Source organism: Sandarakinorhabdus limnophila DSM 17366, from assembly GCF_945882885.1.
Taxonomy (GTDB): Bacteria; Pseudomonadota; Alphaproteobacteria; order Sphingomonadales; family Sphingomonadaceae; genus Sandarakinorhabdus; species Sandarakinorhabdus limnophila_A.
This window is the reverse complement of sequence record NZ_CAMCWT010000020.1, coordinates 1-42470: the sequence shown is the minus strand read 5'-3', so window position 1 is coordinate 42470 and position 42470 is coordinate 1. Positions and strand designations below refer to the sequence as shown.

Annotated in this window: 45 protein-coding genes, 1 tRNA gene and 1 pseudogene; 8 read left to right on the top strand and 39 right to left on the bottom strand. The window is 63.7% G+C overall.

The window, feature by feature from the left end; translation table 11 throughout:
- The 8 genes and pseudogenes from Q7O19_RS06365 to efp form a co-directional block, all read right to left on the bottom strand.
- Positions 1–152, bottom strand: a pseudogene (locus Q7O19_RS06365) (IS5/IS1182 family transposase); the annotation flags it as partial.
- 393 nt (positions 153–545) lie between these two features.
- On the bottom strand, positions 546–848 hold the full coding sequence (locus tag Q7O19_RS06360; RefSeq protein ID WP_303809350.1) for a hypothetical protein: 303 nt from the start codon (positions 846–848) through the stop codon (positions 546–548).
- Entirely contained in the window at positions 845–2332 is a 1488-nt protein-coding gene (locus Q7O19_RS06355; RefSeq protein ID WP_303809348.1) for an AAA family ATPase, read from the bottom strand. Before Q7O19_RS06355 ends, Q7O19_RS06360 begins: the two co-directional genes overlap by 4 nt.
- Positions 2319–3269: a hypothetical protein gene (locus Q7O19_RS06350; protein ID WP_303809346.1), complete on the bottom strand. Its 951-nt coding sequence runs from the start codon at positions 3267–3269 to the stop codon at positions 2319–2321. Before Q7O19_RS06350 ends, Q7O19_RS06355 begins: the two co-directional genes overlap by 14 nt.
- Positions 3266–3457 (bottom strand): AlpA family transcriptional regulator, encoded by a 192-nt coding sequence (locus tag Q7O19_RS06345; protein ID WP_303809345.1) that lies wholly within the window; start codon positions 3455–3457, stop codon positions 3266–3268. The genes Q7O19_RS06350 and Q7O19_RS06345 overlap by 4 nt, the downstream gene beginning before the upstream one ends.
- A gap of 561 nt (positions 3458–4018) precedes the next feature.
- Complete coding sequence (locus Q7O19_RS06340; protein ID WP_303809343.1) at positions 4019–5233, bottom strand: site-specific integrase; 1215 nt, start codon at positions 5231–5233, stop codon at positions 4019–4021.
- 350 nt (positions 5234–5583) lie between these two features.
- Entirely contained in the window at positions 5584–7794 is a 2211-nt protein-coding gene (katG, locus tag Q7O19_RS06335) for a catalase/peroxidase HPI (RefSeq protein ID WP_303809342.1), read from the bottom strand.
- Positions 7795–7974: 180 nt separating this feature from the next.
- Positions 7975–8547: an elongation factor P gene (gene efp, locus Q7O19_RS06330; protein WP_303809340.1), complete on the bottom strand. Its 573-nt coding sequence runs from the start codon at positions 8545–8547 to the stop codon at positions 7975–7977.
- A gap of 92 nt (positions 8548–8639) precedes the next feature.
- Between efp and epmA the strand changes: the two genes are divergently transcribed.
- Complete coding sequence (epmA, locus tag Q7O19_RS06325) at positions 8640–9659, top strand: EF-P lysine aminoacylase EpmA (RefSeq protein WP_303809338.1); 1020 nt, start codon at positions 8640–8642, stop codon at positions 9657–9659.
- A gap of 57 nt (positions 9660–9716) precedes the next feature.
- Here the strand turns inward: epmA and Q7O19_RS06320 are convergent, their stop codons facing one another.
- Positions 9717–10796 (bottom strand): sensor histidine kinase, encoded by a 1080-nt coding sequence (locus tag Q7O19_RS06320; protein WP_303809337.1) that lies wholly within the window; start codon positions 10794–10796, stop codon positions 9717–9719.
- A 178-nt stretch (positions 10797–10974) separates the two neighbouring features.
- On the opposite strand from Q7O19_RS06320, the gene Q7O19_RS06315 reads away from it, so the two are divergent.
- Entirely contained in the window at positions 10975–11760 is a 786-nt protein-coding gene (locus Q7O19_RS06315; RefSeq protein WP_303809334.1) for a helix-turn-helix domain-containing protein, read from the top strand.
- On the opposite strand, the gene Q7O19_RS06310 is transcribed toward Q7O19_RS06315, so the two are convergent.
- From Q7O19_RS06310 to Q7O19_RS06280, 7 genes are all read right to left on the bottom strand, one after another.
- On the bottom strand, positions 11753–12712 hold the full coding sequence (locus tag Q7O19_RS06310) for an NADPH:quinone oxidoreductase family protein (protein WP_303809333.1): 960 nt from the start codon (positions 12710–12712) through the stop codon (positions 11753–11755). The genes Q7O19_RS06315 and Q7O19_RS06310 overlap by 8 nt on opposite strands.
- Positions 12713–12715: 3 nt before the next feature.
- A complete protein-coding gene (locus Q7O19_RS06305) occupies positions 12716–13474 on the bottom strand; it encodes an enoyl-CoA hydratase/isomerase family protein (RefSeq protein ID WP_303809332.1) in 759 nt (252 codons plus the stop codon).
- On the bottom strand, positions 13471–14547 hold the full coding sequence (locus Q7O19_RS06300; protein ID WP_303809330.1) for a CaiB/BaiF CoA-transferase family protein: 1077 nt from the start codon (positions 14545–14547) through the stop codon (positions 13471–13473). The genes Q7O19_RS06305 and Q7O19_RS06300 overlap by 4 nt, the downstream gene beginning before the upstream one ends.
- Before the next feature lie 181 nt (positions 14548–14728).
- Positions 14729–15232 carry an alpha/beta fold hydrolase gene (locus tag Q7O19_RS06295; RefSeq protein ID WP_303809352.1) on the bottom strand — a complete coding sequence of 168 codons (504 nt, stop codon included), beginning with the start codon at positions 15230–15232 and terminating at the stop codon, positions 14729–14731.
- Positions 15233–15299: 67 nt separating this feature from the next.
- Positions 15300–15374 (bottom strand) — tRNA-Gln (locus tag Q7O19_RS06290).
- A 205-nt stretch (positions 15375–15579) separates the two neighbouring features.
- Positions 15580–16404 carry a CoA ester lyase gene (locus Q7O19_RS06285; RefSeq protein ID WP_303809329.1) on the bottom strand — a complete coding sequence of 275 codons (825 nt, stop codon included), beginning with the start codon at positions 16402–16404 and terminating at the stop codon, positions 15580–15582.
- 120 nt (positions 16405–16524) lie between these two features.
- The gene (locus Q7O19_RS06280; protein ID WP_303809328.1) at positions 16525–16767 is read right to left on the bottom strand and encodes a hypothetical protein; all 243 of its coding nucleotides are present in this window, start codon (positions 16765–16767) and stop codon (positions 16525–16527) included.
- Positions 16768–17032: 265 nt separating this feature from the next.
- On the opposite strand from Q7O19_RS06280, the gene Q7O19_RS06275 reads away from it, so the two are divergent.
- Positions 17033–18487, top strand: a complete 1455-nt coding sequence (locus tag Q7O19_RS06275) for an LTA synthase family protein (RefSeq protein WP_303809326.1) — start codon at positions 17033–17035, stop codon at positions 18485–18487.
- Positions 18488–18623: 136 nt separating this feature from the next.
- Here the strand turns inward: Q7O19_RS06275 and Q7O19_RS06270 are convergent, their stop codons facing one another.
- Complete coding sequence (locus Q7O19_RS06270) at positions 18624–19535, bottom strand: branched-chain amino acid aminotransferase (protein ID WP_303809324.1); 912 nt, start codon at positions 19533–19535, stop codon at positions 18624–18626.
- Between the two features lie 141 nt (positions 19536–19676).
- On the opposite strand from Q7O19_RS06270, the gene Q7O19_RS06265 reads away from it, so the two are divergent.
- The gene (locus Q7O19_RS06265; protein ID WP_303809323.1) at positions 19677–20207 is read left to right on the top strand and encodes a MarR family winged helix-turn-helix transcriptional regulator; all 531 of its coding nucleotides are present in this window, start codon (positions 19677–19679) and stop codon (positions 20205–20207) included.
- On the opposite strand, the gene Q7O19_RS06260 is transcribed toward Q7O19_RS06265, so the two are convergent.
- The 5 genes from Q7O19_RS06260 to Q7O19_RS06240 form a co-directional block, all read right to left on the bottom strand.
- On the bottom strand, positions 20204–20935 hold the full coding sequence (locus Q7O19_RS06260; RefSeq protein ID WP_303809322.1) for a c-type cytochrome: 732 nt from the start codon (positions 20933–20935) through the stop codon (positions 20204–20206). The two genes, Q7O19_RS06265 and Q7O19_RS06260, sit on opposite strands and share 4 nt — an antisense overlap.
- Positions 20936–21080: 145 nt before the next feature.
- Positions 21081–21869: a pyrroline-5-carboxylate reductase gene (gene proC, locus Q7O19_RS06255; RefSeq protein WP_303809321.1), complete on the bottom strand. Its 789-nt coding sequence runs from the start codon at positions 21867–21869 to the stop codon at positions 21081–21083.
- Positions 21870–21889: 20 nt separating this feature from the next.
- Positions 21890–22408: a YbjN domain-containing protein gene (locus Q7O19_RS06250; RefSeq protein ID WP_303809320.1), complete on the bottom strand. Its 519-nt coding sequence runs from the start codon at positions 22406–22408 to the stop codon at positions 21890–21892.
- An 85-nt stretch (positions 22409–22493) separates the two neighbouring features.
- Positions 22494–22781, bottom strand: a complete 288-nt coding sequence (locus Q7O19_RS06245; RefSeq protein ID WP_303809319.1) for an accessory factor UbiK family protein — start codon at positions 22779–22781, stop codon at positions 22494–22496.
- Positions 22782–22784: 3 nt separating this feature from the next.
- A complete protein-coding gene (locus Q7O19_RS06240; protein ID WP_303809318.1) occupies positions 22785–23261 on the bottom strand; it encodes a TspO/MBR family protein in 477 nt (158 codons plus the stop codon).
- 118 nt (positions 23262–23379) lie between these two features.
- Here Q7O19_RS06240 and Q7O19_RS06235 point away from each other — a divergent pair, with 118 nt between their 5' ends.
- Positions 23380–23676 (top strand): HNH endonuclease, encoded by a 297-nt coding sequence (locus Q7O19_RS06235; protein ID WP_303809317.1) that lies wholly within the window; start codon positions 23380–23382, stop codon positions 23674–23676.
- Here Q7O19_RS06235 and Q7O19_RS06230 read toward each other — a convergent pair.
- From Q7O19_RS06230 to Q7O19_RS06220, 3 genes are read right to left on the bottom strand one after another with little or no spacing between them, the layout of a single operon-like run.
- Complete coding sequence (locus Q7O19_RS06230) at positions 23673–24410, bottom strand: TlyA family RNA methyltransferase (RefSeq protein ID WP_303809316.1); 738 nt, start codon at positions 24408–24410, stop codon at positions 23673–23675. The two genes, Q7O19_RS06235 and Q7O19_RS06230, sit on opposite strands and share 4 nt — an antisense overlap.
- Positions 24404–24769, bottom strand: coding sequence for a hypothetical protein (locus Q7O19_RS06225; protein ID WP_303809315.1), 366 nt, complete (start codon positions 24767–24769; stop codon positions 24404–24406). Before Q7O19_RS06225 ends, Q7O19_RS06230 begins: the two co-directional genes overlap by 7 nt.
- Before the next feature lie 2 nt (positions 24770–24771).
- Positions 24772–25122: a hypothetical protein gene (locus tag Q7O19_RS06220; protein WP_303783052.1), complete on the bottom strand. Its 351-nt coding sequence runs from the start codon at positions 25120–25122 to the stop codon at positions 24772–24774.
- 37 nt (positions 25123–25159) lie between these two features.
- Here Q7O19_RS06220 and tgt point away from each other — a divergent pair, with 37 nt between their 5' ends.
- Positions 25160–26299 carry a tRNA guanosine(34) transglycosylase Tgt gene (gene tgt, locus Q7O19_RS06215; RefSeq protein ID WP_303809314.1) on the top strand — a complete coding sequence of 380 codons (1140 nt, stop codon included), beginning with the start codon at positions 25160–25162 and terminating at the stop codon, positions 26297–26299.
- 157 nt (positions 26300–26456) lie between these two features.
- Here the strand turns inward: tgt and Q7O19_RS06210 are convergent, their stop codons facing one another.
- Complete coding sequence (locus tag Q7O19_RS06210; protein ID WP_303809313.1) at positions 26457–27611, bottom strand: FAD-binding oxidoreductase; 1155 nt, start codon at positions 27609–27611, stop codon at positions 26457–26459.
- Positions 27608–28573: an alpha/beta hydrolase gene (locus Q7O19_RS06205; protein ID WP_303809311.1), complete on the bottom strand. Its 966-nt coding sequence runs from the start codon at positions 28571–28573 to the stop codon at positions 27608–27610. Before Q7O19_RS06205 ends, Q7O19_RS06210 begins: the two co-directional genes overlap by 4 nt.
- A gap of 60 nt (positions 28574–28633) precedes the next feature.
- Here Q7O19_RS06205 and Q7O19_RS06200 point away from each other — a divergent pair, with 60 nt between their 5' ends.
- The gene (locus Q7O19_RS06200) at positions 28634–28921 is read left to right on the top strand and encodes a hypothetical protein (protein ID WP_303809310.1); all 288 of its coding nucleotides are present in this window, start codon (positions 28634–28636) and stop codon (positions 28919–28921) included.
- A 99-nt stretch (positions 28922–29020) separates the two neighbouring features.
- On the opposite strand, the gene ppdK is transcribed toward Q7O19_RS06200, so the two are convergent.
- The 12 genes from ppdK to Q7O19_RS06140 all read right to left on the bottom strand — a co-directional run bounded on the left by ppdK (position 29021) and on the right by Q7O19_RS06140 (position 42186).
- Positions 29021–31684, bottom strand: coding sequence for a pyruvate, phosphate dikinase (gene ppdK / locus Q7O19_RS06195; RefSeq protein ID WP_303809309.1), 2664 nt, complete (start codon positions 31682–31684; stop codon positions 29021–29023).
- Between the two features lie 69 nt (positions 31685–31753).
- Positions 31754–33829 carry a glycine--tRNA ligase subunit beta gene (gene glyS / locus Q7O19_RS06190; RefSeq protein WP_303809308.1) on the bottom strand — a complete coding sequence of 692 codons (2076 nt, stop codon included), beginning with the start codon at positions 33827–33829 and terminating at the stop codon, positions 31754–31756.
- Positions 33826–34683 carry a glycine--tRNA ligase subunit alpha gene (locus tag Q7O19_RS06185; protein WP_303809307.1) on the bottom strand — a complete coding sequence of 286 codons (858 nt, stop codon included), beginning with the start codon at positions 34681–34683 and terminating at the stop codon, positions 33826–33828. The genes glyS and Q7O19_RS06185 overlap by 4 nt, the downstream gene beginning before the upstream one ends.
- Positions 34684–34716: 33 nt before the next feature.
- Positions 34717–35013: a hypothetical protein gene (locus Q7O19_RS06180; protein WP_022678754.1), complete on the bottom strand. Its 297-nt coding sequence runs from the start codon at positions 35011–35013 to the stop codon at positions 34717–34719.
- Positions 35013–36185 (bottom strand): molybdopterin-dependent oxidoreductase, encoded by a 1173-nt coding sequence (locus Q7O19_RS06175; RefSeq protein WP_303809306.1) that lies wholly within the window; start codon positions 36183–36185, stop codon positions 35013–35015. The genes Q7O19_RS06180 and Q7O19_RS06175 overlap by 1 nt, the downstream gene beginning before the upstream one ends.
- A gap of 25 nt (positions 36186–36210) precedes the next feature.
- Positions 36211–37311, bottom strand: a complete 1101-nt coding sequence (ychF, locus tag Q7O19_RS06170; RefSeq protein ID WP_303809305.1) for a redox-regulated ATPase YchF — start codon at positions 37309–37311, stop codon at positions 36211–36213.
- A gap of 50 nt (positions 37312–37361) precedes the next feature.
- Positions 37362–37934: an aminoacyl-tRNA hydrolase gene (gene pth, locus Q7O19_RS06165; RefSeq protein ID WP_303809304.1), complete on the bottom strand. Its 573-nt coding sequence runs from the start codon at positions 37932–37934 to the stop codon at positions 37362–37364.
- 95 nt (positions 37935–38029) lie between these two features.
- On the bottom strand, positions 38030–38632 hold the full coding sequence (locus tag Q7O19_RS06160; RefSeq protein ID WP_303809303.1) for a 50S ribosomal protein L25/general stress protein Ctc: 603 nt from the start codon (positions 38630–38632) through the stop codon (positions 38030–38032).
- 154 nt (positions 38633–38786) lie between these two features.
- Positions 38787–39170, bottom strand: a complete 384-nt coding sequence (locus Q7O19_RS06155; RefSeq protein WP_303809301.1) for a hypothetical protein — start codon at positions 39168–39170, stop codon at positions 38787–38789.
- Complete coding sequence (locus tag Q7O19_RS06150; protein WP_303809351.1) at positions 39167–39955, bottom strand: TraB/GumN family protein; 789 nt, start codon at positions 39953–39955, stop codon at positions 39167–39169. The genes Q7O19_RS06155 and Q7O19_RS06150 overlap by 4 nt, the downstream gene beginning before the upstream one ends.
- A gap of 68 nt (positions 39956–40023) precedes the next feature.
- Complete coding sequence (locus Q7O19_RS06145; protein WP_303809300.1) at positions 40024–41547, bottom strand: acyl-CoA synthetase; 1524 nt, start codon at positions 41545–41547, stop codon at positions 40024–40026.
- A gap of 3 nt (positions 41548–41550) precedes the next feature.
- The gene (locus Q7O19_RS06140) at positions 41551–42186 is read right to left on the bottom strand and encodes a Pr6Pr family membrane protein (protein ID WP_303809299.1); all 636 of its coding nucleotides are present in this window, start codon (positions 42184–42186) and stop codon (positions 41551–41553) included.
- 92 nt (positions 42187–42278) lie between these two features.
- Between Q7O19_RS06140 and Q7O19_RS06135 the strand changes: the two genes are divergently transcribed.
- A partial coding sequence (locus tag Q7O19_RS06135; protein WP_303809298.1) for a hypothetical protein occupies positions 42279–42470 on the top strand: 192 nt, incomplete at its 3' end.

Here is a 42470-nt window from a genome sequence, read left to right as displayed (position 1 = left end):
CGGCGCTTGTCGTATTTGACGGGCTTTGTGCGGGATTTCCTGCCCGGGATGCAGGGCGTAATCCCCTTCTCCTCAAGGGCATCGCGGAACCAGTCGGCGTCATAACCCCGGTCGCCCAGCAGCCAGTCCGCCTTGGGCAGGCCATCCAGCAAGATGCCGCTCCAACCTATGAAGGCCTTACTCCAGGTCAGCCCCGGCTTCGCCCGGCATCTTTAGGGCGGGCACCGGTTTCCGAGGAAGGCCTCCAGAATCGTCGGCCGGCCCCCATGCTCGTCCAATCGCGCACCCTCACCCAGCCCAGCGAACGCAGGGCGAGGCCGAGATCGCCGAGACCGGGGCGGTCCTGATAACGCCCCTGCAACCTGCCCTGTAGATCAATGATTGCCCATGGCCGGCTGCGCTGGGCGGGCGGCAAGCTGCTCATCAATTCGGTGATCTGGGTCCTAAGCGGCACAGTTGTGCGCAACCGGGCATGCGGCCGTTGGCGGGCGGCATGATCCTGCCGCACCGCCTCGGCCATGGCCCGCAGTTGCCGGATGTAGCCTTCAGGGCGCACTTCGCTGGACCCGCTTGCCACGCGGTTGCATCTTCACCAGAGAGGCTTTCGCGCCGTTCACGATCGCCTCGGCGCGTTCCATCGCAACGGGCACGTCATCGAATCCCTCATCGTCGACAAAGTATCCAACGCCGTTACGGTTGATGATGATCGCCCAAGCGTATGTCTCCAGCTTTCTGAAGACGGTCGCAGCGATCGCATCGTCGATGATCAGGCAATGGTTGCCTTTGGCGTTCTCAACCCAGTTCGGCTCATCATCATCGTTCGCAAAAGGATAATCGTACCAGTTCATGTTTCGCTCCTCTGGTGGCTGGTTTCGGGTGCACCACTTTCCCCCACACCCCCTAGGGGCAATTCGGTGCCCCCTTGGGCGGGGACCGACTGCCCGTGCACCGAGGCACTCATCGATTCCAAAATTGAATTGGTGCCCTGCGGTGCACCGGTGCCCGCGCCTGCCGGCACATGCCGGTTGGCGACGCGAAGCACCGCATCTGATTTGCCGCCGCCTTTTCCTTTACCAGCGCGCGGCAGGGGCTCATGACTGATCACAACGCGGCCGCTGTTGATGAGGTGTGCGATAAGGATTTTGGCCAACTTCTCGCGTGCTACCTGACTTTCGCCTGGGAAGTGTGAGGCCAGTATAACGGCAATGTCCGGCTTAAAGTCTTGCCGGCCGCGTCGACCGCTGGCCTTATATGGTATGCTAGTGGTTGCGGCTGCTGCGATCCGGGCGACCGCTGCGGCCTCCATCGCGGGTGAGAACAGTCCAGCGCTAGCACCGGGCAGAAGCCGCGTCGCAACCCCTATCTTGTCGCCGTTCGGGAATAATGGCGGCTCAGCGTTCGGCAGTTCTACGCCCACCATCTCGAAGAAGATGGCATCCTCCGCGCGGCTGAGGTTCGCCTTGGAATGCAGCAACACAAGTAAATCTCTTATCGCGCTGGGCAGCCGGCCGATTGCCTGAGCCTCAAAGTCGGTTGGACGGCGCAAGTTCAAAACAGAGCGCGCGTGGTTCGCCCACATCGCCGACCCCAGGGCTGCAGTCGGATCATTATCGCCCTCACGCTGCGCGGCCTTGGACGTGTGGTGTACCAACAACATCGCGCAACCGGCAGAGACGCAAATTTCGGTGAGGCGGCCGGCAACAGCACTGGCCGACGCTCCATCGTTGGTTCCGCCAGGCAGAAAGGAACTCAAGGGATCGAGAATGACCACATCAGCGCCGGATTGCCGGATGAGGTCTTCCAGCTTGTCCAAGCCCGCTTGATCGGCAACCACGCCGCCTGGTTGGAGCCGGTTTAACGTCAGTCCAGGCACCTGCCGGGCACCAATGACCTTTAGCCGATGCGCTATTTCTGGCAGGTCGATGCCAAAATGAAGGCATGTTGCGCGGATTCTTCGAACAAGTTCCTCGTGTCCGTCTTCACCGTTGATCAACAGCACCCGACATGGGCGCACGACCTTGACCCCGAGAAGGTCTTCACGGCCGGTAAGGAGAGCCAGTGCCATGGTGATGGCGATGGCGCTTTTGCCACTTGCTCCGGTGGCAACCAGCATCGAGTAATGTTTGGCAACCAGATAGGGAGGCAGCAGCCAAGCCCTGTGGGGAATGTTGTTCCAGATATTGGCGATGTCGAACTGGTCGATGGTCACCGGGAATGTATTTGCCGGTGTAGGAGATGTCGCGCGCGCCATCCATGACGACGCGTCCCAGCCGCCCGCCTTGGCGAGCGCGATCAGACTGCCGATGCTGATTTGTCGTTCAAGCGTTAACATAGCTATTCCACCGGCGTTCGAAGTCTCGGGGATCAAAACGGTCACTCGTGGCCAAGCATGCTCTGCAAAGCGCGTACGCATCAGGCGCACCCGATCGAGCGCAGGCCGCAAGCACTGTTCGCCAGTTAGGACTGGGATCGCCATCGGACGTATCGGCAAGGGCGACTACAGCCGGCGCCTGCAACATGGACGCAAGGCAGGCCGTTTTGTCTGCTGGTGACAGTAGATCGAACCATGAAAAGCCACTGGACTGCCCGCTAAGCCCGCCGGCCAGGTCATCACCCAGTGAGCGCGCTTTGGTAGCAGTCGCCGGCGGGATGATGAAGGCGGCAGCCAGGTCGCTCAGAGTGAAGGCTTCGCCCGTGGCGGTTTCCACCTGGGCTTTGGCGGCTGTACGCCCGGTGGCGGCCTTTTTGGGTGTGGGGTGGTTGGTGAAGCCAGGGAGGCGCATCAGCCGGGGCGCATCAAACACAGCGTCGCCGTCGACCAAATCAGCCAATGCTCGGCCAATAGCTTCGTAGGTCTTCAGGTTGCTTTCATCAGCTGCCGGCCGCCCGTTCAGCAGATAGACGATTTGAAGACCACCGCCGCTGTGGATCACGAATGAGGGGTGCAGCGGTAGCTGGCCCACAGCCTCACGGCATTCTTCGATCGTACGGCCGCACTTGGCGTCGATGTCACCGACAATGGCGCGCAGATGGGTGATGTCGGCTGTTGTGCTTCGCTGCCCAACCTTGGACGACACGTTGACTTCGTAATAGAGATTCCAGCCTTCGGCATTGAGCGCCGCCGCTTGTTTTACGCTGGCTTGCAAAGCGAAATTGTCGCCTAGATGAATGCATTTGACGCCGGAGCCGCCAGATTTCAGCGAGACAACCTGCAGCGGGAAGCCTAGCGCCGCCCAGAAGCGGGCATCGAGAGAAGCGCCAGAGGTCACGCCTGTTCTCCGAATTTGCAGGTCAGCCAAGCGTCGATGTCAGCTTCGTTCCAGACCGATACGCGTTCAGACAGCTTGTGGGGCGCTGGGAACGCGCCTCTTTTGATCAGCCGATAGATTTGTGTTTTGCTAATGCCGAGCTTGTTCGAAACATCGGGTCGACGTAGCAGCTGGTAATTCTCGGGCATCACTCAATCTCCGCGATGGGCTTCGGAGACTGGCATACCCCTTAGGGACCATTGTGGTCCGGTGATGAAAATAAAACTTTACACAGCTGTGTAATATCAATGCGATAAGTTACTTATTTAGTTCGATAATTTTTTTTGCGTGTCTAGCTTGTGTTTGAAGCGTACTATGCTGGATCCCTACCCCATCAAGAACAGCCCTTGTGCACCGTTCAAGCTTGTTACTTTCGAGCCTTTCTGAGTCATCGACAGACATTCTTCCTTCCCAATACGAACCGGAAGACAGTCGATCTAGATCGCGCATGTCGCAGACACCATCGACAACGATATCAACTAGTAAAACTGCAATGTTATAAGCAGGCTTTCTTCCAGCATATTTCCTGTGAATTGACCGATCAACAACTGCATTATGCAGCGCTACGCATTTCAACATGCATATAATTAGCCTACGTCTTTCTGAGCGATTCACGTCAGGCAGATTTTTATGCAGTCCCCTTGCCACTTTCTGCATTGACCCAACATGCAACTTGCTTTGCTCTGGCATCTCTCTTCTCACTGCCTTAGTCATTTCGCGTTCCCGGCACAGTGCAAAGCCCAAGCCTCCATCATCATCCGCCGCTGCTCCAGCAGGTCAGTACGGTGATAAGCGGCCTCAGCCTGATTAGAGATGGTGTGGGCCAGCGCCCGCTCAGCAATGTCCCGCTGGTAGCCATTTTCAGACGCCCAGTCGCGAAACGATGACCGGAATCCGTGGGCAGTGGCAGCGCGGCCCTTCTCGCTGCTGACCGCATTACGATCGCGCAGGAACTTGGTCAGCGCCATGTCGCTGAATACGCCGCCGCGCGGCGCAGGGAACACCAGGTCGGCCTCTGGATAGGTCATTCGCTGTTGTGTCAGTATCGCCACTACACGGTCAGACAGCGGCACACGGTGCACGACCTGCGCCTTCATGCGGTTGGCGGGGACCGTCCAAACCTTTTCCTTCGGGTCGACCTCGTCCCAGGTCATGAACCTCGCTTCCCCTGACCTGGCAGCGGTCAGAATGACGAACTCAAGCAGCGGCCCCGATGAGTTGGGACGTCCTCCCCGCAGTGCCGATCCAACAAACGCCGGCACGTCACGCCAGGGCATGGCTGGATGATGCTGCACGCGAACCCGCTTGCCTTGCTGCTTGGGCAGCAGATGGTCGACAACGTCGACGGGATTGCCGGTCACATGACCATGCGCCCAGCACCATTTCATGACCGCCTGGCAGCGCTGGCGGACGCGTGAAGCTGTCTCGGCCTTATCAAGCCAAATAGGGCGCAATGCGTCGGCGAAGTCACCAGGCTTCAAATCAGCCACCAGCTTGGTGCCGATCATTGGGAACACATACTGCTTCAGCGTATTGATCCACTGGGCTTGGTGCTTCTCGTTTCGCCAAGCGGCCTTCTGCTCCTCGTGCACCTGAATGGCGGCCTGCTCGAAGGTAAGGGCTGCCTGCTTTGCTTTTTGGGCTTCACGTGCCTGCTCACGGGCATAGATGGGGTCGCCGCCGCCCGCGATTGTCGCCCTGGCCGCTTCGGCAGATATCTTGGCTGCAGCAATGCCAGTGTCTGGATACGATCCAAGTCCCATGTCGCGGCGTGTGCCCGAAACCGGTGACACGTAGCGCAGTATCCACTTGCCGCGTCCCTTGATCGATCCAGGCTCCAACCTCAGGCCTGGAACACCCCCGTGCGCCACTGGTTTGTCCCCTGGCTTGACGCTTCTCGCCTTCACATCCGTGATCAGCTGCATTAGCTCTTACTCCACATCTGGCCCCACATTGGCGTGGGGCTGATATGGCACTGTAAGATTCGAACTTTGCAAGTTAGATCACATATAGACATCTTTTCAGGTGTTTATGGGTGACGTGTGTCTTCACGGATACATGTGGAACAGTAAACTAGCGGCCACTCTGTCCGCCACATATTCAATGTTTTCAATGTGTTATTAGAAGCATTCGGGTAAAATCCACCTTTCGACCCACCTTTGAAACCGGTCCCGGCCATTTGCTGTATTCGGGCCGCGCCTGAACAAAGAAAAAGCGGCGCTTCTCGGGGGAGAAGCGCCGCTCCGATTCTGCCCTTGCGGGCCCGGACCTATCCTTACTTGCTCAAGCGATCGCGGTTCATCACCTTGGTCCACGCCTTGGCAAAATCGGCCACCATCTGCTTGTGGCCATCGGCGGCGCCATAAACTTCGGCCACCGCACGCAGTTCCGAATGGCTGCCGAACAGCAGATCCACCGGGCTCGCCGTCCACTTCTTGGCACCCGTGGTGCGGTCAACACCGTCGTACAGGCCTTCGGTGGCGGACTTCTGCCACTTGGTTTCCATGCCGAGCAGGCCCACGAACCAATCATTGGTCAGCACGCCCGGCTTGGCGGTGAACACGCCCACCTTGCTGCCGCCGGCATTGGCATCCAGCACGCGCAGGCCGCCCACCAGCACGGTCATTTCCGGCACGGTCACGCCGAGCAGATTGGCGCGATCGATCAGGCCTTGCGTCGGGTTATAGTAGCTATCCGCCGTCCAGTAATTGCGGAAGCCATCGGCCTTGGGTTCCAGCGCGGCAAAGCTGGCCACGTCGGTCTGCGCCTGTGACGCATCGGTGCGGCCCGGCGTGAAGGCCAGCGTGATCGCCACGCCAGCATCAGCCGCAGCCTTTTCCACCGCGGCATTGCCAGCCAGCACGATCAGATCGGCCATGCTGATCTTGCGCGCGCCGGCCTTGTTGAAATCGGCCTGCACCTTGCTCAGAATCGGCAGCACCTTGGCCAGTTCGGCCGGGTTGTTGATCGCCCAATCCTTCTGCGGGGCAAGACGGAGCCGGCCGCCGTTCACACCACCACGGCCATCGGTGCCGCGATAGGAGGCCGCCGCCGCCCAGGCGGTGCGGACGAGTTCCGGCACGGTCAGGCCGCTGGCCAGAACGTTCGCCTTCAGGGTCGCCACGTCGGCATCGTTCACCAGCGGGTGATCAACCGCCGGCACCGGATCTTGCCAGCTCAACACTTCCTTGGGTGCATCCGGGCCGATGTAACGGGTGCGCGGGCCCATGTCGCGGTGGGTCAGCTTGAACCAGGCGCGGGCGAAGGCATCTTCGAACGCCTTGGGGTTCTTCAGCCAATTCTGCGTGATCTTCTTGTAGGAAGGATCGGTGCGCAGCGCGAGATCGGTCGTGAACATGATCGGCGCGTGATAGACGCCCTCGCGGTGGGCATCGGGCACGAACTTCTGGTCCTTGGCGTCCTTGGGCTCCCACTGGATGGCGCCGGCCGGGCTCTTCGTCTGCACCCATTCAAAGCGATACAGATTTTCCAGATACTGCATCGTCCACTGGGTTGGGGCCGACGTCCACGCGCCTTCCAGGCCCGAGGTGATGGTATCGGCACCCTTGCCGCTGCCCATCTTGTTTTCCCAACCAAAGCCCTGCTTTTCAAGGGCTTCAGCGGCCGGTTCCTTGCCCACGTTGGTGGCGCTGCCGGCACCGTGCGCCTTGCCGAACGTGTGGCCACCGGCGATCAGCGCGGCGGTTTCCTCGTCGTTCATCGCCATGCGGCCGAAGGTTTCGCGGATATCATTGGCGGCCATCTGCGGATCAGGCACGCCATTCGGGCCTTCCGGGTTCACATAGATCAGGCCCATCTGCACGGCGCCCAGGGGCCCGCCCAGCTTGCGGCCGGCGCTATAGCGCTTGTCGTCCAGCATCTTGTTTTCCGGGCCCCAATAGACCTTGTCGGCTTCCCAATCATCGGTGCGGCCACCGGCAAAACCGAACGGCTTGAAGCCCATGGTTTCAAGGCTCACGTTGCCGGCCAGCACCATCAGATCGGCCCAGCTCAGCGCGCGGCCATATTTGGCCTTCACCGGCCACAGCAGGCGGCGGGCCTTGTCGAGGTTGCCGTTGTCCGGCCACGAGTTCAGCGGTTCAAAGCGCTGCTGGCCACCACCGGCGCCGCCGCGGCCATCGGCGATGCGATAGGTGCCGGCGCTGTGCCAGGCCATGCGGATGAAGAACGGGCCGTAATTGCCATAGTCAGCCGGCCACCAGGGTTGGGTGGTGGTCAGCACCTTGGCGATATCGGCCTTCACCGCCTTCAGATCGAGCTTGGAAAATTGGGCCGCATAATCGAAATCCGGGCCGTAGGGATTGGATTGCGGCGCCTGCCCACGCAGCGGGGAGAGATCGACGAGTTCCGGCCACCAGAATTGCGGCGTGGTGTTGCCGCTCATGCTGGATTCCATGGCAGTGGCGCTGCCGGCGCTCAGGCCGGCAATGGCCAGTGCGACGATCGATGCGAATGAACGTGACATCTGCGTGTTATCCCTCTCTTGCAATCCGGGGTTACCCCGACTCCACCGCCCATAGGCCCCAGCGTTCAAATCAAGAAATTGATTGTCCCTCGCGCTGCAATCGAAAAAATCGCTAAGCCAAAACGAAAAAAGGGCCAGCCCTGCGGCCAGCCCCTTCACGCCCCGATGGGAAACGCCGGATCAATCCTTGGCGCGTTCCACGTAGCTGCTGTCGTCAGTGTTGATCACGATGCGGGTGCCGGCTTCGATGTGAGGCGGCACCATCACGCGGGCGCCGGATTCCACGATCGCAGGCTTGTAGCTGGACGATGCGGTCTGCCCCTTCACCACCGGTTCGGTCGAAAGGATGGCCATCGTCACGCGGGTTGGCAGGGTGATGGTGATGGCCTTGCCGTCGAACATCAGGATCTTGCACTCGGCATTTTCCTGCAAAAATCCGATGCCGTCGCCGATCATCGCCTCGGTCAGGCTGATCTGGTCGTATGTCTCGATGTTGATGAAGATATACTCGTCACCATCCTTGTAGAGATAAGTGTGCGGCACTTCCTCCACGAACGCCTTTTCCAGGGTATCCGTGGTTTTCACCGTTATCACCGTCTTCACGCCATCGGTGATGCGGCGCATGTCGATGGTGGTGGTGGGCGTGCCCTTGCCGGGGCGGAAGGTTTCGGCCTTCAGCACGACATAGAGATGGCCATCCTCATGCTCGATGACCTGACCCTTGCGGAAATTGCTCGCGATTTCCTTGACCATGATATCCCCTGTGCGCCATCGCGCCAAAAAACCTGATGCTTATAATTCTGCACGCCGTTAGGGCATGCCACCGGCTTTGTTCAAGGAAAAACATGGAACCTCGCCCCTTCTGGCATACCGATATCCACGCCGACCGCCGCCCCTTCCTGCTGGGCCGGGGCCGCATCAAGGCGGCGCTGCGTGGCTGGTTCGCTGGCGAAGGCTTCACCGAAGTCGAATGCGGCGCCGTTCAAGTCTCGCCCGGCAACGAGACACATCTGCACGGCTTCCCTGTCACATGGCGGCCGGAAGGCGGTGCGGAACAGACACTGTATCTGCACACCAGCCCGGAATTCGCTGCCAAGAAACTGCTGGCCGCCGGCGAAACGAAGATCGTCGATTTCGCCCGCGTCTGGCGCAATGGCGAACAGGGCCCGCTGCACGCGCCCGAATTCACTATGGTGGAATGGTATCGCGCCCACGCCGACTGGACCGTCGTGATCGCCGACACGCTGGCCCTGGCCCGCACCGCGCAGGCTGCCGGCAACGGTCTGCTTTCATGGCGCGGCCGCACCTGCGATGCCATGGCCGAACCGGAAATGCTCAGTTGCGAACAAGCTTTCGCGCGCCACGCCGGCATCGATCTCGCTGCCTGCCTCGACAACCGCGACGCACTGGCCGCTGAAGTCGCCCGCATCGGCCTCGACGTGCGCGCCGACGACATGTGGAGCGACCTGTTCAGCAAGGTCATCGTGACCATCGAACCGAAACTGGGCGACGGCCGCCTCATCTTCCTCACCCACTATCCGGTCTGCGAAGCCGCGCTGGCCCGCCCCTGCCCTACCGATCCACGCTGGGCCGAACGCTTTGAAGCCTATGCCTGCGGCGTCGAACTCGCCAACGGCTTCGGCGAACTCACCGATGCCGCCGAACAACGCCGCCGCTTCGTGGCCGATATGGACGAGAAGCAGCGCCTCTACGGCCGCCGCTACCCCATCGACGAAGACTTCATCGCCGCGCTGGCCCACATGCCGCCGGCCAGCGGCGTCGCGCTGGGCTTCGACCGCCTTGCCCTGCTGGCCCTGGGCGGCACCGATATCAGGCAGGTGATCTGGACCCCGTTCCCCGGCTGAAATTCGCTATCATGCTGGCGCAGGCCGGCATCTGCCTCGGCGCGATCCGCCTAGCCCTCAAGCGGCAAAGGCAGCGCTGCGACGCTCGATGCTGGGAACATGCAGGATCGCAATCGTGCCGGGGCCATCGCCGTACGAAAGTTCGCCCCCGGCCGAATTGGCCAGCATCGGCAAGAGCCGCGATCCGGAGCCTGCATTTGCTTCCGGCGTCCGCCCAACGCCATTGTCCATCACCACAAGACGGTAGCCGTGATCGTGGGGAGCCAATGTGACGTGAATGACGCCCTTGCCGGCAGGAAATGCATGCTTCAAAGCGTTGGTCACAAGTTCGTTCACGATCAGCCTGGTGTTGACTGCATGTTCTGCTGGCACGTTGAACGATTTCAAGTCGGACGTGATTGATATCTCCGATCGGCTTTTTGCGTTTGTGCGGACGGCGACCAATATCTCCTCAAGCAGCGCCGCAAGGTCACGTGAGCGGATGTCCGTGCCTTTGTGCCTCAGCTTCTGGTGAACGCTGGCCAGGACATGCAGCCGGTTGCTGGCTCTCTCAAGCGCTTCGAACGCCTCGCGCGCATCTATACGTTTTCCCTCGATCAACAACAGCGCCGTTGCCAACTGAAAATTGTTCATCGTTCGGTGATCGAGCTCCTCGATGGCAAGCTCCAGATCGGCGATGCGCAAGGCATCGAGTTCAATGATCCGGCGCCGGCTCAGCTGAAATTTGTGGACCATCACAAGCAGCAAAAGCTCTGCCACCGTGGCCAGGATCAACGACACGGCGGCACTGGTGTTCGGCAGCACGAACGAATTTTTCACCGGCATCATGAAATACCAGATGATGGTCTGACATGCCGCGATGGTAACAAGGCCAGCGCGCCAGTTCGACAGCAAGGTGGCTGCGACCACAGTTGGAAAAACCAGCGGAAACAAAATCACGCCTTGCCAGAAATTTTCAATCAGCAGTCGCACTGCGACAGTCATGGCAGCGCAGATAAAACCAATTAGCACGTCGAGCGCCAAAACAAGGCTCTTGATTGGCAAAAAATTAAATTTCTTTAATGACGTCTGATAATACGCAAAGACACTTGTACATTCGGTTATCACAATGGAAAAGCTGCGGGTAATATATTGCACTACTCAAGGTAATGATACCTATATCGTTTATTTAAATTTATTCTTGTATATCAGATAATTGACTTGGAACGTGGCGCGCGTGAGGTCCCGCTCCAGTCCTGCAGTTCCACCCCAACATCATCACTACCCTTACCTTGGACATCATTGCGCGCCTGCGCCAACCTGCCATCATGCCGCGATGGCAACGCGCGCAGACATCCACGATCCCGGCCCGTTCGGCACCGCGTTGAAGGCGGCGCGCGCGGGGCGGCGGGTGAGCCAGCTGATGTTGTCGCTCGACGCCGGGGTGAGTGCGCGGCACTTGTCGTTCCTGGAATCCGGGCGGGCGATGGCGAGCCGGGAGATGGTGTTGACCCTGGCCGAAGCGCTGGCGCTGCCGTTGTCGGCGCGCAATCATCTGCTGGGTGCGGCGGGGTTTGCCTCGGCCTATCCCGCCTCGCCGCTGGCATCGGAGGCGATTGCGCCATTCCGGGCGATCCTGAGCACGATGATGGAGAACCATGCGCCCTTCCCGGCCTTGCTGTGTGATCGGCACTGGAATGTGTTGGAGGCCAGCGCGTCGGCAGCGGCGATGCTCAGCCCCTTGCTGGAAGGGTGGAACGGGCCGCCCAACGTCTTCCGCCTCACCGCCTGTCACCCGCGGGCGCCCGAATTGATCGCCAATCTGCCCGAAGTGCTGCACGAAAGCCTGGAGCGGTTGGCGTTGGAGCAATCAGTGGCCGGTGATGATCCGGTGCTGGCCGAACTGATAACCGTCACCCGGGCGGCGGCGGCGAAGCACCCCTATCGCGCCGCGCGCACCCGATCACCGGTGCTGCCGGTGGTGTTTCGCGGGCCGGCGGGGTTGATGAGCTTCCTGTCGGTGGTGGCCCAGTGCGGCACCAGCGAGGATGTCACCGTGCGCGATCTGCGGCTGGAGTTGCTGTTTCCGGCGGATGAGGCGACGCGAGCAGCGTTCAGCTGACGCGGATCACGCACTTCCCCTCGATCCGCCCTTCCCCCATCGCCGCAAACGCCTCGCGCACGACGGCCAGCGGCAATTCAAGCCCGATGTGTGGCCGCATGTGCACCGCCCGCGCATCAATCTCCTGGATATGCCGCACCCCGGCGGCCGGGTCCTGCCGGCCCTGTTCACCGGCGCGCACGCCGATCAAGGCGATCTCCTTCAGCAGCAGGCGGTTCAAGGGCACGCTTTCCCCGCGCCCGCCGACGAAACCGATGATCGCGTAACGCCCACCGCGACGCAGGCATTTCACCAGCGGCATCACCAGCGGCCCGGCGACCGGATCGAACACCAGATCGATATCCTTCACCGGGATTTGCGGATGCTCACGATCGACCAGATAAGCCTCCTGCGCCCCAGCCTCGCGCGCCAGTTGCAGCCGCGCTTCGGATGAGGCCACCGCAACCACGTGCGCGCCCATGTGCGCCGCCAGTTGCACCGCCGCCCGGCCCATGCCGCCGCCGGCGCCGGTCACCAGCACACGCTCTCCGGCTTGCAGCCGCCCGCGCTCGACCAGCCCCACCCAGGCCGTCAGCGCGCCCACGGTGAAGGCGGCGGCTTCGGCCATGGTCAGGCCTTGCGGAACCGGGCGTAACCCACGCGCCGGCAGGGTGATCCGCTCCGCCATCAGACCGCTGCGCGCGCCGAGCATCAAGGCCTGACCCAACAGCGCCTCTGCCCCCGGCCCGGCGGCAATCACGGTGCCACTGCCTTCGGTGCCGGGGATAAACGGCAAATCGGGTTTGAACTGGTAGCCGCCTTGCAGCATCAGATAGTCGGGGAAGTTCAGACTAGCATGGCTCACCGCCACCAGCACTTCGCCCGGCCCCGGTGCGTGAGGCTCCGGCCAATTATCGTGCAAGGCGAGGCCTGTCAGATCGGGCGACAGCGTGGAACAGACGGCAGCGCGCATGGATCAGGCCTTGAACTGCGGCTTGCGCCGCTCAACGAAGGCCGCGGCGCCTTCGGCGAAATCCTGGCCCGCAAACGCGGCCGCAAAGATCGCCAGCGTTTCGGCATCATCCGCCGTCTGCCCATCCAGCACCCGGCGCACAAAGCCCTTGGCCGCCTTGGTCGAATGGCGGGAGGCGGCGACGATCGCATCCTTGATGCAGGATGGCCCGCCGGCCAGCAGTTCCACCAAGCCAATGCGGTGCGCCTCATCGGCATCAAGCAACTGCCCGGAAAACAGCATGCGCTTGGCCTGCCCCGGCCCGACCAGATCGATCAGCAATTTCACATCGTGCAGCGGATAGACAATGCCCAGTTTCGACGGCGTGATGCCAAAGCGGGCCGATGGCGTGGCGATGCGCAGATCGCAGGCCAGCGCCAGGCCACAGCCGCCGCCCACCGCGTCGCCTTCCACCCAGGCGATGGTGGGCAGCGGAAAGCGCGTCAGATCATGCTGGGCCTCGTTGATCGCGGCCTGGTTGGCGGCCAGCCATTCGGCATCGTCCTTGTTGGCAAGCAGCTCGGGGATATCGGCCCCGGCGCAGAATGCCCCACCGGGATGCGCGGCCTGCACCAGCAGCAGGCGCAGATCGGGCAGCGCCGCCGCCTCTGCCAGCAGGCGAGGCAGCAGGTGCCACATGGCCAGCGTGAAGGCATTGCGCTTGTCGGCGCGGTCGATCAGCAGCCGGGCGATGGGGCCATCATGTTCCAGGCGCAGGCTCATGGCGCGTCTCCTTGCAATGGCGGCACCGGGCCGGGCGTGTAAGTCTCCCCGGCGAAACGGATGGCCGGCGCGATGTGGACGCCGTTCAGCAGGCCGCGTTCGGCGATATGGGGTTGGGCAAAGCCTTCGGCGAAATCCAGCACCGGGGCGTAGGCGACATCAAGATCGGCCATGAACGCATCCCATTCATCGCGGCTGCGGGAGCGAAACGTCTCGCGAAGGAAGGCAATCAGCGGCGCCTGCGCCTCGCCCGCCTCGGCTTCGGCCAGTGCAATCAGATCGGGTCGGCCCAGCGCGGTGAGCAAGGCGCGGGCAAATTTGATCTCGCGGCCACCCAGCACGACGTGGCGGCCATCTTCGGTGTCATAGACATTGTAGAACGCCGCGCCGCCCAGTGAACGCTGGTTGTCGGAACGCGGGCTTGGCCCGCCCGCCAGCGCGCTGCCGGCGATATGGGCACCCCACGGCAACAGGCTATCGAACATGGCGATATCGATATGGTCGCCCTGCCCGGTCTTCTCCCGCCCGATCAGCGCCATCAGCACGGCGGCCAGCCCGGTGAGCCCCGCCGCCACGTCGGCTGCCGGTACGCCGGGCACCGCCGGTGTTCCATCCGGGCCATCATTCACGCTCAGGAAGCCGGCCAGCGCCTGCACCGCCATGTCGTGCGCCGGATGATGCGCCAGGGCGCCATGCTGGCCAAAGGCGGAGATGGAGCAATAGACGATGCGCGGATTGAGCGCCCGCACATCGTCCCAGCCAAAACCCAGGCGCGCCATAACACCGGGGCGGAAGCCTTCCACGAACACGTCGGCACCGCGGATCAGATCGGCCAGCGCCGCCTTGCCAGCTTCGCTCTTCAGATCGAGCACAACGCTGGTCTTGCCGCGATTGAGGTTGGCGAACCAGATGCTGTGGCCGTCTTCGAAGGGTCCCTGCGTGCGCGCCGGATCACCGGCGGCGGGCTCGACCTTGATCACGTCTGCCCCCTGATCGGCCATCATCAAGGTCAGCATCGGGCCGGGCAGGAACATGCTGAGATCGATGACGCGGATGCCGGAAAGTTTGCCCATGATGCACTGCACCGCGAAGCGTTGCCGGCGTCAACCTGCGACTGTGGCAGGCTCAGGCCAGTGCGGCGATGATGGCTTGGTTGGTCTCGGCCGCCGCATCCAGCGGCGCCAGATGGCCACCACCGCGAATGAAGCCGGTGGCCAACCCGGCCTGTTCCAGCGTAGAGACCACCGTGCGCCGCTACGGCGTCTCGTCTTCCCCAGCCAGCGCGGTTGCTCGCACGGCGATGCGCTTCACATCGTCCGGCGTCACCGTCAACGGCCGCCCCGGAGACACAAGATCGCGGCCATCGTAGCCCAACAGCATCGCCGCCATCGCCGCGCGCACTTCCGGGCGACCAGCGGTGAGCGGATGGGCCAGCCACAACTGCCGCATCTCGGACAGCTTGCCGGCGCGGGCCGGCGCGGCCATCTCGGCGGCTGGCACGGTTTCATGCGGCACGGCCAATTCGGCAGCGATGGGCGCACCAATCACCACAAGCCGCTCCAACCCGACCGGCTGCGTCGCCGCATGCGCCAGGGCCACCTTGCCACCCTGGCTCAGCCCAACGAGATGATAACGGGATATGCCCAGCGCCGCGGCCACACGCGCCACATCGGCCGGCTCTTCGGCTAGGTCGGCCGGCGCACTGGATTCACCAAAGCCGCGCCGATCCACCGCCACCAGCGTGAACCGATCGGCCAGCGGCGCCTGCCCCCGTCGGAGGCATCAATTCATCACAAACTCTTAATAAAAAACGATTTTCGAAAGTTGGCTGGGGCGCCAGGATTCGAACCTGGGAATGCCGGTACCAAAAACCGGTGCCTTACCGCTTGGCGACGCCCCAACAGACCAACTGACTGAGCGCTCAGCCGGTTAGGCAATCGCACGCGCTTTGCCAAGCCCTTCTTTGCCGCAATGCCTACGCCGCAGCTGTTTGACAGGCCGGCGACGCCGCTTCAGAAACGTGGCCATGAACAGCGCCAGTTGCAGCGCACAGCGGGACCTTCTCGCCCTTTTGCCACGAGTGCGGCGGGAGGGGCCGAGGTGGCCTAGGCCCGCGCCAGCAGCCGCCGTGCCTGTTCGACGTGCAGGATTTCCACCATCTGGCCGTCGAGTGTGGCCACGCCGCGCCCAGCCTCAAGAGCAGCTTGATAGGCGGCAATCATTGCCCGGGCCTTCGCCAAATCACCGGCTGAAGGCGAGAAGACCGCGTTGCCGAGATCGACCTGGCTGGGGTGAATCAGCGTTTTACCGTCAAAGCCAAGCAACTTGCCTTGGCCGGCTTCGGCCCGGAATGCGGCTTCGTTGCGATACTCTGTGCACACGCCATCAAAGCATGCGATTCCCGCAGCGCGGGCGGCAAGGACGATGATGGACAGGCTGTAGAGCAAGGGCATGCGGTTCGCATCAGCGCCACAATTCAGTGCCTTGGCCAGATCGGCCATGCCTGCAATGAGGCCGGCCACGCCCGGCGTGGCGGCAATTGCGGCAGCATTGAGCACACCTGCCGGGGATTCGATCATTGCCAGCACCGGCCGCCCGCCGGCGCGATCCACGACGTCGGTGGCTTCGGCAGCGGTGTCCACCTTAGGCACCACGATGCCGGCAAAGCCTTGCGTCTGCGCAGCGGCCAAATCATCGCCATGCCAAGGCGTGCCAATGCCATTCACCCGCAAGAACAGCACCCGATCGCCCCATCCGCCATCGATTACAGCCGCCACGGCAGCGGCGCGGGCATCGGGCTTGGCATCGGGCTGCACCGCGTCTTCAAGATCGAGGATCACCGCGTCGACGGCCAAGGTGTGCGCCTTGGCAATGGCGCTGGGCCGGTTGGCGGGCAGGTACAGCAGAGAGCGCAGACGAGTCATATCCATGGCCCACATGCTGCCAAAGCGAAGCCGCCTGGGCAATGCGCCTAATCGTCAGCCCAATATGTCGGTTGTCCGCGCAACCGAAGGATCAGCGTGACCCTGCTTTATCAGGATCAGGCCTGATCATTCGGGCGCCAGCTGGCGGCCTTCGAAGCGGGCGATGGCGTGGCTGACAACCTTTTCGAGCGCCTCGTCGGAGAAGAAGCCGCCGGGGGTCAGGCAGCGTTCGATCAGCACGCGGTGGCCGGCGCGGATCAGGCGTGGGCCCAGGCGGCGAAACAGCGGTACCATCAGACCTTGCAGCAACAGCACACTGCACGGCGCCGGCGACAGGCTGACGGCCTCAGCGGGCGCGGAGCTGGTCATGTCAGGCATCAACGGCGGTCCCGCTCTGCTGAACCGAACCCCATAAATGCAGATGATGGCGCCTGTCGACAAGCCCGCGCAAGATGATGCGCGCTGACCACGGCCCTACCTGTTGCCCCCCATACAGCATCCCCGAAGCGCCACGCATTGCCCGTTGGAGTTCCGCGTCATCTGAGCCGCCATCTCTGAATACAGATATAATGACAGGCCCGTAATCCTCAGTTATGTATCTAAATTTTAACGGTTGCGCCATGGTAGTCGTCATATGAAAGACACAATGGCTCGCACCGAGTTAAGCCTTGGCCTGACCTTTGGCCTGTTTCTGGCGGCATCGCTGCTGATAGACGCCCTCGTGCGCGAGCGCCGCCTTCGCAGCTTTGCCGGCGTGTGGCTGCATCTGTTAATCCTGCTGGCAACCGCTGGCCTGGTGCAGGCGCTGTGCGGGAATGTTATGGTATCGGCGCTGGTAGCGCTGGGGCTGGTGGCCATGCTGGCGCTGGTTTCCAATGCGAAGAACGCCATGCTGGGTGAACCCCTGGTATTTTCCGATCTGGCACTAGTGGCCGCCGTGTTCCGTCACCCGCAATTCTATCTTTCGGCCTTGCAGACGTGGCAACTGGCGGCACTGGTGGCCGGTGCTGCCGGCCTGCTGGCATTGCTGGCCTGGCAATTCGTAGCAGCAATTCTGCCGCATCTGTCCGGATTGGCCGTACTCGTGGCGTCGCTGCTCACCATCCGGATCAGCCTGATCCTACCACCGTGGCAGGGCGTGGCCGTGGTGCCCGACGCCCGCGCTGATCTGGCCCGCCACGGCCTTCTGGCCAGCCTGCTGCTTTATTCATGGCGCTGGCGGGCAAGCGAAGATCCGGCGCCGTGTTCAGCTTCCCTGTCGGCCCAGGCTAGTGCCGAACTGGTGGTGGTGGTGCAATGCGAAAGCTTTGCCGATCCGTCCGAACTGTTCGGCGAACCGGCGCTGGCCCTGCCCTGGCTGGCCGCGGCACGGGGCGATGCCTGGGTGCAAGGCCGGCTGCTTGTATCGGGCTTTGGCGCCTATACCAACCGCACTGAATATGGCGTTATTTTCGGCCGGGACGAGGATGTGCTGGGCTTCCGCCGCTATGATCCCTTCCTCACCGCCCTGGGCGAGGCCAGCTACGCCCTGCCCGCACGCCTGGCCCGTGCCGGCTGGCGCAGCCTGTTTGTTCATCCGTATGATCTGGGCTTCTACAACCGCGATACCATCATGCCGGCGGCCGGCTTTACCGAAATGGTCGGGCCTGACGCTTTTTGCATGCCGGCCAAGGGGGAACATCGTTATGTGACCGATGCCGCCATCGCCGATGTGATCATGGACCGCGCCCGCAGCGCCGTTGGCCCCGTTTTCATCCACGCGGTTACTATCGAAAACCATGGCCCATGGCCGGCCGACAGCAATGGCCATCGGTCAACGGCCTATCTGCGGCTGGTGGCCAAGGGCGATGCCATGCTTGCCCGCCTAATCGACGAGATCGCCGCCCTTCGCAAGCCGGCGATCCTGCTGTTCTATGGCGATCACCGCCCCAGCATTAGCGGCCTGGTCGACCCCGGCGGAGATCGGGACACGCCCTATGTGCTGCTGCGCTTTGGCGCCGACGGCGCGCTGCTCAACGGTTCCGGCCAACCGCACGATCTCACCCCAGCGCAATTGCACCATTTGCTAGCGAGCACGATCACGGCCTGAGTGTCAATCGGCGCGCAAAGTTGACCCCGCATCGGCTTCCAACACTGACCCCCTTTGGCGGTGCCAGAGGGGGTCGCGGTGGTCCATAGAAGGGGCCTAGGCATTTCGCCCAGGTCGATGCGTTTCTGGAAACGCTTTAGCGCTGCGTCGAAGGCACCGGCTGCACGCCGGTGATGCGGCCGTGGACGAGATCACTGTAATCCTGCGCCAGTTGCAGCGTCGCTTCACCCACCTGGAAATTCCATGGGCCAATATCGGCCAGCGGCGTCACTTCGGCGGCTGAGCCTGTCAGGAAGGCTTCCTGGAAACTGGCCAGTTCTTCCGGCCAGATCGCGCGTTCTACCACCTTGATGCCGCGGCGCTGGGCGAGCGCGATGATGCTGCGGCGGGTGATGCCATCCAGGAAGCAATCGGGTGTGGGCGTGTGCAGTTCACCGTTCTGGAAGAAGAAGATGTTGGCGCCCGTCGCTTCGGCCACCTGCCCGCGCCAATCTAGCATCATTGCATCATTATAGCCGGCGTTTTCCGCCGCGTGCTTGGACAGCGTGCAGATCATGTAGAGACCGGCCGCCTTGGCGCGCACCGGCGCCGTGTAGGGCGCGGGCCGGCGCCACGGCGCGATGTTGAGGCGCAGACCCTTCTTCAGAGCTTCCGGGCCAAAGTAAGCGCCCCATTCCCAGGTGGCGACAGCGAGATGCGCCTTGGTCTTCTGCGCCGAAACGCCCATCTGTTCGCTGCCGCGCCAGGCGACGGGGCGAACATAGGCATTTGTGAGGCCGTTGGCGGCCAGCGTCTGCCGGCAGGCCTCGTCGATCTGTGCAACGCTCCACGGCAGCGGAAAGCCCATCAGCTCGGCCGAATCGCGCAAGCGCTGGGAATGGGCCGACAGCGCATAGATATGGCCGCCATAGGCCCGCGCGCCTTCGAACACGGAGCTGGCATAGTGCAGGCCATGGGTGAGGATGTGGACATTGGCTTCGCGCCAGGGCTTCAATTCACCGTCCATCCAGATGAAGCCGTTACGATCGTCGAAGGTAGCGTCGGTCATGGCAGAAACCCTGTCCCCAGAAACAATGATGAGGCCTGCCGCCCTGCCCCGGCAACAAACGAACAGTGTGGCCACCGCCGCCTTGCCGGGAATTGCGCGCCCCGCTTGTGTTGGCATAGCCCTTGTGGCAGGTAAGTCAACATGACTGTCCCAATTTCCGCAGCCGCTGCTCAGGCCGCGGTTTCCCCCCTGAAGGTGACGCCGGCCTCGCCGCTGTTCCTGCGCGAGGACGAGATCCGGCGCGGCATCGAACTGCTCTATTTCGGCTACACGTCGATGATCCGGGGTGCCGATGCGATTTTGGAAGCACAGGGGCTGGGTCGCGCCCATCACCGCTCGCTTTACTTCATCGCGCGCCGGCCGGGGCTTTCGGTGGGGGAACTCATCAGCCTGCTCGGCATCACCAAGCAGTCGCTGGGCCGGGTGCTGAATGATCTGGGCAACCGCGAACTGGTCGAACAGCGTGTGGGCGTGACGGATCGCCGCCAGCGCCTGCTCACCCTTACGGCGTCGGGCGCGGCACTGGAAGCGCGGCTGTTCACCGATCTCGAACGATCGATGGCGCGCGCCTATTGCGAAGCCGGGCAGCAGGCCGTCACCGGTTTCTGGGCGGTGTTGATGGGCCTGGTGCCGCCGGCGGACCGCCCGCAGGTGGAAGCACTGCAGGGTTAAGGCGGCGAGAGCGCCTTCAGATAATCGAACAGCGCCCGGCGTTCGGCGTCGGTCATGTGCACCAATCGTTCCCGGCCCACGCCCGTCATCAACCGCAACTTGCGTCCATCCGGCGGCCACCCGGTGGTGGTGAGCCGCACAAAGGCTGGCCAATCATAAACCTGGATGGCATCCGCCAAGGCAGGCGTATCGCTGCCAAAGCCGCCAAGTCCGTTATTGTGACACTCAGCGCCGGCAAGCCGGGTGAAATAGGGGCCCCATGCCGGCGTACCGGGTGCCGGAGCAACAGCAGGGCCAGCATCCGTGGCCCGCACCAGCACGACATTGGGGATCAACTCGCCGGTGGCGGCGGCATAGGCCTTGAACAGACGATGTTTCAGCGTGACCGGCTGGGCATCTGTGGCGGCCGGCAGGCGGCGCAGATGGGCGTGAATGGCGGCAATCTCGTTGTCGGCCATGACGGCAAACATTTCGGTTGGCATTGCCCAACTGATGCTGGTGCCATCGGGGTGCAGACCGTGACGCACAGCGCGCGCGAAATCCTCACGCGCCCACTCGCGGGCGCGGCGGCGCGGATTGGGCGCGACCATGCCATAGAAGTCTTCGCCGGCCAGTGCCTTGCCGTGGCAACCGTTGCAGCCATAAACGCCCACCAGGCGCGCGCCCAGCGCCGCATTACCGGGTCCGCCCGCCACCGTTGACGGCAGCGCGCCATGATCCTTCGTCAATTACTGCTGTCCGGCCCACCACAACCCGCCTGCGGTGCCGGCCACCACGAGCAGCGATGCGCCGATCACCCCCAGACCAAGCTTCACCCATCGCGGCACGGCATTTGTCTCCCAAGCGAGAGATTATGTCAGTCGCGCCAACGTGTCAGCCCAGTTCGCGTGACCGCTCCGCCGCTGCGGCCACCACCTTTTCCAGCAGCGGCGTCAGGCCCGGCATCAGCACCGAAAGGCCGGCCGCTGTTGTGCCGCCGGGCGAGGTGACGCGTTCCCGCAAGGCGGCAGCGGGGGTCGCGCCATCCTGCGCGGCGAGCGCGGCGGCCCCAATCAATGTCTGGCGGGCAAGGCGCATGGCCATGGCCGGTTCCAGGCCAGCCGCTTCGCCAGCGGCGGCCAGCGCCTCAATGAAGTGGAACACATAGGCCGGGCCGGAACCGGAAACGGCGGTGACGGCGTCGAACTGGACTTCATCGGAAAGCCAGATCGTCTGCCCCACTGGCTGGAACAAGGCTTCGGCGGCGCCCTGCACGATATCGCCGTCGCGGGTGAACAGCGCGGTGGCCCCCTGCCCCACCGCAGACGGCGTGTTGGGCATGGCGCGCACGATGCCGGCGCCCGGGAAAAGCCGGGCCAGGTCCTCCGTGCGCACACCAGCCATCACCGAAATCACAAGGGTGAGCGGCCCCAGCCGGCCGGCAAGTGGCAACACCGCCTGCGCCCAGGCCTGTGGTTTCACGGCAAGAACGACGATATCGGGTTTGCCTTCTGCCGGCGGGCGAGCCGAAGCTTCGACGCCGGGCGGCAGGTTGCGGGCGGCGGGATCGATCACGGCAACAGGCCCCAGCCCTTCGGCCAGCCAGCGCCGCAGCAACGCGCCGCCCATGTTGCCACAGCCAATCAACCAGATCGGCGCCCCGATCTGCGCACTCGCTGTCATGTCTGCTCCCAAAACCGGTCTTATGCTTCGCCGGCTGTCTCGATCAGCGCGGCGGCCAATGCTTCGACCGGGCTCTGGCCCGCCAGCAACACCAGCTGGAACACCGGATAATAACGCTCGAACTCTTCCACGGCGGCATCAGTGAGGATTTCGGCCTGGGCCGGCGACAGGTCGCCGCCATCTTCGGCATCATCATCGGCCAGCAACGTGGCGTGGCGGAACAGGATCATGCCGTCGGCCGACCAGAGTTCGAAATGGCCCATCCACAATTGTTCGTTGATCAGGCCGATGGTTTCATACACCGCCAGCCGGCGATCCGCGGGCACGGTGAGATCGGCCTGGGCAATGATCTGCAGCACCCGGTCTTCCCCACGCCATAGGGCGCGCAGCTGGTAGGTGCACCAGCCACCCTTCACCGTGGTGATGATTTCCTCATCACCCACACGTTCGGAGGCCCAGCCATTGGCGTCGAACAATTGTTCGAGCAGGTCGATCGGGGCGGGCTCGCCCGCGCTGACATCAATTTCGGAAAAGCTCATCGTGCCTCTCCCTTACCGGCCACTGCACAGACTGTGCAAGCCTTGCCGATTCGGCAAGAGCAAGGCACGCAAAATCTTGTGGATATCAGGCGTCTGCCCCACCAGATTTGCGGCTCTTCTTTGCCGCCGACTCCGCAAGCTCGGCTTTCAGCGCGGCAATTTCCGCCTTCAGCGCCTCGATTTCACCGCGGGCCGTGTCAGCCATGGCTTTCACCGCATCGAATTCGTCGCGACTGATCTCGCTGGCGCCAACGAATTCCTTCATCCGTTCCCGTGCCACGCCGGAAAACTCGCGGCTGGCGCCGGCCAGCGTGCCCATGGCGGCGGTGGCGACTTTGGACAGGTCTTCAAACAGTTTATTGTCGTTCTGCATTGTTCAAACTCCCAGCTGCATGGAATCGGCCATGGGGTTGAGCATCATGATGGCAATATTCAGCACGCCCGCAAAGCACAGCCAGGCGCAATAGGGCAGCATCAGCCAGCCGGCCAGCCGATTGACGCGCCAGAAGCTCCACGTGGTCGTGATCGCCACCAGCAGCATCACCGCGATGATGGCCAGCGCGGCGGAAATCATGTGCAGGCGGAAAAACACCGGCGACCAGGTAAGATTGATGGCAAAGCCAACGGCGAACAGCGCGATGGCGAGGCGCTTTCCCGGCACCTTTTTCGTGCCCCACACCATGGCGAAGGCCACGCCGATCAGCGTGTAGAGAATGGCCCAGGCAATGCCGAACAGCGGCCCCGGCGGCTGGAACGCCGGCAGGGTGAGCGACTGGTACCACGGGTTGGTATCGGTGGAGCCGGCGATGCGCGCCACCAGTCCGCCCATCAGCAAGATGGCTGGCACCGCCACGATCGCCGCCCGCGAAAAACTCCCCGTGGAAAACCAGGGTTCAGGCGCGTCAAGGGACTCAGGGATGGACATTGCCGTTGGTATAGCCTGTTGCCCGCTGCCACGCTACACGTGACGCATGGTGGACAGTGACGCAGTGCCCGTGATTGACAGCTGCTGGCTGTGCGGGAGGCCGCTGGGTGCAACCGTCGAGTGGCATCATCCGGTGCCAAAGGCCAAGGGCGGACGGGATCGCCAGAAGGTTCACCCGATCTGCCACGAAGCCATCCACGCCCATTTCAGCAACAGCCAGCTGGGCCGCATGGGGGCAGACAAGGCCGCCGTGCTGGCGGAGCCGGGCGTGGCGGCGTTCGCGGCGTGGGTGGCCGGCAAACCACCGGATTTCCATGCGCCCACCAATGGCAAGAAGCGTTAATCGGCGCGCTGGGCGCCGATCAGAAATTCCACATTGCCTACCGGGCCCGTGATGGGACTGGTGGTGAGGCCGGCAACGGCCCAGCCCTGCCCTTCCAGCCACGCGGCGACGTCGCGGCAGACGCGGTCGCGCACCGCTTCGTCGCGCACCACGCCGCCCTTACCCACATCCTCGCGGCCGGCTTCGAATTGCGGCTTGATAAGCGCCAGCAGGCGGGCGCCGGGTTTCGCGAAACCCATCGGCACGGGCAACACCTTCATCAGACTGATGAAACTGGCATCGCAGACGATGATATCGATCGGCTCAGGGATATGCTCCGGCGTCAGCAGGCGGGCCGACAATTGTTCGAGCACGACAACGCGATGATCCTGCCGCAATTTCCACGCCAGCTGATTGGTGCCGGAATCGTTTGCATAGACACGGGTGGCGCCGCGGCTGAGCAACACATCGGCGAAGCCGCCGGTGGAGGAGCCGACATCGATGGCGACCGCGCCAGCCACGTCCCAGCCGAAATGGGTAAGACCGTGATCGAGCTTGATACCGCCGCGCGACACCCAGGGATGGTCACGCCCCTTCACCTCCAGCGGCGCATCCGCGGCCAGCGTGTCGCCGGACTTGGCGATCTTGCGGTCACCGGAAAACACCAGGCCGGCCATCACCAGCGCCTGCGCGCGGGTACGGCTTTCAACCAGCCCGCGTTCCACCAGCAGTTGATCGACGCGCGACTTCACCACGCTTTTTGCAGCTCCACTACCATCACTTCAATGGGTTCCTTGCCCACGTTCACATCCTGGTGCAACGTCTTGGGGTTGGCCGGCAGCCAATAGGCCTTGCCGGTTTCCCAATTCTGGATGTCGGACTGGCCGGTTTCCTCGCGAATATCCATGGTGCCGCCCTTCAAGGCGATCAGCACGCGCGGATGATCGTGGCGGTGCAACGGCAGCGGATTGCCGACCGCGATCACCGAACGCCACACCTTCACCTCCTCGTTGGCAAACTGCGGCGTGCGCCCGGTTTGCACCTGTGCGACCGCCAAACCGGCGCCGAAACCGCCCAACAGCAGCACCGCACCAAGGCTCCAGGATTTCACCATATTCATTCTCCCCATCGTAAGAATCGGCTCGCCTTGTCCAGCGGCTCAAACCGGCCGAACCGGCAGAGGCTGAACACCTCAGGCGTGAAATTGTCCTTCACCTCGAACAGATCATTGGCGCAGGCGCGCGAGGACGCGTCGCGGCGCACGATGATCATGTTGGGTTTGAGGCCGGGGCAGCCATCGGGCAGACGCGATCGGTGCCAGCGCCCGCCAGCGCGCACCAGCAGCACATCGGCGCTGGCCACCTTATACTCCAACTGGCGGCCAACGATCAGGCAGGTCGCCGCCGTCCCCACCGCGGGCGCGGTGAGCGGATCGGCAGCCGCCAGCAGAAGCAAAACCCCAAGCATGTTGGCCAAAGCCTGCCACAGACGCTATGCGCGGCCAATGACTCGTTTCGCCTTCAACATCCATGCCCGCGACGGCAAGGCGCGCACCGGCACGATCCAGATGCGCCGCGGCGAAATCCGCACGCCGGCGTTCATGCCGGTGGGAACAGCCGCCACGGTCAAGGCAATGCGCGCCAGCGAAGTGCGCAGCGCCGGCGCCGATATCATCCTGGGCAACACCTATCACCTGATGCTGCGCCCGACGGCGGAGCGGATAGCGCGACTGGGTGGCCTGCATGCGTTCATGGGCTGGAACCGCCCCATCCTTACCGACAGCGGCGGTTACCAGGTCATGAGCCTTTCCAGCCTGACCAAGCGCACGGAGGAAGGCGTCACCTTTGCCAGCCATCTCGATGGCAGCCGGCATCTGATGAGCCCGGAACGTTCGATGGAAATCCAGCGCCTGCTGGGCAGCGATATCATCATGGCGTTTGATGAACTGGTCGCCCTGCCCGCCCCGCGCGAAGTGGTGAAGGACGCCATGTACCGTTCGATGCGCTGGGCGGCGCGCAGCCGGGCGGCGTTCGATGCCGGCGGCGAGCATGCGGCGGGTGCGGCGTTGTTCGGCATCCAGCAGGGCGGGCTGGATGAACGTCTGCGCGCTGAATCTGCGACCGCGCTGCGCGCCATCGGCTTCGACGGTTATGCCATCGGCGGCCTGGCGGTGGGCGAAGGCCAACTGGCGATGTTCGGCGTGCTGGATTATGCCACTGACCAGCTACCGGAGGATGCGCCGCGCTATCTGATGGGTGTCGGCAAGCCCGATGATATCGTTGGCGCCGTGGTGCGCGGGGTGGACATGTTCGATTGCGTGCTGCCCACGCGATCAGGCCGCAACGGCCAGGCCTTCACCCATGATGGCCCGCTCAACCTGCGCAATGCCGTGCATGGCGAGGATCTGTCACCCCTTGATGACGATTGCCGCTGCTCGGTCTGTCACGGGCCGGAGGCGACGAGCCGCGCCTATCTCCACCATCTGATCAAGGCGGGCGAGATGCTGGGGGCGATGCTGCTCACCCAGCATAATATCGGTTTCTACCAGCAGCTGATGGCAGGCTTGCGTAGCGCGATTGCAGAGCAGCAACTGGGCGATTTCGCCGCCGCCTTCCTCGCCCGCTATCACGCAAAACGCCGCTGATACGGCTGCGCCCCGGCTTGGGTACGGCAGACGTTGTCCTACGTGCCGGTGCGCGGCGTTTGTGCCAGCAGGTAGGTGGAACTGAGCTTATCCATGTGGTTCGTTGACCACGGACGTGCGACCTTGTGACCGGGTTAATTCGCCCAAATCGAGAATGTTATTGGAAATACATTAAGAATTTTCGGTAAGGGCGATTGCTTATGCCCAGCCGGCCGGTGGCATAGGGAGCCGGATCAACCGGCGCAGTGCCGCCCAGCAGCAACGCCGCACAAAGGCGACCGGCGGCCGGTGCCGTCTGGATGCCGAACCCACCCTGCCCGGCACACCAGAACAGGCCATCCACGGCGCCATCAAAGCCATACACCGGCAACCGATCGGGCGCGAAGCTGCGCAAGCCCGCCCAGCTTGATTCGAGCCGCTTCACGGCCACTGTGCTGGCCTGTTCGAACCGGTCGATCACCACGGCCAGATCCATCTCGTCGGGGCGGACATCGTGCGGCACATCGAGAATCTCGTCGTGCGGCGACAGCCACAGCCGCTCGCCATCCGGTTTGAAGTAGAAACTGCCGTCGCTGCTCATCACCGTCGGCAGATCGGCCGGCGGGACGGGATCGATACGCAACACAGCCATCGTGCGCCGCAGCGGCATCAGGCCCTTGGGCGCGGCCCCGGCCAGCGTCGCCAGTCCATCGGCCCAGGCCCCGGCGGCATTGACCAGCAATGGCGCCGTGAAAACGCCGGCGCGGGTGATGATACGCCACATGCCCGCGATGCGGTCGAGCGCAGTGACTTGGGCATTGGTGATGAGCGTGGGCTTCGCGCCATTCACACCGCGCAAAAAGCCCTGATGCAGGGCGGCCACATCAATATCGTGGCAATCGGGCTCGATCAGGGCGCGATTGCGCCATTCGGGCTTCAGCATTTGCCCCGCCGGCGATGCCGCCAGCGCCGCGGCGTCCAGCCAGTCATAGGCCACGCCGCCTTCATCATATTCGGCGGCGACCCGTTCCAGCCCGCCCGCATCCTCGGGGCTTTCGATGATCAGGCTGGGCCGGTGGTGCAGCAGCGGCGGAAAGCCCGCTGGGGCTTCCCCAAAGAAAGCCCGGCTGGCGCGGCTCAACGGCACGACGGCCGGGCCGCCATAGCTTTCGATAAAGATGGCCGCCGATCGCCCGGTGGTGTGATAGCCCGGCCGTTCCTCCATCTCGATCAGGAGAACGCGCAGTTGAGGCGCCGCTTCCAGCAAGGCCCAGGCCGTGCTTGCCCCGGCAATGCCGGCGCCGATGATGGCAATATCGAAATCCTGGCTCATGTTTGCCCGCCGAAGAACGCCAGCATGCGGGCCAGCACCGTGCCGCGCAACGGTTCGGCTTCGCGCAGCAGTTCGTGGCCAGCTTGCGGGTATTCAACCGTTTCGCCGCCGGGGATGCGCGCGACAAAGCTACGGGTGGCCGTACTGTCCACCAGGCCATCCTTCTCCGGAATCAGCGCCAGAACCGGCACGGAGATAGCCTCAGGCACGCCGCGCGCGTTCAGTGCATCGATGCTGGCAAAGGCATCGTGCAGCCAACCCCAGGTCACACTGCCCAGCGCCAGCGCGGGATATTGCCCGATCCACCAGCTTTCATCGGAATAACGTTCGGCATCACTGTTGAGCAGCAACTGGCGCTTGCTGCCGGCAACACCGGGTTCATAGGGGCCGCCGCCCAGCACGAAATCGCTGCCGCGCCGCCATTTCACCATGCGTGCCGCCAGCCAGCGGGCAAGGCCCGGGCCCAACGGGGAGGCCGACAGCCCCAGCATCGGCGCCAGCACGACCGCCCGGGCAATGCCGCCACGCGCGGCCGCCAGGTGGCGCAGCACCATGTGCCCGCCCATCGAATGGGCCGCCGCCACCACCGGGCCACCGCTGCGCTCAACCGTCCATGCCACCAGTTCGGCCAGATCATCGAGCCATATGTCAAAGCCCGGCGAGGCGCCGTGCATCGGCGTCTTGCCCACCCGCCGCGACAGGCCCTGCCCGCGCCAATCAAAGATGGTGACGCCCCAGCCGGCATCAACCAGATCGTGCAGGGTTTCGGCATATTTCTCGACGAAATCAGCCCGGCCGGTGACCATCAACATATGGCCCCGTTCCGGATTGCGGCGCGGCCAATGTTCCAGCCGCACTGGCCAGCCATCGCGCAGCGGCAGGAAAAGGCGCTCTCCGCCCGCCGGCAGGCTGCGGCGGCGCATCCACGGGTCAGTTTCGGGCACAACATCCATGGCGCGCATCGATAAAGCCGATTCGCGCCGCTTGCCAGCGCCTTGGGTTGCGGCTTAGCGTGGCGGGCAATGCACGCCCTGAAACTGCTCTCTGGCCTGGCCGCCACTGTCGTGCTGGCGCGCGGCGCATCCCTGCTTCAGGGCCAGGTGATGATGGCCGAATTGGGCCAAGCTGCGGCCACCGCCATCCAGGCGCACGGCGTGGTGGATGGCAGCATCAGCTTTCGCCAACCATCAGGGCTGGTGGCCCGGGTGGCCCACCTGTCCGGTACGGCCGATCCCGCCACCCGCGCCGCCGTGATCGCCGAACTGAAACGCCACCCCGGCATTGCCGACGCCGTCTGGAGCCCGCGGTGATCTGGCTGTTCGGCGAGATCTGGCTGTGGGTGCTGGCCGGCTTTGCCGTCGGATTGGCGACGGGCTGGTGGATGTGGAAGCGCTGAAGAGTAGGACTTTTTAATTGGCCTTCTTGAGCGCCGCCTGCGCCGCCGCCAACCGCGCGATCGGCACGCGGTAGGGGGAGCAGCTTACATAATCCAGACCAAGGCCTTCGCAGAACAGGATGGAGGCCGGATCGCCGCCATGCTCGCCGCAGATGCCCAATTTCAGATCAGCCTTTACGCTGCGGCCACGTTCGGCGGCCAATGCCACCAGTTCGCCCACACCGTCTTCATCAATCGAAACGAACGGGTCCTTGGAATAAATGCCCTTTTCGACATACGGCCCCATGAACCGCGCCGAGTCATCGCGGCTGATGCCCAGCGTGGTTTGCGTGAGATCATTGGTACCAAAGCTGAAGAACTGCGCATGGGCAGCAATATCGGCAGCGCGCAGGGCCGCGCGCGGCAGTTCAATCATGGTGCCAACCAGATAATCCAGCGTGGTCCCCGTTGCGGCAAACACGGCGGCTGCTTCGGCGTCGATGGCGGCCTTGGTCAGTTCCAGTTCCTTCGCCGTCGCCACCAGTGGCACCATCACTTCCGGCACCACCGCCGCACCGGTTTCCTGGGCCACCATGACGGCGGCTTCGAAAATGGCGCGGGCCTGCATGGCATAAATTTCGGGATAGGTGATCCCCAGGCGGCAACCGCGATGGCCCAGCATCGGGTTGAATTCATGCAGTTCGTTAATCCGGCGGCGCACCAAAGTTTCCGGCAGGCCGGTGGCGGCAGCGACGTCGGCAAAACCTTCATCATCGTGCGGCAGGAATTCGTGCAGCGGCGGATCGAGCAGGCGGATGGTCACCGGCAGGCCAGCCATCACGCGGAAAATCTCGGCGAAATCGGCGCGCTGTTCGGGCAGCAGTTCGGCCAGCGCTGCCTCGCGCCCGGCGGTATCTTCGGCCAGGATCATGCGGCGCACGGCGGTGATGCGGCTGGGTTCGAAGAACATATGTTCCGTCCGGCACAGGCCGATGCCTTCGGCGCCGAACTGGCGGGCAACGCGGCAATCTTCCGGCGTTTCAGCGTTGGTGCGCACTTTCAGCCGGCGATGCTTGTCCGCCCATTCCATTAGGATGCCGAAATCGCCGGACAGATCGGGCTCCACCGTGGGCACGTCGCCCAGCATGACGTCGCCGGTGGCGCCATCGATGGTGATGCGATCGCCTTCCTTCACGATGCGGCCGCCGGTGCTGACGGTGCGGCCGACCAGATCGATGCTGATGCCGCCGGCGCCGGAAACGCAGGGGCGGCCCATGCCGCGCGCCACCACGGCGGCGTGGCTGGTCATGCCGCCGCGCGCCGTGAGGATGCCGCGAGCCGCATGCATGCCGTGAATATCTTCCGGACTGGTTTCGGTGCGCACCAGAATCACCGAGTCACCGGCACGGGCGCGGATTTCGGCGCTGTCACTGTCAAGCACGACGATGCCGCTGGCGGCACCGGGGCTGGCCGGCAGGCCGCGGGCGATGATATCGCGCGGGGCCTTGGGATCGAGCGTCGGGTGCAGCAACTGGTCCATGGCGCTGGCGTCCACGCGCTTCACGGCTTCGGCCTCGGTGATCAGGCCCTCGCCCACCATGTCCACCGCAATGCGCAGCGCGGCCTTGGCGGTGCGCTTGCCGCTGCGGGTCTGCAGGATATACAGGCGGCTATCTTCCACCGTGAATTCAATGTCCTGCATGTCACGGTAATGCCGCTCCAGCAGATCGAAGGTGCGGCCAAGCTCGGCGAACACTTGCCCCATCGCCTCTTCCATCGAAGCCGCCTTGGCGCCGGCTTTCTCCCGCGCCGCCTTGGTCAGATACTGCGGCGTGCGGATGCCGGCCACCACGTCTTCACCCTGGGCGTTGATCAGATACTCGCCATACCAGGCGTGTTCCCCGGTGCTGGGATCGCGGGTGAAGGCCACGCCGGTGGCCGACGTATCGCCCAGATTGCCGAACACCATCGCCTGTACGTTGACTGCAGTGCCCCAGCTTTCGGGAATATCGTTGAGCCGGCGATAGGTGCGCGCCCGGTCCGAACGCCACGAACCGAACACCGCGCCAATCGCACCCCACAACTGCTCGTGCGGGTCCTGCGGGAATGGCCGGCCCAACGCCTGTTCGACGATGGTCATGTACCGCGCGACGAGCTTCTTCAGATCATCGGCATCCAGCCCGGTATCCTGGGTAACGCCCTTGTCTTCCTTGGCGATTTCGAGCGCATCTTCAAAGGCATAATGGTCCAGTTCCAGCACCACATCGCCGTACATCTGGATGAAGCGGCGATAGCTGTCCCACGCGAAACGCGCGTTGCCCGATGCGGCGGCGAGGCCTTCCACGGTCTCATCGTTCAGGCCGAGGTTGAGCACCGTATCCATCATGCCCGGCATCGATACGCGCGCGCCGGAACGGACGGAAACGAGCAGCGGGTTGGTGGCGTCGCCGAATTTCTTGGCCGTCACGCCTTCAATGAAGGCCAGGCTGTCCAGCACCTGGGCCTGCACGTCATCCGGCAGGCGGCCGCCGGCATCATAATAGGCGGCGCACACGGAGGTGGCGATGGTCAGGCCCGGGGGCACGGCGAGGCCGATGCCGGCCATTTCCGCGAGATTGGCTCCCTTGCCGCCCAGCAATTCCTTCTGCGTGGCATCGCCCTCAGCCGTGCCGCCACCGAACCGGAAAACTGATTTCATAGCGCCCACACTCCAAAATCCCACTCTCAGGCGCAGCCCCGCCCGATCCCCACAAGGGGGAGAATATCCCTAACCCTCGATCTTCGCGAAATCCGCGACGCCATGCACCGCATCGCGGAACCGCGCCAACAGGGCCAATCGCCGCGCCCGGATGCCCGGATCCGGATCATTGACCATCACATCGGTGAAGAAGGCATCGACCGACCCGCGCAGACTGGCCAGCGCCGCCATTGCGTCGGTGAAGCGCTCATCGGCCACGGCCTGCTTGGCGGTGGGCAGCGCGGTCGCCAGTGCGGCGGCGAGCAGCGCTTCCGCCCCCTCGCCTTCGCCGCTGGCCGGTTCGCCGATGCCGTCCTTCTCTGCCGCCTTCAGGATATTGGCCGCGCGCTTGTAACCGGCGAGCAGGTTGGTGCCGTCCTCAGTTTCCACGAACGCCTGCAGCGCCTTCACGCGGGCGAGCAGACGGACAAGATCATCCTCACTGCCGAGGGCGAACACGGCGTCGATCAGATCGTGGGGAACGCCGGCTTCGCGTTGCTGGACTTTCAGGCGCTCGGCGAAGAAGTCCAGCAGCTTGGGTTGCCATCCAGCATCGGAAATCGACAGTCGGCAGATATCGGTGAAATACTGCATTAGCTTGCGGAGGCTCAACCTCGTGCCGGTGGATTGCACGACAGAGATACAGCCCAAGGCTTGCCGGCGAAGCGCAAACGGGTCCTTCGAACCGGTTAGCGGCATGTCGGCTTGGAAGAAGCAAATCAATGTATCCAGCTTGTCGGCAAGTGCCACTGCCACACTCACCGGCGCAGTGGGCACGTCGTCGCCCTGCCCTGCGGGCTTGTAGTGGTCGCGGATGGCGTCGGCGATGGCTGGCTCGACGCCGATGGCCAAGGCGAGATAGCGGCCAATCTGGCCCTGCACTTCGGGGAACTCGCCAACCGTGGCGGAGACGAGATCGGCCTTGGCGAGGCGCGCGGCCCGTTCGGCTTGCGCCGGATCGGCCGGCACTACGTCGTTTTCGCATAGCCATTTGGCCAAAGTCGCGACACGCTCCACCTTGTCGGCGAGCGTGCCGAGCTTTTCGTGAAACACGATGTCGTTCAGCTTGGGCAGGAACGCTTCCAGCCCGCCGGCGCGGACGGTCGCCAGATCCTGTTCCCAGAAGAAGCGCGCGTCGGACAGACGGGCGGAGAGCACGCGCTGGTTGCCGTGGGTGATGGCGGCGCCGCCATCGGTGGCGTCGAGATTGGCAACGCAGATGAAGGCCGGAGCCAGCGCGCCGTCAGCCCCTGAAAGCGCGAAATATTTCTGGTTGGTGCGCATGGTGAGCACGATCACCTCGCGCGGCACCGACAGGAAATCGGGATCGAAACGGCCGAGCAGCGGCACCGGCCATTCGGTGAGGCCGGCGTTTTCGGCGACCAGGCCATCATCCGGAATCAGCGACAGGCCCGCCCCGGCGGCCAGTTCGGCAGCGCGGGTGACGATGATCTGGCGGCGTTCCGCGCTGGAGGCCAGCACATGCGCGGCGCGGAGTTGATCGAGATAGGTGGCGGCGCTGGTGATGGTCAGCACGCCCGGCGCATGAACGCGGTGGCCACGCGTGTCGCGGCCGGAAGTGATGCCATGGGCCTCACACGCCACCTCGTCGCCATCCAGCAGTGCGACGATGCCGGTCAATGGCCGCACCCAGCGCGGCGCGGCGGTGGACTGGCTGGCGGCACCCCAGCGCATCGATTTGGGCCAAGCGAAATCGCGAATGATCTGCGGGATGACTTCAGCGAGGATTTCGGATGCGGTGCGGCCTTCGCGGCGCAGCAGGGCGAACAGTACGATGCCCTTGGGCGTCTCACGCTCTTCCAGCTGGTCGCGGGTCAGGCCGGTCTTTTTCAGGAAGCCTTCGATGGCCTGCGCGGGGGCCGAGGCGGCGGGGCCTTTGACTTCCTCCGCACTGCCTTCGCTGGCAGCGGCAACATCGTCCGCAATCAGCCACAGCCTGCGCGGGGTGGCGTCTGCCGTAACGGCGCCGTGCGCGAGGCCAGCAGCCTTCAAGGCATCAACGAACCGCGTGTGCAGTTGCTCCGCGGCAGCCGCCTGCATGCGCGCCGGGATTTCTTCGGATTGGAGCTCAAAGAGGAACTTCACTTGCCCTGCTCCACCCAGCAATCCGCCACGGCCTTCACCAGATCGCGCACGCGGCCAATGTAAGCTTGCCGCTCCGCCACCGAAATCACGCCGCGCGCGTTCAGCAGGTTGAACAAATGGCTGGCCTTGATCGCCTGGTCGTAGGCCGGCAGCGGCAGGCCACGCGCCACCAGAGCCCGGCACTCGTCGGACACATCCTTGAAATGCTGGAACAGCTTTTCGGTGTTGGCAGCTTCGAAATTATAGGCGCTGAACTGCTGTTCGTTCTTCAGGAACACGTCGCCATAGGTCACGCCGGCATCATTGTAGGCCAGATCGTAAATGCTCTCGACGCCCTGGATATACATAGCGAGCCGTTCCAGCCCGTAGGTCAGCTCACCGGCGACCGGCGCGCAATCATGGCCGGCAACCTGCTGGAAATAGGTGAACTGGCTCACTTCCATGCCGTCGCACCATACTTCCCAACCCAGACCCCAGGCGCCCAATGTGGGGCTTTCCCAGTCATCCTCCACAAAGCGCACATCATGTTTGGCACGGTCGATGCCGATGGCATCAAGACTGCCGAGATAGAGGCCGATGAGGTCAGAGGGGCTGGGCTTCAGGATCACCTGGAACTGGTAATAATGCTGCAGGCGGTTCGGGTTTTCGCCGTAACGACCATCGGACGGCCGCCGGCTCGGCTGCACATAACAGGCGTTCCAGTGATCGGGCCCAAGGCTGCGCAGCGTGGTGGCGGGGTGGAAGGTGCCGGCCCCCACTTCCAGATCGAGCGGTTGCAGGATTACACACCCCTTATCGCCCCAATATTGCTGGAGCGCGAGGATCATCGACTGGAAGGATAGGGGCTTGCTCACGGCTTGGCCCTTAGCGGGCGGGAGGTTGCGCGGTCAATCAGCGACGAGCCAATCGAGGATCGCCTTGTCGTCCGCCGGATCGATCGGCGCGGCATAGACGGTGCGCATCTTGGCGATGGTTTCGCCCCACTGCACGCGGGAAAGGCGCGGCTGGGCGGTGATCATCGTGGCGCTGTGGCAGGCCAGGCAGTTATTGTTCACCGCTTCGGATGAGACGCCATAACGCTCAGGCAAGAGGCCCTCCGCATCCGGCAACTCCACAGACAGGCGTTTCGTCGGCGGCGCGGCGGCGACGAGAGCCAGGGCGGCAAGAGCAAGCAACACACGCATCAGGCGATCTCCACGCGGACCGGATCGACGCCAGCCCGGTTGTAGCCGGACGGGTTCCAGTTCTGATTGAGCGGTTGCATCACCCCGGCGGCGCTGGTGGCGCGGGCCATGATGACATGGCGGCCCGGTGGCAGCACCAGCGCACCCAGAAAGCGTCGGAAGCTGTAGCGGCCAAGATCACGGCCAAGCTGGGCCGGCAGCCAGTTGGCGCCACCGTCGGCAGAAAGCTCAACCGTTGCCACGCCGTAATCGCCGCCAAAGGCCACGCCCCGCACCGGGGTAAACCCGCGCTGCGGCAGCTTGGCGCCATCGGCGATGTTGGTGACGACGGCGCGCGGGCGCATGGCGGTGACCGGCACACGCGGGCCGGCGGGCGCACCCGGCACGGCATCGGCGAGCGGATTGGCTGGCTGGAGATAGGCCTTGGCCATCCAAAAACCTTCATCCGCCTTGTCGAGCACGGTGATGCTGTCCAGCATCTTCACCCAATAGGTGGAATACCAACCGGGCACGACCAGACGCAGCGGGAAGCCATTGAGCAGCGGCAAGGCCTGCCCGTTCATGCCCCAGGCGATCAGCACATCATCGGTGAGCGCGTGATCAATGGGCAGGCTCTTCTCGAAATCGGGGGCGGCCTCCACCAGTGGCGTGTCGAGCCCGCCAAAACGGACAGCAACCGCGCCGCCCTTCACCCCGGCAAGCGCCAGCACGTCCTTCAGCCGCACCCCTTCCCACAACGCATTGCCCATGGCGCCATTGCCCCATTGCGCGCCCGCGATGCGCGGGTTGAACAGGCCGCGTCCGTTGCCGGCGCATTGGTTCGTCGCGGCGATGGCAACCCGCGGCAACCGGGCCAGATCGGCCAGCGAAAGGCTGAGCGCTTTGCCAACATGGCCGCCGATGCGCAGCCGGTGCTTCGCCGGATCGACGCTGGTCGGAAACGGATAATGCCAGCGCACGAAGAAGCGATCATTGGGGGTGAAATCGTGCGCATCGAAGACGGAAAGCGGCGTTTCCAGCAGCGGCGGGCTGGAGCGTTGCAGGATCATCTCGCCCTTCTGCGGGAAGGCGTGCGTGGTCGGGCGCAGGCCGTTGTCCGCAAATCCCAGATCGACCTGCGCGGCGGCAGGCGCCGCAAGGGCAGAGGCGATGAGGGCGCGACGGGTCAGCATGGGGAAGGTGTAGCGCCCGCCGCCATCAGGCGCCATGCAGGATGTGCATCACGTCGCCATCGGCGACCACATATTCCTTGCCTTCCGCCCGCAGGCGGCCGGCGTCCTTGGCAGCGTTTTCACCGCCCAAAGTGACAAAATCATCGTAGGAAATGGTTTCGGCGCGGATGAACTTCTTTTCGAAATCGCCGTGGATTTCGCCGGCGGCTTGCGGGGCCTTGGAACCGCGCTTCACCGTCCAGGCGCGGGCTTCCTTGGGGCCGATGGTGAAGAAGGTGATAAGGCCGAGCAATTCGTAGGCCGCGCGCACGACCCGGGCCAACCCGGTTTCGTGGAGGCCGAGGCTCTCCAGATATTCCTGGCGATCCGTGGGCTCCATCGTGGCGATTTCGGCTTCAATGGCGGCACTCACCACAACGGCGCTGGCGCCGATGCTGGCAGCCATCTTGGCGACGGCTTCGCTCAACGCGTTGCCGGTGGCGGCGCTGGCCTCTTCGACATTGCACACATAGAGCACCGGCTTGGTGGTGAGCAGCTGGGCGTTCTTCAGCGCGCGGGCTTCGTCCTCATCCTTCGGCTCGGTCAGGCGGGCGGGCTTGCCGGCTTGCAGCAGCGCCAGCGCCTGACCCAGCACCGCCGCTTGCACCTTAGCTTCCTTGTCGCCCTGCTGCGCCTTTTTCAGCAACTGCGGAACGCGCTTTTCGAGGCTTTCGAGATCGGCGAGCATCAGCTCGGTCTCGACCGTTTCGGCGTCTTCCACCGGGTCCACCTTGCCGGCCACGTGCGCCACATCATCATCGATAAAGCAGCGCAGCACGTGGGTGATGGCGTCGGTCTCGCGGATGTTGGCGAGGAACTGGTTTCCCAGCCCTTCGCCTTTGGACGCGCCCTTCACCAGGCCGGCGATATCGGTGAAGCCCAGTTGCGTCTCGATGATCTTCTGGCTCTTGGCGATGGCGGCCAGCTTGTCGATGCGCGGGTCCGGCACGGCCACGTTGCCCACGTTAGGTTCGATCGTGCAAAACGGATAATTGGCCGCCTGTGCCGCCGCCGTTTGCGTGAGCGCATTGAACAGGGTGGATTTGCCGACATTGGGCAGGCCGACGATACCGACGCGGATGGGCATGACGTGATTCCAGATAGGAAAATGGGTGGGCGCTCTCTAGGGCGGGAACGTCAGGGCTGCAACCGCAGTGCGATGTCCGACAAGTAGCGGGGCTCATCACCGGCCAGCAGCGTGGGCAATTCGGCCGCGAGCACACCAAGCAGATCAGCCAGCGGATCCATTTCCACCTTGACGAAATTGCCCAGCACATGGCCCGTCACGCGATCCTTGTGGCCAGGGTGGCCGATGCCGATGCGCACGCGCCGCCAATCGGGGCCCAGGTGCGCATCGATGGAACGGATGCCATTATGGCCGGCCGCGCCGCCGCCATGCTTGATCTTCAGCTTGAACGGGGCGAGGTCGAGCTCATCGTAGAAAACGGTGAGTGCCTCTGCGGGATCGCGCTTGTAGAAGCGCACGGCTTCGGCAACGCTGCGGCCGCTTTCATTCATGAAGGTCGCGGGTTTCAGCAGCAGAACCTTGGCCGGTCCGATGCGGCCTTCAGCGGCCATGCCCTGAAAGCGGGGTTTGAACGGCCCGATGTTCCAGCATTCGGCGATGGCATCGATCGCCATGAAACCGACATTGTGCCGGTGCAGCGCATATTGCGCGCCGGGATTGCCGAGGCCAGCGAGGATCTGCATGCGCGGCTGCTAACCTTGAACGGGCCAAAGGGGCAATGAAAAACGGGGCGGAGGATCGCTCCTCCGCCCCGTTTGTTGGCACACGAACCGAACGCTTATGCAGCGGCGGTTGCTTCGCCTTCTTCGCTCTTCATTGCCTTGGGGGCAACGATGGTGGCGATGGTAAGGCCAGTTTCGCGGCCATGCGGCCTCACACCGGCGGGCAGCTTCACATCGGCGATGTGGATGGCGGCGCCAACCTGCAGGCCGGCCAGGCTGATGGTCACATCATCCGGGATGGCATCCGGGGTGCAATCCAGCTTCAGTTCGTGCGCGACGATGTTGAGCATCGCGCCGGTCTTGATGGCCGAAAGTTCCTGATCAACGAAATGCACAGGCACCGTGACGGTGACGACTTCATTGCCGGTGAGGCGCAGGAAATCGACGTGGATCGGGCGATCCGAAACCACATGGAAAGCCACGTCGCGCGGCAGGGTGCGGATGATGGCGCCATCCAATTCCAGCTCGACAATGGCGTTCATGAAATGGCCAGTGTGCAACTGGCGCATAAGGATCTTTTCCTCGATGTGAATGGTCGTTGCGGCTTCGCCCGCACCATAGATCACGGCCGGGACACGGCCTTCGCGGCGGATCGCGCGGGAGGCTCCCTTGCCTGCCTTGGCGCGAAGTTCAGCCACAAGCTTGAAGGTTTCGCTCATGATTGGCTCCTGATGGATATAATTTCGTTTGTGCCCGCCGCCTCCAGGGATGCGAAAATGGCAGGGCACCAACGAAGCGGCGCGGATAGGGGAAGCCGCCGGAAAAAGCAAGCGCCCGCTCCGCAATGGCCGGATCGTGACAGCGGCGCCCGTCTCAGGGTGTGGGCTGATCGGTGTAGCCGTCGATCTTCAGCTGCCCATTTTCTTCCACCAGCACGAACAATTCCGAAACCGGGCCCCGCTCATAACGGGCGGACCAGGCGACCGTTGTGCGGCCATCCTTACGGGTGATGCCTGCCAGTTCGCCGCCAATATAGCGGCCATGGCGTTCGATGATGGCGCGAAAGGCTCGCGCGGTGCCGCCGCCGGGGCGAAGGTTGCGGGTGGACTGGCTGAGCAGGCCATCGATTGCAGTCCAATCGCCAGCAGTGAGCGCCCCGTGGAAACGATCGATCACCACCCGACTGGCCGCTGCGTCAGGGCCGGAACAGGCCGCCAGCAGCACAGATACGGCGACAGGGGCGATCCAGCGCGTCATTGCACTCTCTTGACCTTTAAACCGCGCGCCTTGAGCAGGGCGATCAGGCTGTGCGGCCCGGCCATGTGGGCAGCGCCCACGGCCATGAAATGCCGGCCCGGCTTTTTCAGCGCTGCCTGCACCCAATCGGCCCAGGCAGCATTGCGATCCCGGAACAGGCGCTTTTCCAGCTCCGGCGACAGGCTGGCATCGTCAAAATCCTTCAGGATGCGCTCAACATCGCCGGCAGCCCAGGCGGCGACCAGCCCCTGCATCTGTTCCGCCGTCTTGCCGGCATCGGCGATGGCCGAGGCGAGCAGCAGCCGCTGATCGGCCTCTGGCAGCCCGTCGAACAGGGAAAGCTGCCCGCGCGGGGTTTCCAGGCCCACCAGCGGCTTTCCGACCGCGCGGGCACGGGCAATCAGGGCGACATCCACCCCGGCCGCCGGATCGAGCCCGGCCCGTGCCACCTCGATCTGCACCAGGGTAAGCGCCGCCAGCCAGCTTTCCATGCCATCCAGCGCACCGGGGGGCAGGCCCGTCGCCTTCAGCAGCGCATCGGCCTTGGGTTTCAGATCATCAGGCAACCGGCTGGCCAATGGCACCGGTGCCGGCAGCCGGCCCAGTTCCATGACGACGGCGCGCATCGCAGCCGGATCGGGCGGCCCAGCAATTTCCACCACCAATGTGCCGGCGCGATTGATGGCGCGCGCCGCATTCGCGGTAAGCCAGTCCGTCCCCTTCGGCAGGGCATGGATGGTGCCATAAAGCGTGATCTGGCGCTTGCCCTGCCCCACCTGCCACATCGCCGGCACTGCCCATGCGGGCGCCGCCAACCAAAGGCAAAGGAGAAGGAGTATTCGGCGCAGCAGCATTAGCCGGATTTGGCCCAATACTCGTCCTTCAACAAGCGCTTGTAGAGCTTGCCGGTGTCGTGTCGGGGCAGTTCGGCGCGGAAATCGATGCGCTTGGGGCATTTCACGTGGGAGAGCCGGCTGCGCACATAGTCGATCAGTTCGGCCTCAAGATCCGGGCCAGCCTTGGCCATATCGCGCGGCTGCACGACGGCGTGGACGGCTTCGCCCATCACTTCATCCGGAATGCCGAACACCGCCACATCGGCCACTTCGGGATGCGAGATCAGCGTGTTTTCGGCTTCCTGCGGATACACGTTCACGCCGCCGGAGATGATCATGAAGGCCGCGCGATCCGTGAGGAATAGATAGCCTTCCTCGTCCACGCGGCCGATATCGCCGAAGGTGGCGCCATGTTCGCCCATCACGCTGGCGGTCTTTTCCGGGTCGTTATGGTAAGAAAACGTGCCGCCGCCGTGGAAGAAGATGCGGCCCACTTCGTTCGGGCCAAGCCGGTTGCCGTCATCATCGAGCACACGGATTTCGCCCAGGATGGATTTGCCGACACTGCCCGGCCGCGCCAGCCATTCCTGCGGGGAAATGGCGGTAAAGCCGGCGCCTTCGGTGGCGCTGTAATATTCGAAGATCACCGGGCCCCACCAGGTGATCATGGCGTGCTTCACGTCCACCGGGCACGGCGCGGCGGCGTGGATGGCAACCTTCAGGCTGGAAAGATCATAGCGGGCGCGCACATCATCGGGCAGCTTCAGCATGCGCACAAACATGGTGGGCACCAGCTGGCTGTGGGTGATGTGGTGCTTTTCGACCAGCGCCAGATAGGATTCCGGATCGAACTTCTCCATCACCACCGCGGTGCCGCCAAACTTGTGCACGCTCATGCAATATCGCAACGGCGCGGCGTGATAGAGCGGCGCCGGCGACAGATATTTCATGCCTGGCGCGAATTGATAAAGCGCGGCCACCATGCCGGACAGCGCATCGACCTGATTGATCGGGCCTTCCGGCAAGGGCCCGCGCACGCCCTTGGGCCGGCCGGTGGTGCCGCTGGAATAGAGCATGTCACGCCCGGTGCTTTCATCCGCGATACGGGTGGTGGGCATGTTCATGATCGCATCGTGCAGACGGGTGAAACCCGGGGCGCCGGCGCCGGTGCAGAATCGTGCCGCCGGTGACAGGCTGGGCGTGGCGGCCACCGCCACTTCGGCCAGGGCCGGCGAACAGAAAATTGCCTTGGCGCCCGAATCCTGCGCGATATAGCCGGCTTCATCGGCGGTCAGCTTGGTCGACATGGCGACATAAACAAGACCCGCCCGCTGCGCCGCCCAGCAGATGGGCAGGAAATCAATTTCGTTGTGCATCAGGATGGCGATGGTATCGCCGCGCACCAGGCCAAGGCCGCGCAGCAGATGGGCAATGCGGTTGGATTCGGCTTCCAGCTGCGCATAGGTCAGTGTGTCGCCGCTGCCGGCCATGATGATGGCAGGCATATCGGGCTGGTTCGCGGCATGATGAAACGGGTGCATGGTCTATCCTTTTGGCGGACGGCGGCGATCCCACCAGATGGCAATGGCCATTGCAGCAGCAAACAGGCTGGCCAGGCCGGTGATGTTGATGCCCAGCTGCGCCCAGCCCAGCTTGCCGGCATCGATGAAATAATAGGGGTAGCTGCCGGTCTGCGCGCCCACCAGCAACGCAAACAGGCAATAGGCCAGCGGCAGTGGCAGCACCGCCCACACATGCTGCCAGCCAAGCCGGGCAGCCGGCCGCAGCAGCAGCCACCACAGCGGCCAGGCAATGGGCGAAAACACGTGGAAGATGAAATCAATGGCCTGACGCAATAAGGTTGGCGGATGGTTCAGGCCAGCGAGCAGCGTGTTGTAGATGATGCCCACCACCGCGATCCATACTGCGCTGGCGGCCAGCAGTGCCGGATGCGCCGGGCCACGCCCCCGGCCGATCAGGGCGACATGGCCGGCAATCAGCGCCACCGCCGTGTTGGACCAGATGGTGAACCAGCCATAAAGCCGCTGCACCTCATCCAGCGGATCGCGGCCGCGTTCCACCACGTTCAGCGCGAACTGGGTGAAGAGCGCCGTGCCGCACAGCACTGCAACGGCTGCCGCAGCGGCGCGTGATCTGCCTGTCAGCCATTCTTCCTTCATTACCGCAATAGCTAGCGCACGCAGCGGCCAGCGCAAAGCCTGTCGCCATTGGGGGGTGGCGCTGATAGGCTCGGCGGCGGGAGATTGCCGTCATGCCGGTCCACACGCGCACTTGCCACATCTGCGAAGCCAATTGCGGATTGCTGATCGAAACCGACGGCCGCCGCGTCGTCAGTATACGCGGCGACTCCGACGATCCGATCTCGCGCGGCCATATCTGCCCCAAGGGCAATGCCATTGCCGATCTGGAAGCAGATCCCGACCGGCTGACCAGTCCAATGAAG

What these genes read in the sequence shown, in the direction of transcription:
- Q7O19_RS06360 (WP_303809350.1), bottom strand. Translation starts at nt 848, where the DNA reads ATGAACTGGTACGATTATCCTTTTGCGAACGATGATGATGAGCCGAAC.
- Q7O19_RS06355 (WP_303809348.1), bottom strand. Translation starts at nt 2,332, where the DNA reads ATGTTAACGCTTGAACGACAAATCAGCATCGGCAGTCTGATCGCGCTC.
- Q7O19_RS06345 (WP_303809345.1), bottom strand. Translation starts at nt 3,457, where the DNA reads ATGCCCGAGAATTACCAGCTGCTACGTCGACCCGATGTTTCGAACAAG.
- Q7O19_RS06340 (WP_303809343.1), bottom strand. Translation starts at nt 5,233, where the DNA reads ATGCAGCTGATCACGGATGTGAAGGCGAGAAGCGTCAAGCCAGGGGAC.
- katG (WP_303809342.1), bottom strand. Translation starts at nt 7,794, where the DNA reads ATGTCACGTTCATTCGCATCGATCGTCGCACTGGCCATTGCCGGCCTG.
- efp (WP_303809340.1), bottom strand. Translation starts at nt 8,547, where the DNA reads ATGGTCAAGGAAATCGCGAGCAATTTCCGCAAGGGTCAGGTCATCGAG.
- epmA (WP_303809338.1), top strand. Translation starts at nt 8,640, where the DNA reads ATGGAACCTCGCCCCTTCTGGCATACCGATATCCACGCCGACCGCCGC.
- Q7O19_RS06315 (WP_303809334.1), top strand. Translation starts at nt 10,975, where the DNA reads ATGGCAACGCGCGCAGACATCCACGATCCCGGCCCGTTCGGCACCGCG.
- Q7O19_RS06310 (WP_303809333.1), bottom strand. Translation starts at nt 12,712, where the DNA reads ATGCGCGCTGCCGTCTGTTCCACGCTGTCGCCCGATCTGACAGGCCTC.
- Q7O19_RS06305 (WP_303809332.1), bottom strand. Translation starts at nt 13,474, where the DNA reads ATGAGCCTGCGCCTGGAACATGATGGCCCCATCGCCCGGCTGCTGATC.
- Q7O19_RS06300 (WP_303809330.1), bottom strand. Translation starts at nt 14,547, where the DNA reads ATGGGCAAACTTTCCGGCATCCGCGTCATCGATCTCAGCATGTTCCTG.
- Q7O19_RS06285 (WP_303809329.1), bottom strand. Translation starts at nt 16,404, where the DNA reads ATGGATATGACTCGTCTGCGCTCTCTGCTGTACCTGCCCGCCAACCGG.
- Q7O19_RS06280 (WP_303809328.1), bottom strand. Translation starts at nt 16,767, where the DNA reads ATGACCAGCTCCGCGCCCGCTGAGGCCGTCAGCCTGTCGCCGGCGCCG.
- Q7O19_RS06275 (WP_303809326.1), top strand. Translation starts at nt 17,033, where the DNA reads ATGAAAGACACAATGGCTCGCACCGAGTTAAGCCTTGGCCTGACCTTT.
- Q7O19_RS06270 (WP_303809324.1), bottom strand. Translation starts at nt 19,535, where the DNA reads ATGACCGACGCTACCTTCGACGATCGTAACGGCTTCATCTGGATGGAC.
- Q7O19_RS06265 (WP_303809323.1), top strand. Translation starts at nt 19,677, where the DNA reads ATGACTGTCCCAATTTCCGCAGCCGCTGCTCAGGCCGCGGTTTCCCCC.
- proC (WP_303809321.1), bottom strand. Translation starts at nt 21,869, where the DNA reads ATGACAGCGAGTGCGCAGATCGGGGCGCCGATCTGGTTGATTGGCTGT.
- Q7O19_RS06250 (WP_303809320.1), bottom strand. Translation starts at nt 22,408, where the DNA reads ATGAGCTTTTCCGAAATTGATGTCAGCGCGGGCGAGCCCGCCCCGATC.
- Q7O19_RS06245 (WP_303809319.1), bottom strand. Translation starts at nt 22,781, where the DNA reads ATGCAGAACGACAATAAACTGTTTGAAGACCTGTCCAAAGTCGCCACC.
- Q7O19_RS06235 (WP_303809317.1), top strand. Translation starts at nt 23,380, where the DNA reads ATGGTGGACAGTGACGCAGTGCCCGTGATTGACAGCTGCTGGCTGTGC.
- Q7O19_RS06225 (WP_303809315.1), bottom strand. Translation starts at nt 24,769, where the DNA reads ATGGTGAAATCCTGGAGCCTTGGTGCGGTGCTGCTGTTGGGCGGTTTC.
- Q7O19_RS06220 (WP_303783052.1), bottom strand. Translation starts at nt 25,122, where the DNA reads ATGCTTGGGGTTTTGCTTCTGCTGGCGGCTGCCGATCCGCTCACCGCG.
- tgt (WP_303809314.1), top strand. Translation starts at nt 25,160, where the DNA reads ATGACTCGTTTCGCCTTCAACATCCATGCCCGCGACGGCAAGGCGCGC.
- Q7O19_RS06210 (WP_303809313.1), bottom strand. Translation starts at nt 27,611, where the DNA reads ATGAGCCAGGATTTCGATATTGCCATCATCGGCGCCGGCATTGCCGGG.
- Q7O19_RS06205 (WP_303809311.1), bottom strand. Translation starts at nt 28,573, where the DNA reads ATGCGCGCCATGGATGTTGTGCCCGAAACTGACCCGTGGATGCGCCGC.
- Q7O19_RS06200 (WP_303809310.1), top strand. Translation starts at nt 28,634, where the DNA reads ATGCACGCCCTGAAACTGCTCTCTGGCCTGGCCGCCACTGTCGTGCTG.
- ppdK (WP_303809309.1), bottom strand. Translation starts at nt 31,684, where the DNA reads ATGAAATCAGTTTTCCGGTTCGGTGGCGGCACGGCTGAGGGCGATGCC.
- Q7O19_RS06180 (WP_022678754.1), bottom strand. Translation starts at nt 35,013, where the DNA reads ATGCGTGTGTTGCTTGCTCTTGCCGCCCTGGCTCTCGTCGCCGCCGCG.
- Q7O19_RS06175 (WP_303809306.1), bottom strand. Translation starts at nt 36,185, where the DNA reads ATGCTGACCCGTCGCGCCCTCATCGCCTCTGCCCTTGCGGCGCCTGCC.
- ychF (WP_303809305.1), bottom strand. Translation starts at nt 37,311, where the DNA reads ATGCCCATCCGCGTCGGTATCGTCGGCCTGCCCAATGTCGGCAAATCC.
- pth (WP_303809304.1), bottom strand. Translation starts at nt 37,934, where the DNA reads ATGCAGATCCTCGCTGGCCTCGGCAATCCCGGCGCGCAATATGCGCTG.
- Q7O19_RS06160 (WP_303809303.1), bottom strand. Translation starts at nt 38,632, where the DNA reads ATGAGCGAAACCTTCAAGCTTGTGGCTGAACTTCGCGCCAAGGCAGGC.
- Q7O19_RS06155 (WP_303809301.1), bottom strand. Translation starts at nt 39,170, where the DNA reads ATGACGCGCTGGATCGCCCCTGTCGCCGTATCTGTGCTGCTGGCGGCC.
- Q7O19_RS06150 (WP_303809351.1), bottom strand. Translation starts at nt 39,955, where the DNA reads ATGTGGCAGGTGGGGCAGGGCAAGCGCCAGATCACGCTTTATGGCACC.
- Q7O19_RS06145 (WP_303809300.1), bottom strand. Translation starts at nt 41,547, where the DNA reads ATGCACCCGTTTCATCATGCCGCGAACCAGCCCGATATGCCTGCCATC.
- Q7O19_RS06140 (WP_303809299.1), bottom strand. Translation starts at nt 42,186, where the DNA reads ATGAAGGAAGAATGGCTGACAGGCAGATCACGCGCCGCTGCGGCAGCC.